Consider the following 56,821-nt stretch of genomic DNA (forward strand, 5'->3'; position numbering starts at 1 on the left):
GTCGCAACTCGCGAAAGCGGTTGAGCCGCGGCACCAGCCATTCGGATGCAAGCGATGGTTCGACGCTGACACGGACCACGGACTGCGTATGGGCCGCCGTCAATTCCGAAAGCAGCCTGTCGATGCCCTCGAAACTTCTGACCAACTGGTCGAGCAGCCGCCGGCCGGTGTCGGTCAACTCGACGCGGCGATGATGGCGGAAGAACAAAGGTTGGCGCAGGAAGGCTTCGAGCTCGCGGATCTGGCGGCTGATCGCCGCCTGCGAGACATAAAGCTCCTCGGCCGCACGGCTGAAGCTGAGGTGACGACCGGCTGCTTCGAAGCTTCTAAGCGCCGTCAGGGGGAGGTGTCCGCGCTTCATTCGCATAACTCAGAGTTATCTGACGTGGACGTTATACTCGTTTGAAGGGCAAGGCCAGCGGCGCTCTAATCAGCGCTCAAGGAGTGCTGCCATGATCCAGTCTCTCAACGTTCTGGGCGATGTCGTGCGGATCGCGACGTTTCAATGGCATGACGAGAAACCGCATAGGGATTGGTGCGAGGAGAGACCGCCGACCAGCGTCGCCGTATGCCGGAAGCCGACGCCCGACCGCTGCCCGGCTCGCCGTGCCAGGCCATGACGGGGTTGCCGGAACGCCATTGCGTTCCTGGCCCGATGCGCACATCTATCGTGTTGGAAAACGTGATGTGGAGACTGCGGTGGTTGGCCAACATCGGCATGCGCACGGCGCCAGGCCGATTCGACAAGGACGCAACTGGCCCGGTCCGTGGCGCAAGACGCCGGGCCGCCTCCTCGGCACGTCGCTCGTCCGCTTCTACCAGCTGACGCTGTCAGGCTTCGTCGGCAATTCCTGCCGGCATCTGCCGACCTGTTCCGAATACGCACATGAGGCGATCGCCCGCCACGGGCTGTGGGCCGGTGGCTGGATGGGGTTTTTCCGGGTGCTGCGCTGCGGACCGTTCGGAACGCACGGCATCGACCGTGTGCCTGAGATCCTGGCTGATCGTTACCGTTGGTTCACGCCATGGCGGTACTGGCGGATCGGGAAAAAACGTGGCGACCTGGACAGTTGACCGCAACTCTTCGGTGAACAACCGGACCGCTTTTACGATCTGGTAGGGTTAACCGCAGCTTGCGCGGACATAGCGCATTTAAGACAAAATCGAGACAAGACGCCTCGCTAAGCCGCTCCTGACACCGTTCAGGAGAGATTGCCAAATGCGCCGGATAGATCGTCTTCCCTTCGTTTTCGCCGTGGTTCTCTATGTCGTGGCGTGGCTGTTGGGTTTTCCGATCCGTGCGCAATCGGCGCCGCTCGGGGACGTCGAATGCACGCTGATCGTCGACGCCGCAGGCGGCGAGACGCTGTATCGCGAAGGGACCTGCGATCAGCGCGTCAGCCCCGCCTCCACGTTCAAGGTTCCGCTGGCGCTGATCGGCTACGATGCTGGAATCCTGAGCGACGAGCACACGCCAAGCTGGGAGTACAAGGCAGAGTTCAATGCGCCGAAACGGGACCGCAAGACCGTCGACCCGACGATCTGGGAAAGGGATTCGGTCATATGGTTCTCACGCGAGATTACGCGCCGGCTCGGCAGCAAACAATTTGCCGGCTACGTGTCGAAACTCGAGTATGGCAACACGGACGTTTCCGGAACTCCCGGCAAGAATGATGGACTCACCCATTCCTGGGTGAATTCTTCGCTCGAGATATCGCCCGTCGAACAGGTCGATTTCCTGCGCAAGCTGCTGGCGCGAAAACTGCCGGTTTCCAACAAGGCCCACGCCATGACCGGTGCGATCATACCGACCTTTCGAGCAGGCGATTGGACGGTGCAGGGCAAGACCGGGACGACCGGGCTCGGCGACGCCGACAAGCGCTCGCTTGGCTGGTTTGTCGGCTGGGCGCAGAAGGATGCTCGCAAGATCGTCTTTGCCCGCCTGGTAATCGATACGGAACGTTCCGACACGCCCAAGGGACCCAAGACGCGGGCGATGTTCCTGAAAGAGCTGCCGAATCTCGTCAGGTGACCATATCCGGCTTTACGGCGCCGAAAACTGTCCATAAAAGACCGCTCGCCGCCGGACGCATCCGGCTCTTACTTGATGTATGTCGTAACCCCAAAACAGCTAGGCAGTTTTGGACGACGTGCATTTTACCACCCGCGCTCGTTTGCGGGACTGGATAGGAGAATTTCATGCTGAATTCCGTTTCCCTGACATTTCCCGATGGCTCCGTCCGCGACTACGATGCGGCGATGACCGGCGCCGGCCTGGCGGAATCGATCTCGAAGTCGCTGGCCAAGAAGGCCGTTGCCTATTCGATCGACGGCACGCTGCGCGATCTTTCCGACCCGATCGGCAAGCCGGGCAAGGTCGAAATCATCACCCGCGAGGATCCGCGTGCGCTGGAGCTCATCCGTCACGATGCAGCGCATGTGCTGGCCGAAGCCGTGCAGGAACTTTGGCCGGGAACGCAGGTGACCATCGGGCCGGTGATCGAGAACGGATTCTACTACGATTTTGCCCGCAACGAGCCGTTCACGCCCGACGATTTCCCGGTGATCGAGAAGAAAATGCGCGAGATCATTGCGCGCAACAAGCCGTTCACCAAAGAGGTATGGTCGCGTGAAAAGGCGAAAAGGATCTTTGCCGACAAGGGCGAGCGCTACAAACTGGAGCTGATCGACGCCATTCCCGAGGATCAGGATCTCAAGATCTATGCGCAGGGCGACTGGTTCGACCTTTGCCGCGGCCCGCATATGGCCTCGACCGGCCAGATCGGCAGCGCCTTCAAGCTGATGAAGGTCGCCGGCGCCTATTGGCGCGGCGATTCGAACAACCCGATGCTGACGCGCATCTACGGCACGGCCTGGGCCGACCAGGCGCAGCTCGAAGCCTACCAGACGATGCTGGAGGAGGCCGAGAAGCGCGACCACAGGAAACTCGGGCGTGAGATGGACCTGTTCCATTTCCAGGAGGAGGGGCCGGGCGTCGTGTTCTGGCACGCCAAAGGCTGGAGGATGTTCCAGAACCTGGTCAATTACATGCGTCGCCGCCTCGACGAGCAGGGCTATCAGGAGGTCAACGCGCCGCAGGTGCTCGACAAGAGCCTGTGGGAGACGTCCGGGCACTGGGGCTGGTACCGGGACAACATGTTCAAGGTGACGGTTGCCGGCGACGACACCGACGACGACCGGGTGTTTGCGCTGAAGCCGATGAACTGCCCCGGCCACGTCCAAATCTTCAAGCACGGGCTGAAGTCCTACCGCGATCTGCCGGTAAAACTTGCGGAATTCGGCAATGTGCATCGCTATGAGCCGTCCGGCGCGCTGCACGGGCTGATGCGCGTGCGCGGCTTTACCCAGGACGATGCCCACATCTTCTGCACCGAGGAACAGCTCGCCGACGAGTGCATCAAGATCAACGACCTGATCCTGTCGACCTATGCCGATTTCGGCTTCGACGAAATCACCGTCAAGCTGGCGACCCGCCCCGAAAAACGGGTCGGCACCGACGCGATGTGGGATCATGCTGAGAGCGTGCTGCAGGACGTGCTCGACAAGATCGCGGCGCGGTCGGGCAACCGGATCAAGACGGGCGTCAATCCGGGTGAGGGCACGTTCTACGGGCCGAAGTTCGAATATGTGCTGAAGGATGCCATCGGCCGCGAATGGCAGTGCGGCACCACACAGGTCGACTTCAACCTGCCGGAGCGTTTTGGCGCCTTCTACATCGGCTCCGATTCGGAAAAGAAGCAGCCGGTAATGGTGCATCGTGCCATCTGCGGCTCGATGGAGCGGTTTCTAGGCATCCTGATCGAGAATTATTCCGGCCATTTCCCGCTCTGGTTCGCACCGCTGCAGGTGGTGGTGGCGACGATCACTTCCGATGCCGACGATTACGCGCGACAGGTCGTGGCGCAGCTGAAGGCGGCCGGGCTGATTGCCGAAGCCGACCTGCGCAACGAGAAGATCAACTACAAGGTCCGTGAACATTCGCTGGCCAAGGTCCCGGTCATCCTCGTCTGCGGCAAGCGCGAGGCCGAGGAAGAAACGGTCAATATCCGCCGTCTCGGTTCGCGCGACCAGGAATCGCTTGGTCTCGCAACTGCCGTGAAGCTGCTTGTCGACGAGGCGGTGACACCCGACCGCAAGCGCCGCGCGGCCTGAACCCAGCCGACCTTCAATGAATGGCGGTGGAGCGATCCACCGCCATTTTCATATGACTGTCGCGCCGCTCGCCTATCCGGCAAATCGATCGACGTGCGCTTCGGTCAGGTGCTGAATGAGACGAATTGCTCGAGCGGCTTTACCGGGCTGTCGTCGATCCGGCTCTGGTCGTATGGCGTGGCCACGCGCAGTTGCTGACGCGACGCATGCGCAAGGCGCTTAGAGGGGCGCGGCTTAGTCGGCGCCTTCCTCGGAATCGATAGCCGAAGCCTCTGTGGCCAGAACCTCGATGTCCTGGTTGTGCCCCGCCACCACCGTAAAGTCCTTCTGGTAGATGCGGTCGCGGTTCTTGGCGATGATGGTGTAGTCGCCCTCGGCCAGCACCATCGAGGCAAAGGCACCGACGGTTTCCTTGATCGGATCGCCGGATTCGTTCAGCAGCGACCAGGAGGTGTCGGCGATCGCCTCGCCGCCCGGTTCGCGCACCAGCTTCATGGTCATCTCGGCCGCACGGTGCTCGACGGTCGCTTCAGTCAGCTTGCCGGCCTCCACGCGGATGTCGGAGCGGATGACCGCGTTCACAGCACCATAGGTCGAAACAACGTGGTAGGTGCCGGCATTGAGCCGCACGACGCTGTTCGGCTCGACATCGGGTATGATCAGGGCGCGATCGCCGTCGGCCGCGGCGTGGCTCTCATAAATCGAGAAGCGCAGCTTCTTCGGCGGTATGCGTACCCCGCCGGACAGCACGGCATCAAGCTTGAGGCCGCCTGCATCGAGCACGAGGCTCTCGCGCTTGGCTTCCGTGCCGACGGTGATGCGCTTGGTGGCGCCGGCCCGCCCGTAGGAGGCGTGGACCAGATACGAACCCGGCTCGAGCTGGAATACGGCGGTACCGCCATGAGCGGAGGCGACCATCGGCAACTTGCCGTCGCTGGCCGATTCGGGCTTGAAGACGCGCCAGACGATGCCGCGCGTGATGTCGGCGCCCTTGTCTGTCAATTGCGCCGACAGCGTGATTGCCCCGCTGCTCCCCAACGCCAGCGATGTCTCGCTTTTCGGAGGCGCATAGCCCGAAATTCCGGGAAGTTTCAGTTCGCCGAGGCCGTCCACATCCTGGGCGACGGCGATCGAAACCGGCACCATCAACAGTGCGGCAGCAAGCCATATCAGGAAAAGACGCAATGTCCCCTCAAACATGCCTTGCGTTGAAGCCCAAGGCGGTGGCAATTTCAAGGCTTAAGAGTCCGGTCGGCTTCTGCTACAGGGCTCTTTGTCCGGCGCGCTGCGCCAATGCCCAAGCTGCCCGATGTCCCGATGGTGCGCTTCAGCTCAAATTCCAGGAGACTTGCGCCCATGGCGTCGCCGATCATCGATTTTCTGCTGACCCGAAATTCCGCGCCGATCCCAGATTTGAAGGAGCCGGCACCGGGCGATACGGAGATCGCGACGATGATCGCCGCCGCCTCGCGGGTGCCGGACCACGGCCGGCTGGAGCCCTGGCGTTTCGTCCTCTATCGCGGCGAGGCTCGCATCGAGATCGGCAAGAAGCTGGCGGCACTTGCCGAGCAGCGCGAAGGACCGCTGCCGGAAGGCCGCCGCATCCAGGAATTGCGGCGCTTTTCGCGGGCGCCGCTGGTTATCGGCGTGATCTCGATCCCCAGGGAAAATCCAAAGATCCCGCAATGGGAGATGTTCCTGTCCGGCGGCATGGCCGCGATGAACCTGATGCTTGCCGCCAATGCGCTGGGCTACGGCACCAACATGATCAGCAACTGGTATTCCGACGTGCCCGAGGGCAGGGCGATCCTCGGCCTGGCGCCACATGAGCGGGTCGTAGGCTTCGTCCATATCGGCTCCTACCAGGGGCCGGCACCGGAGCGGCCACGGCCCGATCCCGCAAAGCTCTATGCCGATTATTCGGGGCCGTGGGTGGGATAATTTCGGCGCGGAACAGACCTAAGCGCCAAGCCCAGCTACCCTGGCCCGCGCCAGGAGCCGCTCGGCGAGCTTGAGATGCGGCCGGTCGTACATCTTGCCGTCGATGCCGACGACGCCGGGGTTTCCCGCCGCCTTGAATGCCTCGACGATCGCCAGGGCGCTTTTCACCGCTTGCGCCGAAGGCGTGAAGGCGGCGTTGATGACCGGCACCTGCGCCGGATGGATCGCCATCTTGCCGGTGAAACCGTCGCGCTCGGCCTCGGCGCATTCGGCCTCGAAGCCCGCCATGTCGCGAAAGTCCGGAAAGACGGTGTCGATTGCCGCCACTTCCGCGGCACTTGCGGCAAGCATGGTCATGGTGCGGGCGAGGCGGAACACATCCGTATAGCGGCCATTCGCGTCGCGCGTCGCGCGCGCGCCGATCGCCGCTGACAAATCTTCGGCCCCCCAGGTGACGCCGACAAGCCGCGCGCTTGCACGGGCGTAGGTCGCTGCGGCCAAGACGCCTGCGGCCGTTTCTGTGATGATCGGCAGGATCTTTATAGCTCCATCCGGCAGGCCGCTTTCAGCTTCGTGCACCCTGAGCTTGGCCGAGAGATGCTGGACATCCAGTCCGCTGTCCGACTTAGGCAGCATGATGCCGTCTGGTTTTGCCGGCACGAGCGCTGCCAGATCGTCGTCGGTCAGTCCGGTCGAAAGATCGTTGACGCGCACATAGATCACGGAGCTGGTTCGGTGCCTGTGCCCGGCGATGAAACGCGCCGCTGTGTCGCGCGCCAGATCCTTGTTCTGCGCGGCAATCGAATCCTCGAGGTCGACGATGACCATGTCGGCGCCCACGCCAAAGCCCTTCTCCAGCTTTTTTTCCGAGTCGCCGGGGACGAAGAGCAGAGAACGCATCGGCTACGCCTTTTTCATCATCATGGCTTGCCTCGTGCATTTGGCAACCAGCATGTCGTTCTGGTTATAGGCGCGATGCTCGAACTCGACGATACCGCGGTCCGGTTTGGACCTGGAGTTGCGCACCGAAACCACCGTGGTCTCGACGCGAATGGTGTCGCCGTGGAAGACGGGGTGCGGAAACACCGTCTCCTTCATGCCGAGATTGGCGATTGTGGTGCCGACGGTGATGTCGTTGACTGAAATGCCGATCATCAGGCCCAGCGTGAACAGCGAATTGACCAGCGGCTTGCCCCATTCGCTCTTGGCGGCGAAATCGAAATCGATGTGCAGCGGCTGCGGGTTCAGCGTCATCACCGAAAACAGCATATTGTCGCTTTCGGTCACGGTCTTGCGCAGCGTGTGCTTGAACACGTGGCCGACAGCGAACTCCTCAAGATAAAGCCCGGCCATGGTCGATCTCCTCTGCTGCTTAAGGGTTGATAGGCGTTGCATACCGGGCTCGCAAGCCAGTTAACGAACATGGTGAACCGTTCGTAAACCATTTGTGCCTACGGTCGCGACAGGGGCCAGAAGCGTTCTGGCAAAGGGCGTAAGCAGGCGACATGGTCGTTTCGCATTTCCTGAAATGGATCCACACGGCGAAGGTGTCGGAGCGCGTTGCAGCGGCAAGCGCACTTGCTCGCGCCTATGTCGATTCGGACCTGCCTTTCGAGGACCGCTGCGCTGCGGAGGCGGCGCTGACATTGCTGCTCGATGACGCATCGTCGAAGGTGCGACTGGCGATCGCCGACGCGCTTTCCATGAGCCATCATGCGCCGCCGCAGATCGTCAGCGCGCTGGCCTCGGACCAGCCGGAAGTCGCAGCCCTGGTACTGGCGCGGTCGCCACTGCTTACTGATGCCGACCTGATTGATCGGGTTGCCGGCGGCCAGAAAGCGACGCAGAAGGTGATCGCCGACCGGCCGCGCGTGTCGATGTCGGTTGCGGCGGCGATCGCCGAGATCGGCGAGCCGGAGGCCTGCACCACGCTGCTCGCCAACAGCGGCGCCGACATCGCATCGATCAGCTTTCGGCGCATGGCCGAGCGGCACGGCCATCTGCCTCTGGTGCGCGAGGCGCTGATTGCCGATGCGCGCCTGCCCGCCGATTGTCGGCATTTGCTGCTGGTCAAAGTGGGCGAGACGCTCAAGGGCTCGCCGCTGGTGCTGGCGCTGATGGGCGCCGCAAGAGCCGAGCGCGTCACGCGCGATGCCTGCGTCAAAGCTTCCGTGACATTGATCGAAGGCACGCGTGCCGAGGAACATACAGCGCTTATCGAACATCTGCGTCTGCGCGGCGACCTGACCGCAAGCTTCGTCATCCGCACCATCGCGCACGGCAAGGTCGACTTCTTTGGTTCGGCCCTGGTCGCGCTCAGCCAGCAATCCGAACAACGGGTGAGAGCACTGCTGGCCGGCGGCCATGACGTGGCGCTGCAGGCACTGTTCCGCAGCGCCGGGCTTGCCGCCGCCACCCACGCAATCATCCTGCGCGCGCTGAAGGTCTGGCGCGAGGTCGCCAATGGCAAACGCCTCGCCGGCGTCCAGGAAGTCAGCTGGCTGATGCTGAAGGAATTGGGCGGGCAGTCCGCCGCGGGCGATCTCGCCGGGCTGGTCAAGTCGATCCATCTCGACGCGTTGCGCGAGAACGCGCGCGGGCACGCGCTGGCGATCGCGGCTGCCTAAAGCAAAAGTGTGAAACGGTTTCCGTCCGGAATTGCGTCAAGACAAAGAGGGAGCGGTTCGGCGTTTCCGTGAACGCTGAACCGTTCCAGGCCTCGTCCTTCCCGAAAATATCCGGATCGCAACAACCGCCCTCTGTGGCTCACCTGGCAGAAGACGCTCAGATATCCAGCACTTCCGTCTCGGCGAATTCCGCGCGTTCCTGGATGAAGCGGAAGCGGGCCTCGGGCTTGGTGCCCATCAGTGCGTCGACAGCATCCTTGGTCGCCGCCTCGGCGTCGATCACATCGACCCTGAGCAGCGTACGCTTTTTCGGGTCCATGGTGGTTTCCTTGAGCTGGGCGGCCATCATTTCGCCCAGCCCCTTGAAGCGGCCGATTTCGACCTTGCCGCGCCCGGTGAATTCGGTGCGCAGGAGTTCGTCCTTATGCGCGTCGTTGCGGGCATAGCCGACCTTGCCGCCTTGGCGGATCGAATAAAGCGGCGGCACCGCCAGGTAGAGATGGCCGCCGCGGACCAGGCTTGGCATCTCCTGGTAGAAAAAGGTGATCAGCAGCGAGGCGATATGGGCGCCGTCGACATCGGCATCGGTCATGATGATGACCCGGTCGTAACGCAGGTCCTCGTCGCGATATTTCGAGCGCGTGCCGCAACCCAAGGCCTGGATCAGGTCGGATATCTGCTGGTTGCCGGCAAGCTTGTCGCTGCCGGCGCTGGCGACGTTGAGGATCTTGCCGCGGAGCGGCAGCACCGCCTGGCTGGCGCGGTCGCGCGCCTGCTTTGCCGAGCCGCCGGCCGAATCGCCCTCGACGATGAAGAGCTCGGCGCCGGCGGCGGCATTCTGTGTGCAGTCGGCGAGCTTGCCGGGCAGGCGCAGCTTGCGCACCGCACTCTTGCGCGACACTTCCTTTTCCTGGCGGCGGCGCACCCGTTCGTCGGCGCGCGCGATCACCCATTCGAGCAGTTTCGAGGCCTCCTGCGGATTGTCCGCCAGCCAGTGGTCGAACGGGTCGCGGATGGCGCTTTCGACGATGCGGATCGCCTCGATCGTCGCCAGCCTGTCCTTGGTCTGGCCGACGAATTCCGGTTCGCGGATGAACACCGACAGCATGCCCGCCGCCGAGATCATCACATCCTCGGAAGTGACGATCGAGGCGCGCTTGTTGCCGACCAGATCGGCGTAGGCGCGCAAGCCGCGCGTCAGCACGTTGCGGAATCCGGCCTCATGCGTGCCGCCCTCCGCGGTCGGGATGGTATTGCAATAGGAATTGATAAAACCGTCGCCACCGAACCAGGTCACGGCCCATTCGAGCGAACCGTGACCGCCCTGCTTCTCGCTCTTGCCGGCGAACATTTCACGGGTGACCTGGAATTCGTCGCCGAGCGAGGCTTTCAGATAATCCTTGAGGCCGCCCGGAAAATGGAATTCGGCCTTGGCCGGCGTCCTGTCCTTTTCCCTGATCAGGGAGGGATCGCAGGTCCAGCGGATTTCGACACCGCCGAACAGATAAGCCTTTGACCGCGCCATGCGGTAGAGCCGCGCCGGCTCGAACGCCGCGCCCTTGCCGAAAATCTGCTCGTCTGGATGGAAGCGAATCTTCGTGCCGCGCCGGTTGTGCACCTCGCCGAGCTGCTCAAGGCCGGTCACCGGAACGCCTCGTGAGAAGCGCTGGCGATAGAGCTTGCGCCCAATCGCGACCTCGACCTCGAGATGGTCGGACAGCGCGTTGACGACGGAAACGCCGACACCGTGCAGGCCGCCGGACGTCTCGTAAACCTTACTGTCGAACTTGCCGCCTGAATGCAGCGTCGTCATGATGAGTTCAAGCGCCGGCTTCTTGAATTTAGGGTGGGGATCGACCGGAATGCCGCGGCCGTTGTCGGTGACTGACAGATATCCGTCGGCGGAAAGCTCGACATCGATGAAGGTCGCATGGCCTGCGACCGCCTCGTCCATCGAGTTGTCGATGACCTCGGCGAACAGATGGTGCATCGCCTTGTCGTCGGTGCCGCCAATGTACATGCCCGGGCGGCGGCGCACCGGCTCCAGCCCCTCCAGCACCTCGATGTCGGCGGCACTGTAACTCTCGCTGGCGTCGCGGGGCGCCGGCCGCTTCGCCGCCTGCACCAGCGGATCGGCCGGGCGCGCGGCGGCGCGAGCCGGTTGCGGCTGCTTGTCCAATTTGGCGAAAAGATCGTTGTTGTCGTCCATGCCGGTCCTGGATTCCGATGCTGCGAATCACCACCCGATACTGCCACGCTTTTCGCGGGCAGGCGACGGAGGTTCCTGTTACGTTCGAGGATAGAGCCTCTTACTGCAAAACCATCCGACAGCCAAGCGGCGGAAATGGGGTCGAAGCTTGGAGCATCGACGCTTTGTAAACCTTGTCCGAAGGTTACGCCGGAAGACTGGCTGAAAAAACGGTATTTGCGGACTGTCGCTGACCTAGAATGCAGCGGAACGCTCACGAGGCTGTCGCTTACGCATGTTGGATTACAGTTCGCTCCTGCTCGCGGCGGCGCTGTCGGGCACGTGCCTTAGCATCACAATGTTTGCGATCTGGTTCACCGCGCCACAGGCACGCTTTGTGCTGACGGTGGCGTGCGGCATTCTCGTGCTCGTCGCACATGTGGTGCTGTTCTGGCATTACACCAGGGATCCTAGCGCCTGGCTCTGCCAGATCGTGCTTGCGCTTCTCAGCCTCGGTTTCCTGATTATCTGCCTGTCGGCCATGCAATATCTCGGCATAGGCGATTACAGGCGCGCCATCTTGCCGACCTTGGTTGCGACGGCTGTTTGCGCGGGCGCGACGTATCTCGGGTTTGATGGTGTCGGCTTCATCGTCACCTACGCGACGGTAACGGCGCTGCTCTCGCTCATCGGGGTGATGTTCTGGATTGAGGGTGGTCACGATCGCCGGATATTGCTGGTCGTCTCGTTCCTGAGCGGCGTCTGTGCGCTGTCGTTCGGACTTTGCGGCGCGGTCCTGCTGGTCAAGGGGCAATGGGTGCTGGGTGTTGCGCCCGACAATTGGGCCGAGCGGGTGAATTCCGTCGTAGCCGTCGCCTGCATGACCGGGCTCGGCGCATTGACGCTCTCCCTGCACCATTTGCAGGCGCAGATCGAATTGAAGGCCGAGACGATGACCGATCCATTGACCGGGCTGATGAACCGGCGGGCGTTGACGGCACTCTACGGCGAGCGGGTCTTCGGCCCGTTCATGTCCGTCGCCATGTTCGACCTCGACCATTTCAAGAGAACGAACGACGTTTTCGGTCATCCGGTCGGCGACCAGGTTCTGCGCCGCTTTGCCGCCGTCATCAGGAAATACGCCAGGACCGGCGTCGACGCGTTCCGGTTGGGCGGCGAGGAGTTCGTGCTCGTCATGTCGCGGATGACGGAAGAGAAGGCCTATGACATTGCGAGCAAGATCAGCGTCGCCTTCGGCACAGAAGTCGTGGCCACACAACTTGGTCCGTTGCGAAGCACAGTCAGCGGCGGCATCGGCTTTGGCGGAACAAACGGCACCGGTCTCGACGATGTGCTGGCCGAAGCCGACGCAGCACTCTATGCGGCAAAGCGCGCCGGGCGAAATCGCGTCGTCGTTCGGGACCGGGCGAGCAAGGCCGACGGGCCGGCCTTGCGTTCTGCCTGATTGGGGTTTCTATCTTCTTGTTAGACCCATGATCTTGTCGGAAAACCGGATTCCACTTTTCGGAATCATGATCTATTCCGCCGCACCCAGATATTCCGACAGCGGCGGGCAGGAGCAGACAAGGTTGCGGTCGCCGGCGACATTGTCGATGCGTGACACCGGCGGCCAGTATTTTGCCGCCGTATCGGCATCGCCGGCGGGGTAGGCCGCCTCCAGACGCGAATAGGGATGGGTCCATTGGCCGGCCAATGCCTCGGCGGCGGTGTGCGGTGCATTGACCAGAGGATTGTCGGCCAACGGCCATTCACCCCTGGCCACCTTGGCTGCCTCGCCGGCTATGGCAATCATGGCTTCGCAGAAGCGATCCAGCTCGCGCTTGGGCTCGGATTCGGTCGGCTCCACCATCAGCGTGCCAGCGACCGGGAACGACATGGTCGGCGCGTGGAAGCCATAATCGATCAGCCGCTTGGCGATATCGTCGACGCTGATGCCGGCGCTGTCCTTGAGCACGCGGGTGTCGAGGATGCATTCATGCGCGACGCGTCCGTTGCGTCCCTTATAAAGCAGGGGGAAATGCTCGCCAAGCCGCGTCGCCACATAGTTGGCGGAGATGATCGCCGTCTCGGTTGCCTGCTTCAGGCCGGAAGCGCCCATCATGCGGATATACATCCAGGTGATCGGCAGGATCGAGGCGCTGCCGAACGGGGCCGCCGCCACGGCATGGACCGAGCCTTCGGTGACGTGGCCGGGCAGATGCGGCTTCAGATGCGCCTTGACGCCGATCGGGCCGACGCCGGGGCCGCCGCCGCCATGCGGGATGCAGAAGGTCTTGTGCAGGTTCATGTGGCAGACGTCGGCGCCGATATCGCCGGGACGGGCGAGTCCGACCAGCGCGTTGAGGTTGGCGCCGTCGAAATAGACCTGGCCGCCATGGCTGTGGACGAGGGCGCAGAGGTCGCGCGCGCCTTCCTCGAAGACGCCATGCGTCGAAGGATAGGTGAACATCAGCGCCGCGAGATTGTGCGCATGCTCGGCCGCCTTGGCCTGCAGGTCGTCCATGTCGATATTGCCGTCCTCGGTGCAGCGCACGACGACGACGCTCATGCCGGCCATGGCCGCACTTGCCGGATTGGTGCCATGCGCCGAGGAGGGGATCAGGCAGACGGTGCGATGGCCTTCGCCGCGTGACAGATGATAGCGGCGAATGGCGAGCAGCCCGGCATATTCGCCCTGGCTGCCGGCATTGGGCTGCAGGGTCACCGCGTCGAAGCCGGTGATCTCCGCCAACCAGCCTTCCAGCTCGTCGATCATGGCGCGATAGCCTATCGAATGGTTTGCCGGCGCGAAGGGATGCAGGTTGGCGACATCAGGCCAGCTCACTGGCATCATTTCGGCGGCGGCGTTGAGCTTCATGGTGCAGGAGCCGAGCGGGATCATGGCGCGGTCAAGCGCCAGGTCCTTGTCGGCCAGCCGGCGCAGGAAGCGCATCATGTCGGTTTCCGAGTGGTTTTCGCGGAAGACGGGCTGGGTGAGGAACTCCTTGCCGCGCGGTTTTCCTGGCATGGAACTGCCGGCGGCAGCGCCGGCCTTAGCGCCGAAAAGTGCCGCGATCGCCTCCAGATCGACTTCGGTGGAGGTCTCGTCGAAGCTGATGCCGACGTGGTCGGGGTCGATGACGCGCAGCAGGCGGCCCGTCTTTTCTGCGGCGGCGGCAATCGCGCCGGCTCTGCCCTTCACTTCCGCAGTCACCGTGTCGAAGCGGCTTTCGCCGATCACCGAAACGCCCGCTGCCTTGAGGCCGACGGCCAGGCGGTTGGCCAGCGTGTGGACGCGGCCGGCAATCGCCTGCAGCCCGGCAGGGCCATGCCAGATCGCGTAGGCCGTCGCCATATTGGCGAGCAGCGCCTGTGCGGTGCAGATGTTGGAGGTCGCCTTGTCGCGGCGGATATGCTGCTCGCGTGTCTGCAAAGCCAGGCGATAACCGGGACGGCCCTTGCTATCCGTCGACTGGCCAACGAGCCGGCCGGGCATCAGCCGCGTCAGCCTGTCGGAGACCGCGCAATAGGCGGCGTGCGGCCCGCCAAAGCCCATCGGCACGCCAAAACGCTGCATCGGGCCGACGGCGATGTCGGCGCCAAGCCTGGCCGGCGCATCGGTCAGCGTCAAGCCAAGCGGGTCGGCGATGAAGACGACCAGCGCGCCGGCGGCACGGGCCTTGTCGATCGCTGCCTTGTGATTGCCGTAGACGCCGAATGTATCGGGCCAGGAGACCAGCAGGGCGGCGGTGTTGTCGTCGATCACCTCGCCGTCCACCTCGATGCCGAGGGGCTCGGCGCGGGTGCGCACGACGTCCAGCGTCTGCGGGTGCGGCGTGCCGGCCAGTGCCACCTTGGTGCGCTTGTCGCGATGATGGCGCAGCGCAATGCCGACCGCTTCGGCCACCGCCGTCGCCTCGTCGAGCAGCGAGGCCGATGCCACCGGCAGGCCGGTCAATTCTGTCACCAGCGTCTGGAAGTTGAACAGCATTTCCAGCCGGCCCTGGCTGATCTCGGCCTGGTAAGGCGTGTAGGCGGTATACCAGGCCGGGTTCTCGAACAGGTTGCGCTGGATCACCGGCGGCACATGGACGCCATGATAGCCGGCACCGATAAAGCTCTTCAGCACCGTGTTCTTTGCCATCGTCGCCGCGAGCTCGGCCAGCGCTTCCGCTTCGCTTGCGGCGGCGGGCAGGGCCAGCGGCCGGTCGAGCCGGATCGACTTCGGCACTGCCTGACTGATCAGGGTCTCGACCGAAGGGACGCCGATCGTCGCCAGCATGGCTCTGACGTCATGGAGGCCCGGGCCGATATGGCGAGCCGAGAAGGGGTAGGGTGCTGCGGTCATCTTCCTGGTCCTGCTATCAACCAATATGGGCTTTGTAAGCGGCTTCATCGAGGAGGCCATCGAGCTGGCTCTCATTGGCCAGCTTCATCTTCCACAGCCAGCCGTCGCCGGTTGCCGCCGAATTGACGAGCGAAGGATCGGCCGACAGCGCGGTATTGGCCTCGGTGATCTCGCCGTCGACCGGCGCGTAGACATCCGATGCGGCCTTGACCGATTCGACCACCACGGCGGTGTCGCCCTTGGCTAGCTTTCTGCCCAATTCCGGCAGCTCGACAAAGACGAGGTCGCCGAGCTGCTGCTGCGCGTAGTCGGTGATGCCGACGGTGGCGACGCCGCCCTCGACGCGCAGCCATTCGTGATCTTCGGTGAAATAGGTCTTTGCCATTGAAATCATCCTTTGCGGTAGCGATGGGGCGTGAAGGGCAAGGGGTGGATGTCGACCGGGATTTTCGTCCCGCGGACATCGGCGAACAGTTTTGCGCCGGATTTGGCAAGCGGTGTCTGGACGTAGCCCATGGCGACCGGATGACCGGCCGAGGGGCCGAAGCCGCCGGAGGTGACGTGGCCGGCAGGGTTGCCGTCGGCATCGAAAAGGGCAGCACCGGCGCGCACCGGCTGGCGGCCTTCCGGCTTCAGGCCGACGCGTTTTTGCGCCGGGCCGCGCTCGACGATGGCGCGCAGCGCATCGGCGCCGATGAAGGCGCCAGAGGCGCGAACCTCGTTGGGGATCGCCCACATCAGCCCGGCGCTGGCCGGATCGATCTCCGGCGTGATGTCCAGCCCGTGCAGGCACAGCCCGGCTTCGAGCCGCAGGCTGTCGCGGGCAGCAAGGCCGACCCACATCACCCGCTCGTCCTCGAGCAGCCTGGCGACGAGGTTTCTTGCATCCGCTTCCGGCAGGCCGATCTCGAAGCCGTCTTCGCCAGTATAGCCAGACCGGCTCATGAACCAGTTTTCGCGCGCCTCGATGCCGTGCATGAACACCAGCGAACCGGTCTCGATGCCGGCGCGGGAAAGGGCAGCCCACGCTTCGGGGCCCTGGATGGCAAGGAAGACGCGGTCGAGTGCGTCCACCTTCACGTTGAAATCGCCCTCTGCTTCGAAATTTTTGGCCAGTGCGCGCAGATGCTTTTCGTCGGCGGCGGCATTGCCGGCATTGGCGACCATCATGAAGCGCTCGGCGCCGAGCCTGGTGACGATCAGATCGTCCAGAATGCCGGCGGCCTCGTTGAGGAAGAACGTGTATTTGGACTGGAAAACCTCAAGCGCGCCGGCATCGAACGGGCAGGCGCGGTTCAGAAGCGCTGCTGCCCCCGGACCGCTGATTTCGAACAGCTTCATGTGCGAGATGTCGAACAGGCCGGCATGCTCGCGGCTGTGCAGATGCTCTTTCATCACACCGGCCGGATAGGTCAGCGGCATCGACCAGCCGGCGAAGGCGCCAAAGCGCGCACCGGCTGCCACATGCAGATCTTCGAGGGGAAGGTGTTTGGTGTCGTCGCCCGTCATGTCATCTCCAGAGTCGCACGCAAGCGGCCGCGAATGGCGACCAGTCCGTGCCCCTCTGTCTGAAGCCTGAGAGACTCGCGCCCCGTAACTCTGTCGGCAGCGCTTACACCTTCGGCGCGGGGGCAAGCCCCGACTTTCCAGAGTGTCTTTCCCGTCTACGGTTCTTTTGCCTGAGAGATTTCGGGCGATTTCCCCTTCGGCGGCAGCTCTCGCTGCTCTCTCCCGCAAACAGGTAGGACTCGGTCAGGAGCCCTCGACTCGTCATCCATAGCCCGTGGACGACACCTTGTCACCTGCCAGCGACATTTTTACTGGCAAGTCTTCGCTGCATCGTCGCAAACAGGTCGCGACCCTATTGTTTTGCGGGCTCGGGCTTGGCTGTCTCGAAGCGCGACATCCATTTGAAGCTGCCGAACCAGTAGCGGCGAACGCCGCCTATGGTGCCGTCGGCGGTGCGCGCGCCGATCCAGTTGTTGACGTATTGGATGAGGCGGACATCGTCCGGCCGCATGGCAAACGCTTCCGGCGTCCGCAACAGCGGGCCGCCCACCAGCTTGAGCTTGGCGTCATAAAGCCTGGCGGCCATTTGCGGCGTCGGCGATGTCGCCACCATCGCCTGTGCTTGCCCGCTGATGACGGCGGCGAAAACATCGGCCGCATTGTCGAATGACACGATGGCCGCTTTCGGGAATGCTTCCCTCGCGGCGGCTTCGTCCGTCGAGTTGGAGAGCACGGCGATCTTGTAGCCCGGCGCCGCCAGTGCCTTGCCCGGCCTTTTCCCAAGGCTGGCGATCGTCGCCACCATGCGGATATCGGCGGTACCGGTCTGGTCGGAGAACACCACCTCGCGTGCGCGTTCCGGCGTGCTGGCGTAGCCCGCCGCGATCATGTCGAACTCACCCTTGAGCAATCGCGTCTTGAGGTCGTTCCATGGCACCTCGATCAGCTTCAGGTCGACGCCGAGATCGGACGCCAGCCCACTGGTCAGGTCGACATCATAGCCGGCGAACTTCCCGTCGGGCTTCTTGAGGATCCATGGCGGGTTGAGCGCGACGCCGACTGTCAGTGTCTTCTGATCGATGATGCGCTTGAGGCTGTCGTCCGCCCGGGCTGGCAGCAGCGACAAAGCCAACCATGCAGAAAGGGCAAGTATAATAGTGGCGATAATCTTAGCGCGCATTAATATAACCTCACTGAGCCCGTCCGGTTGTCAGACTTACACAGAGGTGCCATTCTGTCGATAGCGGACCCTGATGGAGAGTTGCAATGTCGGCACGGATGGCGGTTACCGGTTCGATGATGTTCCTGGGTTGCATCCTGGGCAACCCGGCGAAGCTTTCGTTGCTGCCGGCGGCAGCGCAGGCTGCGGGGGCAAAACGCGTGGTCTGCTCCAGCGCCGATTACCGTTATTCCTATTGCGGGGTCGATACGCGACGTGGCGTGCAGTTGACCTCCCGTCTATCGAAGGCGCGTTGCGTATACGGTAGAAGCTGGGGCTATGACGGCGGCGGCATCTGGGTCGACAATGGTTGCTCGGCCGAATTCGCAGTCGCCGGCCCCAACCGTAACCCCTCTGCTGGCGACCTCGCCGCAGCCATTATCGTCGGCGGCGTGGTAGGCGCCATTCTCGACAACAGCAATTCGCATCGCCATCATTCCGATAATTACTATCCGAAGCCGCGCCCGCGCCGTTACGACCAATCGATTGATCCGACGCCGCAATTCGACAATCAGGGCAATCCCAACTTCGATACCCACGGCAACTACCAAGGACCGCACGGGCTTGGGAAGCTCGTCACCCCGGACGATAATCCCGACCTGAATCCGGCCCTGCGGAGCGACGGCGACGACAGCGACGATGACAGTTAGTTTAGGTGAAACTGAGATCAGTTTCAGTCAGATGCCGCCGTACCAGTCGTAGCCATTGTCCTCCCAATAGCCGCCTCTGCCGCCGCCGATATTGGCGAAGCCGTCGACCAGCTCGATCTTGTAGAGGTATTTCGGCATCTTGTAGCCGAGCTGGCGCTCGACGCGGACGCGCAGCGGCGCGCCGTTCTCGACCGGCAGCGGCTTGCCGTTGAGGCCATAGGCAAGGATCGTCTGCGGATGACGGGCATCGATCAGGTCGATCGAGCCGTAATATTTGATATCGCCGGCAAGGCTGCGGTCGATCGTATCGAGGCAGTGGAACATGACATAGCGCGCCTGCGGCTTGACCACGGCCTCGTCGAGCACCAGCGACAGCGGCGTGCCGGTCCATTTGGCAATGCAGCTCCAGCCTTCGACGCAGTCGTGGCGGGTGATCTGGGTGCGGCTCGGCATGTTCATCAGCTGCTCGCGGGTCAGCGACAGCGGCTTTTCGACAAGGCCGGAAACCTCCAGCCGCCAGTCGGCGAAATCGCTGGCGAGCAGGCCCTTGTAGAAATCGTCGTCGGGTGCGGTGACGCCGTTCGGCCGCTGCGGCTGGCGAATGTCGGCCTCGGTGAATTCCGGCGCCAGCGCATCAGCGCCGGCAAGCAGTCGCTGCGCCCGCCAGGTCAGGCCATTGGCGCTTTCGAGGAAGCTGCGCAGGCTGTCGCCGACGCCAAGCTGGCTGTCGAAGGCGTCGCAGCCCGACAGCATGATGCCAGAAAGGCCGAGGCTGGCCGAGGTCAGGAACTTTCTTCGGCTTATCTGTGGCTTGGGGCTGATCTCAAATTTCGCCATGTCAGGCACTCCTCTCTGGCGCATTGTCGGCATGCGCCGGCGGGTCGGTTCGATACCAGCCGGTGATGATTGAGCGCAGCTCGTTGATCGGACCGGCGGCCAGGATCATCAGGATGTGGATAATGAAGAAGGCGACGAGCAGCAGCATCACCGTGAAATGAATGGTGCGCGCCGTCTGTCGGCCGCCGAGCAGATCGTTCAGGAACGGCAGCACCGAATCCATGCTCGGCGACATGGCAAGGCCGGTGATGATCATCAGCGGCAGCAGCACGAACAGCACGCCGCCATAAGCCATCTTCTGCAAGGTGTTGTATTCGCGCCTGTGGTGAAACCTGAACCTGGCGTGGTCGACAATGTCTTGCGGCAGCCGCCTGATGTCATCGAGGCGCGGGGCAAGATCGCGGCGCAAATGGCCGTTGATCAGGCTGGCGACCAGCCAGACCAGCAGCGTGGTGGTCAGCACCCAGGCAAAGAAGAAATGAACGACGCGCGCGGTGCCGAGATCGTAATAGGAAGGGATCGTCGCCCAGGACGGGAAAGCCCGGGAAGTCTCCTGGCCGGCCGGACCCGACCAGCCGAGCACGCCGGTAGTATCGAAGCGCTTGCCGAAGATTTCGGTATAGCCGCGCGGGCCAGCCGCGGTATTCTCGGCGCCAATGGCGAAGATGGTGTTGTTGTAGCCAAAGCCCGACTCCTTGCCGATGTAGAGCTGCGGGCGGGCGTTGAAAATCTGCAGGCCGGAAAGCAGCATGAAGAACAGCGCGATCGCCCACAGCCAATGCGTCAGCCGCGTCCAGCGTGACTGGCGATAGATCAGCGTCGCATCGCTCGGCGCGGCGGTATCTGCTCCGGCGGCTTGGTTTCTGGCAAGCGATTCCATCTGTTGTTTCCTCCGGCCGCGCGTTCGCCACAGCCTCGTCAGATCTCTTCTCTCCCAAATACGTCGCCAGCCTAAGCGATGTTTCACCCGATCACGGATTTATTACGGACTGCCGAGGCTGACCGCGAGGTTGACCGCGGCTGCCACGATGACGGTGTTGAAGAAGAACGACAGGATCGAATGCACAAGCACGACACGGCGCATTTGCGAGGTCGTGACGTTGGTGTCGGCGGTTTGCGCCGTCATGCCGATCACTGTCGAAAAATAGAGGAAATCCGAGCCCTCCGGCCGCTTGCCGCCGGGGAAGTCGAGGCCGCCGACTGGAATCCTCTTTTTGGTGTCGCCATCCATCGCATCGCCGTCCAACCAATAGAGATGTGCGTAGTGAAGTGCCGCCATGGCATGGATGGTCAACCAGCCAAGCGGGATAGACAATAACGCGACCGTAAGCTCGACGGCGTCCGCGCTCTTCTCCCTGTTGATCAGTTGAAACAACGAAATGATGGCAATAGCGACCACAACCAGAGTGACCGCGAAGATCGCCAATACCGGCAGGTCAGTGTCGCCTGCATTCTTGCGCAGATAGCTGCCGGTAAGCCGTGGCATGTGGGCGATGACAAGAACCAGATAGGCGGCAAAGAACACATTGGCGCCGATCGAATAGGCGAGCGGCGCACGCCAGATCAGCGCTGCCCCAAAGGCTGCCACGCCGATGCAGGCCGACACCGCAAACAGCGTGTGGCGTCGCATGGGCATCTTGGTCGGGGTACCAGTCGCCATGGCCTTCAGTCCGCTGACGCGGATTTCAGCGCTCGCCGTAGGATGCGGTCAAGCTCGCCTAGGAACCGCGAGCGATCCTGCGGCGCGAAGCTCGAATTGTAGCCCTTGCTTTCGCCGGTTTCGCGCAGGTGCTGCTTGAGATCGCGCATTGCTACCGCCATGCCGATCGTTTCGGGCGTAAACGGGCGTCCGGTCGGACCAAGTACGTGGGCGCCAAGCGCCACCGCGCGCGCGGCAAGCGGGATATCGGCGGTTACCACAATGTCGTTGGACCGGGCATTTTCGACGATCCAGTCGTCGGCGGCGTCCGCGCCCTTGGAGACGACGACATTGCGGATCATCGGATCGCGCGACGGACGCAAGCCGCCATTGGAGACGAAGGTGACGACGATGCCGTGCCGCTCGGCGACTTTTTCGACCTCGGCCTTCACCGGGCAAGCGTCGGCGTCGACGAGAATAGCAGGTGCGGGCATCGTTGTTCCAAATGTGAAAGAGCCGGGCGGCGTCGCCCGGCTCGATCGATGATAGTCGAGCGGCTACTAGGCCGGCAACGCGCCGGATCTCTTGGCCGTCCAGGTGGCGATATAGTCCATCAGGCCAGGATTGAGGCAATCATAAGGTTCGAGCCCGATCGACTTCAGCTGTGACCTTATGCCGTCCATGCGGCTCGGATCGACACCGGATTCGATGATCGACGAGACAAAGGCGGTGAAGCCCGGAGGCGACCAGCCATCCTCCTGGAAGCGTTCCGGATGGATGAAGGACAGCCCCTTGAAAGCGTGGTCGCGCTCGACCGGGCCGTGCATGTGGACGCCGCAGCCGGTGCAGGCATGGCGCAGGATCAGCGCGTCCGGATCGACCACCTTCAGCTTGTCGCCGTTTTCGGTCACCGTCACGTCGTTTGTACCGGCAACCGCCACGATCGAGAACAGCGCGCCTTCCGGCTTCCAGCATTTGGTGCAGCCGCAGGCATGGTTATGGGCGATCTGGCCCTTGACCTTCACCTTGACCGGGTTGCTGGTGCAGGCGCAGACCAGCGTGCCGCCGGCAAAGTCGGGCTTTTCCCGGGGCAGGCCATTGTCGATTTTAGGATGCAGTTTTTCCGGCATTTTTGTCTCCTCCCGTGTTGAACATGTGCATTGTCGGCCGCTGGCTGGTTAGCCGGCGGCTTTCTCCTCCTCAGTAAACCACCACGCTCCTGATCGACTTGCCTTCATGCATCAGGTCGAAGCCCTTGTTGATGTCCTCGAGCTTCAACGTGTGGGTGATCATCGGATCGATCTCGATCTTGCCGGCCATGTACCAGTCGACGATCTTCGGCACGTCGGTGCGGCCGCGCGCGCCGCCGAAGGCGGTGCCCATCCAGGTGCGGCCGGTGACCAGCTGGAACGGCCGCGTCGAGATCTCCTGGCCGGCGCCGGCAACGCCGATGATGACCGACTTGCCCCAGCCGCGATGCGACGCTTCAAGCGCCTGGCGCATGACCTTGGTGTTGCCGGTGCAGTCGAAGGTGTAGTCGGCGCCGCCGATCTGGTCGGCGCCGCGCTTGGTCATGTTGACGAGATGGGCCACGATGTCGCCGTCGATCTCCTTCGGATTGACGAAATGCGTCATGCCGAATTTCTCGCCCCATTCTCGTCTGTCGTTGTTCACATCGACGCCGATGATCATGTCGGCGCCGGCAAGCCGCAGGCCCTGGATGACGTTGAGGCCGATGCCGCCGAGGCCGAACACGACCGCCGTCGCGCCTTGCTCGACCTTGGCCGTGTTGATCACAGCACCGATGCCGGTGGTGACGCCGCAGCCGATGTAGCAGATCTTGTCGAAGGGCGCGTCGGCATCGACCTTGGCCACCGCGATCTCGGGCAGCACGGTGAAGTTGGAAAAGGTCGAGCAGCCCATATAGTGGAACAGCCTGTCCTTGCCGATCGAGAAGCGCGAGGTGCCGTCGGGCATCAGGCCCTGTCCCTGGGTGGCACGGATGGCGGTGCACAGATTGGTCTTGCGCGACAGGCAGGACGGGCACTGCCGGCATTCGGGCGTATAGAGCGGGATGACATGGTCGCCCTTCCTGACCGAAGTGACGCCCTTGCCGACGTCGACGACGACGCCGGCGCCCTCATGGCCAAGGATCGCCGGAAACAGGCCTTCCGGGTCGGCGCCCGACAGCGTGAACTCGTCGGTGTGGCAGATGCCGGTTGCCTTGATCTCGACCAGCACCTCGCCATCGCGAGGACCCTCGAGGTCGACCTCCATGATCTCCAGCGGCTTTCCGGCGGCGACAGCAACAGCGGCGCGCGTTTTCATCAGGCAATCCTCCCAAGACGGTCTGCAATCCAAGCTAGATTTAACTTACCATTCAGCTCCGCGCTATGCACGAAGCGACGTTCCGACCCCGGATTTTCGTCAGCACCCGCCGATCTGCTGCGGGATAGGCTCCGACTTTGCCTTGACCGCCCTTCTGAAGCCCATAAAACGGGAAGCCCGTTAAAAAAGGGCAGCCGAGGGACGAGGCCTGCATGTTCACAAAGATCCTGGTCGCCAACCGTGGCGAGATCGCCTGCCGCGTGATCAAGACGGCGCGGAAGATGGGCATCGTCACCGTCGCGGTCTATTCCGATGCCGACCGCGACGCCGTGCATGTCGAAATGGCCGACGAGGCGGTGCATATCGGGCCTTCGCCGGCCACGCAAAGTTATCTGGTCCCGGAAAAGATCATCGCCGCCTGCAAGGCCACAGGAGCAGAGGCCGTGCATCCCGGCTACGGTTTCCTGTCCGAGCGGGCATCCTTCTGCGAAGCGTTGGAGCAGGAAGGCATCGTCTTCATTGGCCCGAAGCCCAAGGCCATCAAGGCGATGGGCGACAAGATCGAATCGAAGAAGTTCGCCAATGCGGCCAAGGTGTCGACGGTGCCCGGCTGGCTCGGCGTCGTCGAAAACGCCGCCCATGCCGAAAGAATAGCCGGCGAAATCGGCTATCCCGTGATGATCAAGGCCTCGGCCGGCGGCGGCGGCAAGGGCATGCGCATTGCCTGGAGCAAGGCAGAGGTGCGCGACGGCTTCGACCGGGCGCGGTCGGAGGCCAAAAGCTCGTTCGGCGATGACCGCGTCTTCATCGAAAAGTTCATCGTCGACCCGCGCCATATCGAAATCCAGGTGCTCGCCGACGCGCATGGCAGCACGCTCTATCTCGGCGAGCGCGAATGCTCGATCCAGCGCCGCAACCAGAAGATCGTGGAGGAGGCGCCGTCGCCGTTCCTCGACGCCAAGACCCGCAAAGCCATGGGCGAGCAGTCGGTGGCGCTGGCCAAGGCCGTCGACTATCAGAGCGCCGGCACGGTCGAGTTCATCGTCGACAGCGACAAGAACTTCTATTTCCTGGAAATGAACACGCGGCTGCAGGTCGAGCATCCGGTGACGGAGCTCATCACCGGCATCGACCTGGTCGAGCAGATGATCCGCGTGGCGGCCGGCGAAAAGCTCGCCATCAAGCAGAGCGACGTCAAGCTGAACGGCTGGGCGGTGGAAAGCCGCCTCTATGCCGAAGATCCGTATCGCAATTTTTTGCCGTCGATCGGCAGGCTGACGAAGTATCGGCCGCCCGAGGAAGGAAAATTCGGCGACATCGTTATCCGCAACGATACCGGCGTCACCGAAGGCTCGGAAATCTCGATGTTCTATGACCCGATGGTCGCCAAGCTGTGCACCTGGGCGCCAACGCGGCTGGCGGCGATCGACGTCATGTCGGAAGCGCTGGACAGTTTCGTCGTCGACGGCATCGAGCACAACATACCGTTCCTGGCGGCGCTGATGCAGCATCCGCGCTGGCGAGAAGGTCAGATATCGACCGGGTTCATCGCCGAGGAGTATCCCGACGGCTTCGCGCCCATTGCGCCGAACAGTGAAGAAAACGCGGTACTGGCCGCGATCGCAACCGCGGTCGAACTGCTGCGCCGCGACCGGCTCGACCGGCTGGGCGGGCGGCTGGCGCCGCATTCCGGCGCGTTGAAACGCGATTGGGTGGTGAAGATCGGCCCGGACTATCTTTCGGTCGCCATCGTCGAAGGGATGATTTCCATTCCGATGGAGCTCGACCTCACAATCGACGGCAAGGCACTGACCGTGAACTCCGACTGGCGGCCGGGCGATCTCATCTGGCGCGGCACGGTCGGCGGCCGCAAGGTCGCGGCGCAGGTCAGGCCGGTGCTGAACGGGTTCCGCATCGCCTGGAAAGGCATCTCGGTGACAGCCCGCGCCATGCTGCCGCGCACCGCCGAACTCGAAAGGCTGATGCCGGAAAAAGTGGCGCCGGATACCTCGAAGATGCTGCTTTGCCCGATGCCTGGCCTCGTCGTGTCGATCGCCGTTGCCGAGGGGCAGGAGGTCAAGGCCGGCGAGACGCTTGCCGTGGTCGAAGCGATGAAGATGGAGAACGTGCTGCGCGCCGAGCGCGACCTCATCGTCTCGAAGCTCAACGCCAAGCCCGGCGACAGCCTTGCCGTCGATGCGGTGATCATGGAATTCGCGTGAGGCTGTAATCTGCTTGAGGTTGGCGGGACGGAGGGGGAGCGAGGGAACGCGATCCTGCAATTGGTTGAGCACGCTCGCTTGAGGAGGGACAAGGCGAGGGGCGTGCGGAATTCGCTTTTTTTGCCCTCACAACGTATTTTGTTCTTGCTTTGTGCCGGCAGCTATGCTAATAATTTGCATATGGTGCTAAATGGCTCCAACGACCCGCCCGCTGTGGCGGGTTTTGTGTTTCCGGCCTGAGGTTGGCGGGACTGCGCCCCTCTCTGTCCTGCCGGACATCTCCCCCACGAGGGGGGAGATCGGCAGCTTCGGCGGTTGCTCTAAACGTCCAAAGCCCCAATCGCTTCTGCTGGACTCGTGTTACCCGGTGCCGGACAATACATCTTGATCGACTGAGTCCCTGTTAGGCGGCGCGAAAAAAACATGGCGGATGAGAGACTTCCACGCGATCCCTTGCTGCGCGAGGCCTATGCAAAGGCATCGCGGGCAGAGGCGGCGGCGCGTCGGTTCATTCATCTGCGCGTGCATTCGGCCTATTCGCTGCTCGAAGGTGCCTTGCAGCTCGGGAAGATCGTCGGCCATGCGGTGCAGGACGAATGCCCGGCAATCGCCGTCACGGACACCAACAATCTGTTCGGTGCGCTGGAATTCGCGCAAAAGGCAGTGAAGGACGGCATCCAGCCGATCATCGGCTGCCAGATCGACCTCGCCTTTTCCGGTGAGGCGAACGACAGCCAGCGCGACCGCAGGCGGCAGGGGCCGGAGATGCGGCCGGTGGTCCTGATCGCCGCCACCGAGGCCGGCTACGGCAATCTGGTCAGGCTGGTCAGCCGCGTCTACCTCGAGACACCGCCCGGCGAGGCGGTGCATCTGACGAGCGAGATGCTGCAGGGCCATTCCGACGGTCTGATCTGCCTTACCGGCGGGCCGCGCGGTCCGATCGGCAATGCCTTGAAAGAGGACCGCCGTGAACTAGCCGAGACCCGGCTGCTGGCGCTCAAGGGCCTGTTCGGCGACCGGCTCTATGTCGAACTGGAACGGGTCTCCGGCTACGACCGCGCGATCGAGCAGTCGTCGGTCGATCTCGCCTACCGCCACGATCTGCCGCTGGTTGCCACCAACGAAGCGTTTTTCTTCTCTCGTGAAGACTATGAGGCGCATGACGCCCTGATCGCCATCGCCGAAGGTTCCGTGGTTGCGGCCGATAATCGCCGCCGCCTGTCGCCCGACAATTTCCTGAGAAGCCAGGCCGACATGGCGAGGCTGTTCGCCGACCTGCCGGAAGCGATCGACAACACCGTCGAGATCGCACTGCGCTGCTCCTACTACCCGAAGACACGAAACCCGATCCTGCCGCGCTTTGCCGGCCGCGATGTCGCCGACGCCGATGCAGCGGTCAAGGCGGAGGCGCAGGAGCTTGCCAGGCAGGCGCATGAAGGGCTGGAGGCGCGGCTGGCGGCGCACGGGCCGACGCCCGGCTATACAGTCGAGCAATATCGCGAGAGGCTGGATTTCGAGCTCGGGGTCATCGAGAAGATGAAATATCCCGGCTATTTCCTGATCGTTGCCGACTTCATCAAATGGGCCAAGGCGCAAGGCATTCCGGTCGGCCCGGGCCGCGGATCAGGCGCCGGCTCGCTGGTCGCGTATTCGACGACCATCACCGACATCGATCCGCTGCGTTTTTCGCTGCTGTTCGAGCGCTTCCTCAATCCCGATCGCGTGTCGATGCCCGACTTCGACATCGACTTCTGCCAGGACCGGCGCGAGGAGGTCATCCGCTACGTCCAGCAGAGATACGGCCGCGACCAGGTCGGCCAGATCATCACCTTCGGTACCCTGCAGGCGCGCGCCGTGCTGCGCGACGTCGGCCGCGTGCTGCAGATGCCTTACGGGCAGGTCGACAAGCTGAGCAAGATGGTGCCGTCGAACCCGGCCAATCCGGTCAAGCTCGCCGACGCCATCGCCAACGAGCCGCGCTTTGCCGAGGAGGCCGAGCGCGAGCCGATCGTACAGACGCTGCTCGACACGGCGCAGAAGCTGGAAGGTCTGTACCGACACGCCTCGACTCATGCCGCCGGCATCGTCATCGGCGACCGGCCGCTGTCGGAACTGGTGCCGATGTACCGCGATCCGCGCTCGGACATGCCGGTCACCCAGTTCAACATGAAGTATGTCGAGCAGGCCGGGCTGGTGAAATTCGACTTTCTTGGCCTGAAGACGCTGACCGTGCTGGACAGGGCGGTCAAGCTGATCCGCCGCCGCGGCATCGAGATCGATCTTGCCCACATTCCGCTCGACGACCCGGAAACCTACGCCATGCTGTCGCGCGGCGAAGTGGTCGGCGTGTTCCAGGTGGAAAGTGCCGGCATGCGCAAGGCGCTGATCGGCATGCGGCCCGACTGTATCGAGGACATTATCGCGCTCGTTGCGCTCTACCGGCCGGGGCCGATGGAGAACATCCCGACCTACAACGCCAGAAAGCACGGCGAGGAGGAGATGGCGTCGATCCACCCGAAGATCGACCATCTCGTCAAGGAGACGCAAGGCGTCATCGTCTACCAGGAACAGGTGATGCAGATTGCGCAGGAGCTCTCCGGCTATTCGCTGGGCGAAGCCGATCTGCTGCGCCGCGCCATGGGCAAGAAGATCCGCGCCGAGATGGACAAGCAGCGCGAGCGCTTTGTTTCGGGCGCGGTCGAGCGCGGCGTCGGCAAGCCGCAAGCCGACTTCATCTTCGACCTGCTGGCAAAGTTTGCCGACTACGGTTTCAACAAATCGCATGCCGCCGCCTATGCCGTCGTCTCCTACCAGACCGCCTATCTGAAGGCGCATTACCCCGTCGAATTCCTGGCGGCATCGATGACGCTCGACATGGGCAATACGGACAAGCTCGCCGATTTCCGCCAGGATGCGCTGCGCCTCGGCATCGAGGTGGTGGCGCCGTCGGTGATGACGTCGTTCCGGGATTTCGAGGTCGGCGAGAACCGCATCTTCTATTCGCTGGCCGCGCTCAAAGGCGTCGGCGACGCCGCAGTCGAGCACATCGTCGCCACGCGCGGCGAAAAACTGTTCAAGAGCCTCGCCGATTTCTGCGAAAGGGTCGATCCGAAGATCGTTGGCAAACGCGTCTTCGAGAGCCTGATCATGGCCGGGGCGCTCGACTGCTTCGGTCTCGACCGGGCGGCGATGATGGCCGGCGTCGAGCGGATGATGGGGCTGGCATCCTTGGCGCAGCAGAATGCCGTCACCGGCCAGCACGACATCTTTGGCGCCTCGCTGGGCGCACAGTCGCAGGCACTCAACTTGCCGGCGACCGACCCCTGGCTCGCCGCCGACCGCCTGCACCGCGAGTTCCAGGTGGTCGGGTTCTATCTCTCGGCGCATCCGCTCGACGAATACAAGGCGGCGCTGCAGAAAATGCGGGTGCAGACCTGGGCCGAATTCTCGGCCGCCGTCAAACGCGGCGCGGCCGCCGGCCGGCTCGCCGGTACCGTCACCACCAAGCAGGAACGCAAGACGCGCACCGGCAACAAGATGGGCGTCGTGCAGTTTTCCGACACGTCCGGCCAGTATGAAGCGGTGCTGTTTTCCGAGGGACTGGCGCAATATCGCGACCTGCTCGAGCCCGGCCGCTCGGTGGTCATCACCGTTTCGGCCGAGGACAGGCCGGAAGGCGTCAATCTGCGCATCCAGACCGTGCAGTCGCTGGAGGACGAGGCAAGCCGCGTCCAGAAGGCGTTGCGCATCTTCGTGCGCGACGCAGCACCGATCGGCACGCTTGCCGGCCAGCTTGCCGTCAAGGGCGAGGGACAGGTAAGCTTTGTGCTGATAAAGGATGACGGCCAGGGGGAGGTCGAGATCGAATTGCCCAGTCGTTATCGTATCTCGCCTCAGATCGCGTCAGCCATGCGCGCGGTGCCGGGCGTGGTTGAAGTGGAGCTGGTTTAAATACCGAAACCTTCGGGTTTTGGCGATTGGGGGCGCCATGGATGAACGCGCAGCCGCTTTCGAACTGACACGGATGGTCAACGGGTACCGCGTCTCGCAGGCGATCTCGGTCGCCGCGACGCTCGGCATCGCCGACCACATCAAGGACGGCAAGCGCTCGGCAGCAGATCTGGCAAGCCTGACCGACACACATCCGCGCGCGCTCTATCGGTTGCTGCGGGCGCTTGCGGCGGTCGGCATATTTCACGAGGCAGAGGACGGGCAGTTCTCGCTAACGCCGCTTGGCGGCGCCTTGCGCTCCGATGCTGAGTTTTCCGCTGCACCCTGGGCCGCCTTCGTCGGAAGGCCCTATTACCGGCAAGCGTGGAGCGAACTGCTCTACAGCATCCAAACCGGCAAGAACGCATTTCGCCACGCGCATGGCAAGGGCGTCTGGGAATACCGGGCAGAGCATCCAGAGGAGTCCGCTATCTTCGATCGCGCCATGGCAGCGAATTCGCGCGGCGTGGCGGCAGCCATCCTGGCGGCGTATGATTTTTCGTCGTTTCCGGTCATCATGGACGTCGGCGGTGGCCAGGGCGCGCTGCTTGCCGAAGTCCTGGCCGCGACCCCGGGCAGCCGCGGCATCCTTTTCGACCAGCCGCATGTGGTAGCGCCGGCCGCCTCGGTGCTGGCGGCGAAAGGTGTCGCCGATCGCTGTGAGATCGTCGGAGGCGATTTCTTTGCCGAGCTGCCCGTGGCGGCCGACGCGCTGCTGCTCAAATGAATTTTGCATGACTGGGACGACGAGACCAACGTCGCGATCCTGCAAAACTGTCGCCAGGCGATCCGTGCGGGCGGCAAGTTGCTGGTTTTTGAGGCCGTGCTTGAGCCGCCCAATCAGGGGGCGAATGCCAAATTCTCCGACCTCAACATGCTGGTCGCGCCCGATGGCCAGGAGCGGACGGCCGATGAATTCAAGTCGCTGCTGGCAAAGGGTGGCTTCGAGGTGACCGAGATCATCCAGGCAGGGCCACGCATCAGCGTTGTAGAGGCAAGGCCGGTTTGATCGCGGCTGAAGCCATTTGCCGCAACCGCCGGGATCGGTCGGATGGCGCAAGCTTCCGCCTGCCTTGTCGACTGGACGTCTGTCGCAGCGAAGGCTATCGCGATCGTCATGAAGGTAGCTGACAAGAACGGAGCCCAAGATATTTCAGCCTTGGCCCGGCTGCGCGACATGTTGCGCAAGCTGTATCACGGGCGCACAGCGGCGGCGTTCCGGTTTCAGCTTGCGGCTGTTGTCATCGACCTTGCCATCATTGCGTTTTTCATCGCCACGCCGGTGATCCAGAAGTCGTCTTCGTTCCTCTGGCTGGACTACTCCGTGGCAGCACTTGTCGCCGCCGACATGATTGCCCGGCTGCTTGCCTCCAACGACATGCTGCGCCTGATGAAACAGCCGGCGTCGTGGATTGATGCCTTCATCCTGCTGACTCTGCTGATGCCTACGGCGCTGGCCAATCTCGGTTTTTTGCGCATCCTGCGGCTGTGGTCGCTGTCGCGTAGCGGTGCGCTGTGGCGATTTCTCGAGATGCGCGGCTTCAGGCGATGGCGCGAGGCGAGCCGTGCGGTCATCAATTTCCTGACATTCCTCTTTGTCATCACGGGTTTCGTCTACACCTTCTTCTTCCGCACCGTGGGTGGTCTCGAGGGCTATGTCGATGCGCTGTATTTCACGGTCGCCACGGTCACCACGACCGGTTTCGGTGACATCGTCCTGCCCGGTGTGGCCGGCAAGCTCACCGCGATCGCCACCATGATCATTGGCATATCGCTGTTCGTCCGGCTTGCACAGGCGCTCTTCCGTCCCACCAAGGTGTTCTTTCCTTGCCCGCAATGCGGGCTGCAGCGGCACGAGCCCGACGCCGTTCATTGCAAGGCCTGTGGGCACGTTCTGAACATACCCGACGACGGCGATTGAAACGCAGGGCTACGCTGCCGCCACTTCCGCAGGTTTGGCGGCTTTTTTCTGCAGGTTGAGCAGATTGCCAAGCAGGATCAGCAGGGCGCCCCCGGCGGTGAAGGCGTCGATCTGCTCGTGATAAAGCAGCCATCCGATCATCGCCGACAGCGGTACGCGCAAAAAGTCCATTGGCGAGATGACCGTCGCATCGGCATAGACAAGTGCGCGGGCCATGCAGAAATGCGACGACATGCCGGTAAACGCGATCAGCAGGATCCACGGCCAGAGCTCGAGCGACGGGCTGCGCCATTCGTAAAGCGCCGGGACGAGGCCAAGCACCGACTGGATGATCAGCATCCAGAAGATGATGCGCACGACGCTGTCCGTCCGCGTCAGCGACTTGACGAGAACCACCGAGACGCCGAAGCAGACCGCTGCTCCCAGCACGATAACATGCCCCGGATTGACCGCGCCGACGCCCGGACGCACGATGATCACCACGCCGATCAGCCCCAGCACGATCGCCGCCAGCCTTGGCCGGGAGAGCCTTTCGCCGAGGAAAGCTACCGCCAGCAGCGCAGTCCAGATCGGCGTCGTGAATTCGATCGAGATCAGCACCGCAAGCGGGATCAGCGTCAAGGCATAAAGCCAGGCAGCCTGGCCGGTATAATGGACGACGTTGCGGGCGAGATGGGCCAACGGGCGTCCGGTGCGCATCGCCGGAAAACCGCCTGACATCATGACCAGCGGCAGCAGGATGAAAAAGCCGATCACCGAGCGCAGCTCGAGCACCTGGAAGACGTTGAGTTCTGCCGTCGTGGCGCGGCCGGCCACCGACATCGCCAGGAACGAGGCGATCGACAGCGCCATCCAGAACGCGGCCTTGGGGATCGAGGGTGCGGGTGCCATGGGCGCTATGTCGCAAGCCGGCGCTTTCATCGCAACCGCTAGCCGGCGCATTCGACTGGGCCAGCCGTGAAGCGTTGCAAACAGTGACGTTGAAGCCGGAACCCGCTGCTGAGGGAAGCGTTGGTCCCTCAGTGTTTGCGTGCTGTGTTTTGGATACCAACGAGGAGCGGTCCGATGAAATCACTTGCACGATTTGTACTTGCCGGGTGCCTGACGGCCGGGGCCGGCGCAGCGCATGCCGACGATCCGGATTTTCTTCGCTCATTCCAGGGGAATTTCGCCGGCAAAGGCACCGTCAAGGTCACCACCGATGCGCCGACGGTGAATGTCTCCTGTCATTTCAATTCCGACGCAACGTCGAGCTCGCTATCGCTCGACGGCAGCTGCCGCGGTCTTATCGTGGTGACGCGCGCCATCAGCGCCGATCTCAAATCGAGCGGGACGAAATACACCGGCACCTATGTCGGATCGCGCACCGGGCCGGCGCAATTGAGCGGCAGCCGCTCCGGCAACGCGATAAATCTCGGCATCCGTTGGGCCAAGGAGGTCAATGGCGATCGCAGGGCGCAAATGACTGTTGAGAAAACCGACGAGAACGGCATGCGGCTGACCGTCGTCGATACCGATCCGAAAACCGGCAAGAGTGTGGTGACCAGCAGGATCGATCTGCGGCGCACCTGACTATCACTCCTCGACCGGTTCGGGCGGATGGGCATCGCGGCCCTTGCCGAAGGTATAGCCGGTTTCCACCGCCCTGCGGCCGAACTTGCCGCGCAGCGTATCGATAGCGCCTTCGGCCATGGCGCGCTTGCGTGACTGGACGTCGACCAGATCGGGCGGGTCCGCCCGGTCATCGTCGGAGAGGTCGCTGACGCCAATGCCGAGCAGCCGGTATTTCGTGCCGTCGGCCTCCTTGCGCAGCAGTTCGAGCCCGGTCGAAAAAATGCGGTCGGCCAGCCGGGTCGGATCGCCGAGCTGGCGATTGCGCGTGCGGATCTTGAAATCCTGGGTCTTCAGCTTGAGGACGACGGTGCGTCCGGCAATGCCGGATTTCTTCAGCCGGGCCGAGACTTTTTCCGACAGCGCCCTCAACACCGAGACCAGGTCGTCGACGGAGGCGATGTCGGTGTCGAAAGTGGTTTCCGCCGAGACGCTTTTCGCGTCCTGGTCGGGAACGACGCGACGGTCGTCCTCGCCGCGCGAAAGCCGGTAGAGCCGGTCACCCATAACGCCGTAGCGGCGCATCAGATCGCCGCGTTCCATGCGCTGCAACTGGCCGATGGTGCGGATGCCGTCGCGCTCGAGCGTGACAGCAAAGGCCTTGCCGACCCCCCAGAGCAGCGTCACCGGCTGCTCGGCCAGGAAGCCGATAGCCTCGGTCTCGCCGATCACCGAAAAGCCGCGCGGCTTGCGGAAGTCCGATGCCACCTTGGCCAGGAACTTGCAATAGGAAAGGCCGGCCGAAACGGTGATGCCGATCTCCTTTTCCACGCAGAGTGCGAAGCGCGCCAGCACCACCGCAGGCGGCAGGCCATGCAAGCGCTCGGTGCCGGCGAGGTCGAGAAAGGCCTCGTCGATCGAGAGCGGCTCGACCAGCGGCGTCAGCGCCTGCATCATGGCGCGCACCTCGCGGCCGACGCGCACGTATTTTTCCATGTCCGGCGGCAGGACCACCGCTTCGGGACAGGCTTCGAGCGCCTTGAACATCGGCATTGCCGAGCGCACGCCATGGATCCGGGCGATGTAGCAGGCGGTGGATACGACGCCACGCTTGCCGCCGCCGATGATCAATGGCCGGTCCTTCAACGCCGGGTTGTCGCGCTTTTCGACCGCCGCGTAGAACGCGTCGCAGTCGATATGGGCAAGGCGCAACCGGTAGAGCTCCGGATGGCGGGCGAGCCTTGGACTGCCGCAGCGCTCGCAACGGCGTGCCTCGCTGCGCTGAAAATTCAGGCAGTCGCGGCAAAAACCGTGTTCGGGGTTGTTGACAGGAGCCGCCATCGCTGCGAACATAAAGAGAACAAATGCAATGGTACGTCAGGACGGACGCCACGACAAGGCGGTGGGCCGGGAGAGAGCTCATGAATACGACCATAGCGCCGCTAGTGCCTGAGCTTTGGGCGGATTTCGAGGATCTTTTCGGCAAGCAGGGCGCCTGTTACGGCTGCTGGTGTACGCATTTCCGGTTAGCGCCTGCGGTGCGCCGCGCGAGCAATCGCGAGCGCAACAAGGACCACATCAAGGCGCGAATCGAGGCCGGGCCGCCGCCCGGCCTGTTGGCTTTCGAGGGTGGCCAGGCGGTCGGCTGGATGCAGATCGGCCCGCGTGCCGACGTGCCCGAATGGAACAACCAGGGCAGGGGGTCGGCGCCGATCGACCCCGCCGACGCCGCCGATCCGGGCGTCTGGGCGATCTCCTGCTTCTTCATCCGCACCAAGGCACGCGGCAGGGGCCTGTCGCACCGCCTGGTCCAAGGCGGCATCGAGTTCGCCCGCCAGAACGGCGCGCGCCTGATCGAGGCCTGCCCCATCGACCTGTCGAAGGATTCGCGGTCGATCGGGCTGTTCGTCGGCTCGTCGCGGGTCTTCGAAAAGGCCGGGTTCCAGCGGTTGGTCGAACGCAAGCCAGGCCGACCGCTGGTGCGGCTGGTGCTGTGACAGCCGCCGCAACATATAGACCTTGTCTTGCGGCTGCGATGGTATTTGCCTACCAGTGATAGAACGGCTTGAGGGCCGCGACTAAGTGAGGATCGACATGAAGCGCGTTTTGCCAGTTGTTTTACTTCTTGCCTGCAGCGCACCGGCCTTCGGCCAAGCGGTCGACAGGCAAGGCGCAAAGCAGCTTTCCGACGACCTGGCGCACTATATCGGCAAGAAGCCGTTCGACATCGGGTTCGTGAAAATTTCAGTCGACGGCGATGCCTACAAGCTCGCTTTCGACTTCAAGCCGGTCACGGATTTGATGGCAAAGCAGCAGGCCTTCAAGTTCGACGTCACGCCTTACTTCATCTTGGTCAAGCCACGCAAGGATGGACACTGGGACGTTTCGGCGGACGTGTCCCCGAAGGGGTCTATCGATTTCGTTGGCCCTGAGGGGGCGCAGCACATCGACTTCTCCGTGTCGGACAACAAGTTCACCGGAGTTTATGACCCTGACCTGGCCGCTTTCGCGAGCGCAACCGGTTCGATGGCTGGCATGACGATGACTACCCGAGAGCCTAAGCAGCAGGCGGATGTCACGGTCGGCGCTGGCACTGCCGCAATAGTTTCGACCAAGTCCGCAAATGGCGGCATCGATTTCACGGTGACGGAAAAAATAACGAACTTCGCCGAAACGATCAAAGTCAACGATCCCAAAAATGGGTTGAGTTTTCCGGCTGCTGTAAAAGCACCTGAACTTTCCGTGGACGCGACCGGCAAGGGTTTGCGGACAAAGCCGCTGCTCGACCTGCTTGCTTTCATCGTGGCGACTGATGATGCAGCCAAATTCAAGGCGGATGAGGCGGAGTTCAAATCGCTTCTGACGGCAGCACTGCCATTGTGGGAGCGGATCGACGGCACCTACGGCTTCAAGGACTTTGTGGTGGAGAGCCCGGTAGGCATGTTCGGTGCGACGCAACTGAAGACTGCCGTCGGCATGGACGGCATCGCCAAGGACGGCAAGATCAACTACGCGTTCAAGGTTTCCGGCCTGACAACGCCACAGCAGGTGCTGCCCAGCTGGAGCGTCGCGTTGCTGCCGACGGATATCGACCTCAACTTCGGCGGCACCAACATCGATCTGGACAGCATGGCGAAGAAAACCATCGAAACCCTTGATTTCAGCAAGGATCCACCGCTGCCGGCAGATTTCGGCAAGCAGATCTTCGCCGATTTCCTGGCCAAGACGCCAAAGGCCGTTCTCGGACACAGCACGATCAAGAACGGCAACATCGAGATTGCGATGGAAGGCGAAATTACGTTCCCCGGCAAGAAGCCCGAGGCGAGCATGACCATCGATGTCGCGGGCTATGACAAGATCGTGGAGGCCCTGCAGACGGCGGCTAAGACCGAACCGGAAGCGGCACAGCATTTTCCGTTCGCACTCGCCGTCAAAGGGTTCGGCAAGGCACTGCCGGATGGTCGACTGGAATGGATCATCAACGCCAAGGCAGACGGCTCGGTCACGGTCAACGGCGCCATGCTGAAGCCGGCCGATGCCGTTCAGGACAACCCCTTCATGGACCCAAGCGATGTTACCGTTCCGGATCATGGCTCGGGCGAGAATGACAATGGCGGGGCAGGGGCGAAGTTGAAACCCTAAATGCCGAGCTTGGAGCGGTTCATCGTTTCACGAAAGCGCCGATCCGCTCCATGTCTTTATTTTTGCGCAACTCCGGACGGAAAACCGTTTCACCCTTTTCCTGGAATTGCTCTCCACGCGGCTGGCGTCAAAGCCCGAGTGCACTCACGATTTTCGGCGCGGCGATCTGTCTCGGGATCGTCCCTTATATCGAATGCTCATGATTGTCGTCGCCGAGCGGCAGCGCCCGCAATGCCTTGCCGACTGCGGCGGGCGGCGTTCCGGTCTCCTCGGAAAAACGCATCAGCGTCGGCTCGTGGGCAAGGATGAACTGCAGCACGCCGGCCAGGAATCCCGGTTCACCCGCCGCCTGGCGGATGGAATGAGCTTCGATGCCGGTGATCGCCAGGAAGCGGGGCAGAAGTTCCGGATCGGCGGCGACGAAGCCCAGCGCCTTTACGGCAATGGTTTCCGCTTCCTCGCGCATTGACGCTGCGTTTGCCATCGCTACCTTCCTTCGTGGGCGGAATCGTTCTGTTTTCGCAGTAGTGGCAAGTGTCGCCGGCAGCAAGCTCGCCGACCTGGAATCCGAACGCTTTTAGGGCGGCCGGTTTCCGTTTCGTCAATCATATTGCCGTATAGTGGGAACAGGTTTGGTGCGTGCCGACAAGGGGCGCATGACGGCACCCTTCGAGTGGAAGGTCAGCCGGGACGGGAAATCGATGCCAAAGAAGGTTATGATCGTCGAAGACAACGAGCTCAACATGAAGCTCTTTCGCGACCTCATCGAAGCGAGCGGCTACGAGACGGTGCGCACACGTAACGGCCTCGAAGCGCTGGATCTGGCGCGGCAGCACAGGCCGGACCTCATCCTGATGGACATCCAGCTGCCGGAAGTATCGGGCCTCGAGGTCACCAAATGGCTGAAGGAGGACGATGATCTCCACGTCATCCCGGTCATTGCGGTCACCGCCTTCGCCATGAAGGGGGACGAGGAGCGCATTCGCCAGGGCGGCTGCGAGGCATATATCTCCAAGCCGATCTCGGTGCCGCGTTTCATCGAAACCATCAAATCCTACCTGGGCGATGCCTGATGTATCTTTCCAGCCGAGCCGGAGCTTTGTGAAATGACCGCGCGGATCCTCGTCGTCGACGACATCCCAGCCAATGTCAGGCTGCTGGAGGTTCGGCTGCTCGCCGAATATTTCGAGGTTCTGACCGCCACCAACGGGCCGGACGCGATCGAGATCTGCGAGAACGGCAAGGTCGATGTCGTGCTGCTCGACGTGATGATGCCCGACATGGACGGGTTCGAGGTCTGCCGGCGGCTGAAGGGCGACCCGGCGACATCGCACATCCCGATCGTGATGATCACCGCGCTCGACCAGGTTTCGGACCGGGTGCGCGGCCTCGAGGCCGGCGCCGACGATTTTTTGACCAAGCCGGTCAACGATCTGCAGTTGATGACGCGCGTCAAGAGCCTGGTCAGGCTGAAGTCGCTCACCGACGAGCTGCGGCTGCGCGCCTCGACGACCCGCAATATCGGCATCGAGGAGCTTTTGAGCCGCAACTTCGCTACCGATGAGGCGGTGCCGAAGGTGCTGCTGGTCGACGAGCGCAAATCCTCGTTCGAGCGCATCCAGAAGATGCTGCGCGGCAGTGCCGCTCTCGACGTCGCCAACGATCCGCATGCCGGCTTCTTCCAGGCCGCCGAGCTGCCCTACGAATGCGTGATGATCTCGACGGCCTTCGCCGATTTCGACCCGCTGAGGCTCTGCTCGCAATTGCGCTCGCTTGATCGCACCCGTTTCCTGCCGATCATCCTTCTGGCGGACGAGGGCGAGGAGGGGCGTATCATCCGCGGCCTCGAACTCGGCATCAACGATTATCTGATGCGGCCGATCGACCAGCAGGAGCTGACGGCGCGGCTGCGCACGCAGGTGCGCCGCAAGCGCTACAACGACCAGCTTCGCGCCAGTGTCACCCAGACCATAGAGATGGCGGTGACCGATGCACTGACCGGCCTGCACAACCGCCGCTATCTGGACAGCCATCTGCAGACGCTGTTCGACCGCGCCGTAGCACGGCGCCGGCCGCTGTCGGTGATGATCACCGATCTGGATCGCTTCAAGACCATCAACGACGCGTACGGCCATGACGGCGGCGACGACGTGCTGCGCGAATTCGCGCGGCGGCTGCGCAAGAATGTGCGCGGCATCGATCTAGCCTGCCGCTTCGGTGGCGAGGAGTTCGTTGTGGTGATGCCGGACACGGACGGCGCGGTAGCCGAAAAGGTAGCCGAACGCATTCGCGCCGAAATCGCCCAACTGCCGTTTGCCGTTGGCAGCGAGGGCAAAGCGATCGAAGTCACCGTCAGCGTCGGCGTGTCGTCGGTGCTGAAAGGCATGGACACGGTCGCGGCGCTGATGAAACGCGCCGACCTTGCGCTCTATGAGGCCAAGAGCGGCGGCCGCAATCGGGTCGTCGCCAAGGCGGCGTAGCACCATAGACGAATTAGTCAGACAACCCGACAAGGTTACGAATTTACCTTAATCCAAGCGAGTTGCGAGGCTTGGTTAAGAAACTGTTGATTTTCATAAGTTGTTGCGCAAATGTGCAGCCCTTAGACGTAACCGGCACGAGGCTAGATCGCCGGTTCGACCCAAAGAATACCCCATGATGCTCAGGTCCGCCGCATCTCCTGGCTCCGTGGGGTCGGCTGGCCGGCGCTGGCACATAGTGGCCTCCTCGTACCGCTGCCAAACGCCGGCCGGCCCCCAATTTTCAAAACACATCAGGATTCTGCGCCAAGACCCGGAAAACGCTTTGGTTTTGTTGCGACAGCGACAGCGCCCTTTGAAATTGCCGGCTGGGCAGAGCGTATGCGCCCGCAGTCGGTTGACAGGGCCTGTCTTCTATGCAGAAATTGGTTGGACCATTGAGCCATTTGGTGACCCGTTGGCATGACCGAATTCGGTCTTTCCCCCATACAGGCAACTGCTCGCGACGACGCGGTGCTGAAGGCGCTGGCCGGCTTTGTAATGCGGGAAGCTCTCGGGCCCGGCCAGAGACTGCCGACCGAACGCATACTGGCCGAGCGCCTCAAGGTGAGCCGCAACACCGTGCGCGAGGCGCTGACGCGCTGGGAAGGGCTCGGCCTGGTCGAACGGCGGCAAGGCAGCGGCACCTATCTCAAGGGAGTGGTCTCGCTGGACATGCTGCACATGCCGCTGACGCTGGCCGGCGGCAATGATTTCACAAGCCTGATGCAGACGCTGGAAATCCGCCGGGCACTGGAAGCGGAAGCCGCTGCCCTGTGCGCCGTTCGCGCGGACCAGGCCGAGATCGCCGAGATCGGGCGCAAGCTCGACACTATGGAGCAGGCCTTCCACATGCGCGCCGGGATGTCGGCGGAGGAGGACTGGGAATTCCACCAGTCGATCTACCGCAGTTCCGGCAATCCGCTCTTCGAGCAGATCATCGCCGCAATGCACGAACTGTTCCACCGTTTCTGGGAACATCCGCTCGGCGTGCGTGATTTCGGCCACGCCAGCTTTCCTTACCACCGCACCATCTACGAACGCATTGCCGCGCACGATCCGGAGGGGGCCCGGGCCGAGGCGCTCAAGCTGATCGCCACCGTCGAGGACGATCTGAAGCGCGGCGCGGCCAAACTCGAACTTTCAGGCCAGAAATGAGCGATCATCCCGCCGGTTTCGAAAACGACTATCTCGCCGAGGCGGCGACGCTTCTCGCCCATGACGAACCTTTCCCCGGCGGTGCCGTGGTGCCGCCGATCTACCAGACTTCGCTCTTCACCTTCTCCAATTATTCGGAGATGGCCGATACATTCGCCGGCAGGCGACGCCAGCCGATCTATTCGCGCGGCGACAACCCGACGGTCATGGAGTTCGAGGCGCGTGTCGCCGCTCTCGAAGGCGCGGAGGCCGCGCGCGGCTTTTCCAGCGGCATGGCGGCGATCAGCGCCACGGTGCTTGCTTTCGTCGGTGCCGGCGAGCGCATGGTTGTCGTGCGCAATTGCTACGGCGATGCCTACCGGCTGTTCGAAGGGCTTTTGCCACGGCTCAACATCAAGGTCGACTATGTCGACGGTTCCGATCCGGACGCGGTCGCCGCGGCACTCCCCGGCGCCAAGCTGCTCTACCTGGAAAGCCCGACGTCGATGATGTTCGAGCTCCAGGACATAACCCACCTGGCGCGGCTGGCCAAAGAGCAGGGCATCGTCACCACGATCGACAATTCCTGGGCGACGCCGGTGTTCCAGAAGCCGATTTCGCACGGGGTCGACCTGGTGCTGCATTCGGCCTCGAAATACCTCGGCGGCCACAGCGATACCGTCGCCGGTGTGGTGGCCGGTTCGGCTGCCCATATCCGACATATCAACGAGCAGACCTATTCCTACCTCGGCGGCAAACTTTCGCCTTTCGAGGCCTGGCTGTTGCTGCGCGGGCTGCGCACATTGCCGCTGCGGTTGCCGCATCACATGAAGAGCGGGCTGACCATCGCCGAACGGCTGAAAGCGCATGGCCATGTCGAGCGGGTCAACCACCCGGCCTATTCCAACCATCCGGGCAAGGCGACGCTTGCCGGCTATGCCGGGCTGTTCTCATTCGAGGTGACGGAAGACGTCGACATCCCGGCTTTCGTCGATGCGCTGAAACTCTTTCGCATCGGCGTCAGCTGGGGCGGCCATGAGAGCCTGGTCGTTCCAGCAAAGGCCTCGCTCGAGCAGACGCCGGGCCTGAATTCGATGGCGCGCTTCGGCGTCAGCCCGCGAACCATCCGGTTCAGTGTCGGATTGGAAAGTGTCGAAGGCCTGTGGGCTGACGTTGCCCAGGCGTTCGACAAAGCAAAAAGATAAATGGAGCCGTTCAAAATGGGAGTGCTGAACATGAAAAAACTGAGCATCCTTCTTGGTGCCGTCGCAGGTCTGGCGATTTCCGCCGGCAGCGTGCTGGCCGATTCCACGGTCAAGATGGTCGAGGTCATCACCAGCCCGCCGCGTACCGAATTCCTCAAGAAGCAGATCGCCGAGTTCGAGGCGGCCAATCCGGGTGTCAAGGTCGAGCTGGTATCGCTGCCCTGGGGCCAGGCGTTCGAGAAGTTCCTTACCATGGTGCAGGCCGGCGACACGCCCGACATCGTCGAGATGCCGGAACGCTGGATGGGCCTCTATGCGACCAACGGCCAGCTCGAGGATCTCGGGCCATACATGGCCAAATGGGACGATGCCAAAACGCTGGGCGAGCGTGCCAAGCAGTTCGGCTCGACGGTCGACAGCAAGCAGTACATGATCCCTTACGGCTATTACCTGAACGCGCTGTTCTGGAACAAGAAGCTGTTCAAGGAGGCCGGTCTGGACGGTCCGCCGGCGACGCTCGATGAATTCGTCGAGGACTCCAAAAAAATCTCGGCAATACCGGGCAAATACGGCTACTGCCTGCGCGGCGGCCCTGGCGCCTTCAACGGGATGCACATGTTCATGAACATTGCCGCGGGCAAGGGCGGCTATTTCAACGAGGACGGCACCTCGACCATCAACGAGGAAGGCTCGGTCAAGGGCCTGCAGATGCTCGCCGACATGTACAAGAACGGCCTGGCGCCGAAGGACGCGGTGAGCTGGGGTTTTAACGAGACCGTCACCGGGTTCTATAGCGGCACCTGCGCCATGCTGAACCAAGATCCCGACGCGCTGCTCGGCATCGCCGACAAGATGAGCGCCGACGACTTCGCCGTGGCGCCGATGCCAGTCGGGCCGAGCGGCAAATCCTATCCGACGCTCGGTTATGCCGGCTGGGCGATGTTCGCCAATTCCCAGCACAAGGACGATGCCTGGAAGCTGATGGCAACGCTTTTGTCGCCCAAGGACAATCTGGAATGGGCAAAGGAAGTCGGCGTCATTCCAATCCACAACGGCGCCGACCAGGACGCTCACTTCAGGACCGAGCAGTTCAAAGGCTGGTTCGAGGAACTGAACAACGGCGACAAATACGAGATGGTGACGCCTCCGACGCATCTGGAAAATCTCGGCAATTTCGTCGACCAGGTGGCGATCAAGAATTTTCAGGAAGTGCTGCTTGGTCAGAAGGCGGCAAAGGACGTGGCCGACGAATGGGCCAAGTTCCTGACCAAGGAACAGCAGGACTGGATGGCCAAGAACAAGAGATAGCTTTCCTCCCTTCTCCCCGTTCACGCGGAGAAGGTGTCAAAAAGTGACAGATGAGGGGCGGCGCCAACCCGTCGTGGCTCGTGTTGCCTCTCATCTGCCTGCCCGTCCTCCGCAGCAGCTGCGCTGCAGCGGCGGAGGGTGGACCGGCATCTCCCCGTAAACGGGAGAGGCGCTGTCGCCAGCCCATGCTTGCCCCAGGAGACGATCCAGCACCCATGACCTACGCCGTGTCCGAAATACGATCCGTCGGCAGGCCGCGAAAAAAGCGGCTATCCCATGCCGCAATCGAGCCCTGGCTCTATCTCAGCCCGGCGATCGTGCTGCTGGTCGTTGTGCTGCTGGTGCCGCTGGTTATCGGTATCGGTTACTCGTTCCGCAAATTCTCCGCTTTCAAATCCGAATATGTCGGACTTGGGCAGTATCAGGCGATGCTGTCGGATCCCGTGCTCGGGCAGGCGCTCGTCAACACGCTGTGGTGGACGGCAGCCAGCCTGTTCTTCCAGTTCTTCCTCGGCCTTGGCCTGGCGCTGCTGCTAGACACGCCGTTCCGGGGCAGAAAGATCGTGCAGGCGGTGGTGTTCCTGCCCTGGGCGGTACCGTCCTTCCTCTCGGGCCTGACCTGGGCCTGGCTGTTCAACCCGATCATCGGGCCGCTGCCGCATTGGCTCTACGCCTCGGGGCTGAAGACCGAGCCAACCAACGTGCTCTCCGATCCCTCGACAGCCATGTGGGGACCGATCGTCGCCAATGTCTGGTTCGGCATTCCCTTTTTTGCCATCACGCTTTTGGCGGCGTTGAAGTCGATCCCGTCAGAACTGCATGAGGCGGCGGCCATCGACGGCGCCTCGCCGTGGCAACGCTTTACCAAGGTGACGCTGCCGTTCCTGGCGCCGACCATCGTCATTACCGTCATGCTGCGCACGATATGGATCGCCACCTTCGCCGACCTGATCTTCGTCATGACCGAAGGCGGGCCTGCCGGTTCGACGGCCACGGTGCCGGTCTACATCTACGTCAGCGCGTTCAAGTCGCTAGACAAGGGCTATGCCTCCGCTGTGGCGGTGCTGCTGCTCGTGCTGCTCATCGTCTATGCGGTTGCGCTGATCGGCATCCGCCGTTCGCTGGTAAGGCACGTCTGATGATTGCCGGACGCTCCGTCTCCTCGCGCGTTCTCGGCGGCATCGGCCTTTACGGCGCGATCGGCGCCTATATGGCCTTCGCGCTGTTCCCGATCTTCTGGACGTTGAAGATCTCGGTCACGCCGGAGCGGCTGCTCTATTCCGAAGGCATCACTTTCTGGCCGTCGCAAACGACGCTGCAGAACTTCGTCACCGTGCTCGAAGCCACCGATTTTCCGCGCTATTTCCTAAACAGCGTTATCGTTTCGGTGTCGACGGCCGCCTTCGTAACGGTCATTGCCACGCTTGCCGGCTACGCCATGTCGCGTTTTTCGTTCCGCGGCAAGGCGACCCTGGCCATCCTGCTTTTGCTCACCCAGACTTTCCCGCTGGTGATGGTCATTCCGCCGATCTACCGCATCATGGGGCAGATCGGTCTCATCAACAGCCTGACCGGCCTCGTCATCATCTACACCGCCTTCAATACAGCCTTTGCAACCTTCCTGATGCAGTCGTTCTTCGACGGCATCCCGCGAGACCTGGAAGAGGCAGCGATGATCGACGGCTGCACGCGCCTGCAGGCGATGCGCAAGGTGATCGTGCCGCTGACGCTGCCCGGCATGGGGGCGACGCTTGGTTTCGTCTTTACCGCCGCGTGGAGCGAGTTGCTGTTTGCGCTGATGCTGATTTCCAGCGACGACCAGAAGACTTTCGCGGTCGGCTTGCTCACCTATATCGGCAAATTCGCGGTCGACTGGGGACAAATGATGGCGGCTTCCATCCTGGCGCTGATCCCCGTCTGCGTCTTCTTTGCCTTCCTGCAACGTTACCTCGTCACCGGCCTTACCGCCGGCGCCGTCAAGGGATAGATCGATGGCCTCCGTCACACTCGACAAAGTCCGCAAAGACTATGGAGCCGTGCGCGTCCTGCATGCGGTCGATCTCGAAATCGCCGACGGCGAGTTCGTGGTCCTGGTCGGCCCGTCCGGCTGCGGGAAATCGACCCTGCTGCGCATGATCGCCGGGCTGGAGGAGGTCTCCGGCGGCGAGATCCATATTGGCGAGCGCCTGGTTAACGACATCGCGCCAAAGGACCGCGACATCGCCATGGTGTTTCAGTCATACGCGCTCTATCCGCATATGGACGTGTCGAAGAACATGGGCTTCAGCCTGATGCTGAGGAAGGCCGGCAAGCCAGCCATCGAAGCAAGGGTGGACGCCGCCGCCAAGCGGCTCGGGCTCGATGCCCTTCTGCAACGCCTGCCGCGGCAATTGTCCGGCGGCCAGCGCCAGCGCGTCGCCATGGGACGGGCCATCGTGCGTGACCCGAAGGTTTTTCTCTTCGACGAGCCGCTTTCGAACCTCGACGCCAAGCTGCGCGTCCACATGCGTGCCGAGATAAAGGCGCTGCACCAGCAATTGAAGACCACTTCGGTCTATGTCACCCATGACCAGACCGAAGCGATGACAATGGCCGACCGTATCGTCGTCATGCATGACGGCCTCGTCCAGCAGGTCGGCGCGCCGCTGGATCTGTACGACCGGCCGGTCAACATGTTCGTCGCCGGGTTCATCGGCTCGCCCGGCATGAATTTTCTGCCTGCCGTGGTTGAAAAGGGCGCCGGGCCGGATGCCATCCTGGCCGACGGCCAGAAGCTGAGGCTGCCCGACGGCCTGCCGCTCAGGGATGGCGATGCGATCACCGTAGGCTTGCGGCCCGAGCATATCCGGCTCGTCGACAATGGCGCGCTGAAAGGCGAGGTGGGCGTGGTGGAGCCGCTCGGCTTGTCGACCCAGTTCTATACCAGGCTTGCCGGCCAGCAGGTCTGCGTGTTTGCCATGGGCCGGGCCAGCGTGAAACCGGGTGAGGGTGTGCGCCTGTCGGCTGATCCGGCGTCGCTGCATCTGTTCGATCCGGCAAGCGGCGATCGCATCGACTAGGGCGGTTCCGGTTCTCTTGGAACCGGTAACTCGCTCTAACTATCTGTTTTGCTGCATTTATGCGAACGCCAAATGATTCCATTTGGCTGCAAAATGCTCTAGTCCTGAATTCCCGAAACGAAAAACGCCGCCCGGAGGCGGCGTTTCAGTACTGCGAGAGAAACCCGATTACTTGATCTTGGTTTCCTTGAATTCGACGTGCTTCTTGGCGACCGGGTCGTATTTGCGGAACGACAGCTTGTCCGTCTTGGTGCGGCTGTTCTTGCTGGTTACGTAGAAGAAACCGGTGTCGGCGGTCGACAGAAGCTTGATCTTGATGTTTGCGGCTTTGGCCATGATGTTCGTCCGTTAATGTTCGTGGAGTTTTGGCCGCTGGAGCACGGGAAACACCCGGACGCGGGAAACTTGCCGCGACACATAAAGAACGCGCCCGGAAAGTCAACCCTTGTCCAGGTTCATGCGTCTTCCGTGACTGGCAACACCTTCTTCCAATCGCCCGTCGTGTTCCACCAGCGGTTCGGGTTGGCGCGGTCGTCGAGACCCTTGGAGCGGCTGGCAAGCAGTGGCTGAATGCGGATCACCGGCTCCTGATAGCTGTGAACCTGGTAAATCGCTTCGACGACGCGAGCGGCGAGCTTCTGGTCATCTGGCAGTTCGAACGACACCTCGACAGTCCCAGGCCGCCTGCGCAATTCCGTCTCGGCGCCGGCGGCGGCACCTTCAAGCGGCCGGTAGCGTTCGATGCCGTCCGCCGACTGAAAGGCATTGCTGTCATATTTGCCCATTCTGAGCGGCGCGATCGCGACCACCGCTTCCATGATGCGATCGACATCAGCTGCCGGTGCCTGAAAGGTCACCAGCAGCAGCAATTCCATCCGCAGCGATTTCGTTTCAAAGCCACTATCGATCATCCGAGGTCTCCCTGCTTATGCACTTTGGAGGAGCATATACTCGAGCCCTCCTGACATGGTTGTGTCAGTAGTTGGTCAGCAGTGGGAGCGATGTCGGCAGCTGGGCCGACTCAGAGGATTTTGCGGAGCAGCCTGGTGCCGACCAGCACGATATAGCAGGCGAAGAACAGGCCGAGCGCCCAACCGAAGCCCGACGGTCCGAAAGCGTCCATGCCGATGCCGATCGCCTGCGGGCCAAGCACCATGCCGACGCCGTAACAGAGCACGAAAGCGGCGTTGGCGGAGGCCAATTCATGGCCGGAAAGCTGTGAGCCGAGATGCGCCAGGCCGATTGTGTACATAGCAGCGACCACACCGCCCCAGACGAACAGAAGCGCTGCCATCAAATGCCAGTTCTGCGCGAAGAACGGCATGAAGATTGTGCCGGCAAGCCCGACGGTGGCACAGGCCATAAGCAAATAGCGGCGGTCGCTGACGCGGTCGCTGATCATGCCGATCGGGATCTGAAGCAGCACGTTGCCGAGGCCGATCATGGTGAGCAAAAGGGCTGCGTCCGCCTCTGAGTAGCCGATGCGGCTACCATAGACGGGGAACAGCGCAAAGCCGCCGGTCTCGACCGCGCCGAACACCAGCACGGCGGCGGTCGCCGTCGGCACCAGCCAGATATAACGCAGGAAATTGCTGGTTTCGCCGTCCGAGACGATCGTCGGGCTCTCGTTGCGTGCCGCCAGCACCGGTATGGCAGCCAGCGTAACCAGCGCGATGGTGACGCCGAAAGGGAGGAAACCGCTGCTGCCAAGGTGGGCGAACAGCCAAGGCCCGGCGGCAAAGCCGAGAGACAGCACGGTGGCATAGATGCCGAGGACCAGTCCGCGCCGGTGTGGTGGCGCCGAGGTGCTGATCCAGAATTCCGACAGGATGAACAGCACCGTCAGCGCGATATGCAGCAGGACCCGCAGCGGAAACCACATCCAGAAAGCTGGCGCGAAATGGAAACCGACAAAGGCCAGCGCTCCGGCCGCAATCATGGCAAGCATTGTCCAGGCGACCCCGAACCGCATGGCAAGCGGAGTGGCGAGCGGTGCGCCGGCGATCGAGGCGAGGCCGGCGACCGCGGTGTTGAGGCCGATCATCGACGCGGAGTGGCCGCGCGTTTCAAGAATCACGCTGAGCAGCGGCATGCCGAGGCCGATGGCAATGCCGACGACGCTGATCGACGAGATCGCCGCGACCATCGGCAGCCAGTGTACGCGTTCCTTGCCCTGCGGCTGGATGTCGACTGTCATGGAATGCCTGGCTGCTCTAGAGAATTTCGCGGACGAAGCGATTGCGGACAAGCCGGTAGAACGGCACGCGACCGCCGGGGCTCAGCAGCGGATCCTGGGCGAGGCGGGTTTCCAGTCCCTCCAGGACCGTGCGCGTGATGTCTGGGATATCTGCTTGCCTGGCCTTGGCCAGCGGCAGCCAAACGACGTCCTCCAATTCGTTGGTCGGACCGCCATCCGGCAGTTCCACGGCGACATCGTCGCGCCATGCGGCGAGAAAGCGCGTATCGAACCGGCGCACCCGGTTGGGCGGGGTGATGGCGCGTGCGACGAAGCGCAGCGCTTGCAGTGATGGGATGACGCGGTGCTCGACAAAGCCCTGCCAGTCGCGCTTGGCGGTTGCGAAGACCCCTTTTTGGCCGATCAGCAGGCCAGCCTCCTCATAGGTTTCGCGGATTGCCGACAGGGCAATGGCGCGGGCGCGGGCCGGGCTGGTGCGGCCGATGCCAGCGGTCAATCTCGCTTCTTCGTCGGGATGAAGTGCGGTGGCTGTCGGGATGTGGCTGTCGGCCGGATCGGTGCGGCCGCCCGGAAACACGAATTTTCCCGGCATGAAGGCATGATGGGCGTGGCGGCGGCCCATCAGCACCAGGATCTCGTCGCCCTTGCCGTCGAGCAGGATCAGCGTCGCGGCGTCGCGCGGGCGTATAGGCTTGGCGTCGAGCGCGACCCGCTCAACCTTGTCGACTTCCGCCTTGGTCACAACGTCCATGCGCTCGACCTAGCGGAATCTTCTCTGATGCGAAAGTGGCGTCCAGCCATGCCGATTGCGCCAGCCTCGGTTTCAAGCCTCGGGATGCGACTCGATCAGATCTTCGTCACCGCCAAAGCCGTGCATATAAAACGCCCATTGCAAGCCGATGACAGCGCCCTTGACTGGCTGCAGCAGGACGACGGCGAGAATGATGGTCAATGGCACCCAGATGGCGATGTGCTGCCAGGTCGACAGCGTCGAGGTCGCCTCGACACCCATGAAAGCGCCAAGCACGATGTGGCCGACAATGACCACCACAAGATAGGCCGGCAGGTCGTCGGCGCGATGGTGGTGGAGCTCCTCGCCGCAACGATCGCATTTGTCGACGGTCTTGACGAAGGCGCGAAACAGCTTGCCCTCGCCGCAATGCGGGCAGCGGCCGAGCATGCCGCGCTTCATTGCCGTCCATAGCGGCCGGGCGGTCCGGCCCGAGTGATGTTCGCCGCCGAAAACCCGTTCTTCCACCTGCAGTTCTGTTGGCATTACCGTCTCCTGCCGCGGGAGCCTGGACGCGATTGCGACGCCCGGGCGCGGCCTTTGGCCTTGTGGAACGACCGTTTGGAGCCGGGCAGCGGCTTTGGCTCGGTCAGCATCTCGAAACGCATCGCGCCGGCCATCGGCGCCACCTCGATCAGGCGAACCTCGACGCGATCAGCAAGCTGATAGCCCTTGCCGGTGCGTTCTCCGAAAAGCGATCGAGCAGTTTCGTCGTATAAATAGTAGTCGCCGCCCAGGGTTGAAACCGGAATGAAGCCATCCGCGCCATACTGCGGCAATTGGACAAACAGGCCCGATTTGGTGACGCCCGAGATACGGGCGTCGAAACGGTCGTCGATGCGCTCGGCGAGATAGGCGGCGATCAGCCGGTCGACCGTGTCGCGCTCGGCCGCCATCGCGCGCCGCTCGGTCGCCGAAATCAGCGCCGAGACCTCTTCCAGCCGCTCCGCCTCGTCCTGCGTCAGGCCCCCCGGACCAAGGCCGAGTGCGGCAATCAGCCCGCGATGCACGATCAGGTCGGCATAGCGACGGATCGGCGAGGTGAAATGCGCGTAGCGCTTCAGGTTGAGGCCGAAATGGCCGATATTGGCGGGCGAATATTCGGCCTGGCTTTGCGAGCGCAGCACCACTTCGTTGACCAGTCCCTCATTGTCGGCGCCGCGCACACGAGCGAGGATGCCGTTGAACTGGTTCGGCCGCATCTGCGCGCCGCGCGCCAACGACAGGCCTAGCGTCTGCAGGAATTCACGCAGCGATTCCTGCTTGGCAAGCGAAGGCGCATCGTGGATGCGGTAGACCAGCGCCTGCCGCTTCGCCTCGAGTGTCTCGGCGGCGGCGACATTGGCCTGGATCATGAACTCTTCGATCAGCTTGTGCGCGTCGAGCCGCTCCGGCACGACGACCTTGTCGACGGTGCCGTCCTGCTTGAGCAGGATCTTGCGCTCGGGCAGATCGAGTTCAAGCGGCTGGCGCGTGTCGCGGCCGCGCTTCAGGATCCCGTAGGCGTCCCATAGCGGCTTCAGCACCGCATCGAGGATCGGGCCAGTCGTGTCGTCCGGTGCGCCGTCGATCGCCGCTTGCGCCTGCTGATAGGCGAGTTTCGCCGCCGACTTCATCATGACGCGATGGAACGAGTGTCTGAGTTTGTGGCCATCGGCCGAGAAAGTCATCCGCACCGCTATCGCCGGACGATCCTGGCCCTCGCGCAGTGAACAGAGGTCGTTCGAGATGCGCTCCGGCAGCATCGGCACGACGCGGTCGGGGAAATAGACAGAATTGCCGCGCTTCAGCGCTTCGCGATCGAGCGCCGTGCCATAGCGCACGTATGCAGCGACATCGGCAATGGCGACGGTGACAACCACGCCGCCGGCGTTCTTCTCGTCGGTGTCGGGCATGGCGAACACCGCGTCATCATGATCCTTGGCGTCGGCCGGATCGATGGTGAGCAGCGGCAGCTCGCGCCAATCCTCGCGGCCGGCAAGCGTCGCCGGCTTGACCGCCTCCGCCTCGGCGATGACGTCGGCGGGAAAAATATGCGGAATGTCGTGTGCATGAATGGCGATCATCGAGACCGCCTTTTCGCTGGTCAGCGAGCCCAACACCGCTAGAACCTTGGCTCTCGGCAGCCCGTAGCGGGAGGCCCGCGCCGGCTCGACCTCGACCAGGTCGCCGTTCTTGGCGCCGTTCTGGAATTCCTTGTCGACGACCAGCTCGGGCTGGCGCCTTTCCACCGGCTCGATGCGGAACGTGCCGTCCTTCAGCACGCGAAAAACGCCGAGAACCGCATCGGTGCGCTTCTCGAATATCTTCATAACCCGGCCGGTATAGGCGGGGCCTGCCGGGTCGTCGGTCGGAAAGGTCTTGGCCAGCACGCGGTCGCCGATACCAGGCGTCGGCCCATTGCCGCCGCGCGACACGCGGATCGCTATGACCGCCGGTTCGCCATTGCCGATCGCTTCGGTCGGGTGCGCCAGCAGCACACCGTCGGCGTCACGGCCGAAGATGTCGAGCACCGCGACGTGGGGCAGGGCGCCGACACGGGCGAGCCGCTTGCGCTCCTTGGTCAGCAGGCCTTCATCCTGCAGGTCGCGCAAGACGTCCTTCAGCCAGATACGGTCTTCGCCGCGTAGCGCAAACGCCTTGGCGATGTCGCGTTTTCCGGCGCGGTCCGGATTTTCGGCGATGTAACGCAGTATCTCGTCGCGTGACGGCCGGTAATTGTCCCTGACCTTGGCGCGGGTATCGGCGGTGCGCAGATCGCCGTGGCTTCTTCCGGAGACTTTGCGCGCCAACCCGTCCTATCCCTTTTTCCTGGCCGCCGGTTTTTTGGCTGCAGCTGGTTTCTTGGCAGGCGCGGCCGCTTTGCGGAAGGGCTTCCTGGCGCCATTGCCGCCCTTAGCTTCCTTTTCCGCAATGAGCGCCACGGCATCGTCGATCGTCACCGATTGCGGATCCTTGCCCTTCGGCAGCGTCGCATTGACCTTGCCGAAATTCACATAAGGGCCGTATTTGCCGTCGCGCACGACGATCTTGCCGCCGCCGGAAGGATGCTCGCCAAGTTCCTTGAGCGCAGCGGCTGTGCCGCCATTGCGGCCGCCTTTGCCCTTCAATTGCTTCTCGGCGATCACCGAGACGGCGCGATTGAGGCCGATCGAGAACACGTCCTCGATGCTGTCGAGATTGGCGTAGGTGCCGTCATGCAGCACGAACGGCCCGTAGCGCCCCAGCCCGGCCGAAATCATCTTGCCGGATTCCGGATGCCTGCCGACGTCGCGCGGTAGCGACAACAAGGCGAGCGCCTTTTCATGATCGATCGAATCGGCAGTCCAGCCCTTGGGCAGGCTGGAGCGCTTGGCATCCTTACCGTCGCCGCGCTGGATATAGGGGCCGAACCGGCCATTGCGCAGCGTGATCTCCTCGGCGGTATAGGGGTCCTTGCCGAGCAATTTGGTGCCGTCTTCGCCACCGCCGTTCTCGCCATTGGGATTGGCGGCGTCGCCAAGCTGGCGGGTAAAGGAGCATTCGGGATAGTTCGAACAGCCGACGAAGGCGCCGAACTTGCCGAGCTTCAGCGACAGGTTGCCGGTGCCGCATTTCGGACAGATGCGCGGGTTCGAACCGTCTTCGCGCGCGGGAAACACCAGCGGCGCCAGTTCCTCGTTCAACGCATCGAGGACGTCGGTGACCCGCAGCTCCTTGATGTCGGCGACGGCGCCGGAAAAATCCTTCCAGAAATCGCGCAGCACGTCCTTCCAGGCGAGCTTGCCGTCGGAGATTTCATCGAGTTTCTCCTCGAGCGAAGCGGTGAAGTCGTACTCGACATAACGCTCGAAGAAGCTTTCGAGGAAGGCTGACAATAGCCGGCCCTTGGCCTGTGGCACCAGCTTGCGCTTGTCGATAGTGACGTAATCGCGATCCTCGAGCGTCTTCAGGATCGCCGTATAAGTCGACGGCCGGCCGATGCCCAGCTCTTCCAGCTTCTTGATCAGCGAAGCTTCCGAATAACGCGGCGGCGGCTCGGTGGTGTGCTGGGTGGCGTTGATCGCCTCGCGTGTGAGCTGCTCGCCGGCACGGATCTCGGGCAGGCGGCGGCTTTCCTCGTCTTCCGAATCTTCTTCCTTTTGCTCGATGTAGGCAGCAAGGAAGCCGTCGAAGCGAACAACGGAGCCGACAGCACGAAGCTCGGCGGTACGCGAACCGTTGATGGCCTCGATCTCGACCGTGGTGCGCTCTATCTCGGCCGGCTGCATCTGGCTGGCGATGGCGCGTTTCCAGATCATCTCGTAAAGCCGCGCTTGGTCGGCGTCGAGATACTGCCTGACGGAAGCCGGCGTGCGCATGAAATCGGTCGGACGGATCGCTTCGTGCGCCTCCTGGGCATTCTTGGCCTTGGCGGAATAGTAGCGCGCCTTTTCAGGCAGGTATTTGGCACCGAATTCCTTGGTGATCGCATCGCGTGCGGCAGAGATCGCCTCCGGTGCCATCTGCACGCCGTCGGTCCGCATATAGGTGATCAGGCCGGTGGTCTCACCGCCGATCTCCATGCCCTCATAGAGCCGCTGCGCCACCTGCATGGTGCGGTTGGCCGAAAAGCCGAGACCCGACGAGGCTGCCTGCTGCAGCGTCGAGGTGGTGAAGGGCGGCCCGGGATTGCGCTTGGTCGGCTTGGCTTCGACCGACGCCGCCTTGAAGCTGGCGCCTTCGAGCATCGCCTTGATGTCGTCGGCCTGCGCCTTGTTGGAAATGTCGAGCTTTTGCAGCTTCTTGCGTTCGAAGGTGGTCAGCCGCGCCTCGAAATTTTCCTTGCGCGGCGTGCCGAGAATGGCGGCGACCTGCCAGTATTCCTCGCGGACGAAGCGCTCGATCTCGGATTCGCGGTCGCAGACCAGACGCAGCGCCACCGACTGGACACGGCCGGCGGACCGGGCGCCGGGCAGCTTGCGCCACAGCACGGGCGACAGCGTGAAGCCGACCAGATAGTCGAGCGCACGGCGGGCGAGATAGGCATCGACCAGCGGCGCATCGATCTGGCGCGGATTGGCCATCGCCTCCAGCACCGACGCCTTGGTAATGGCGTTGAAGACGACGCGGCTGACCGGCTTGTCCTTCAACGCGCGCTTTTGCTTCAGCACTTCCAGGACATGCCAGGAGATCGCTTCGCCCTCGCGGTCCGGATCGGTGGCGAGGATCAGCCCGTCGGCGTCCTTGACCGCCTTGGCGATATCGGCGAGACGCTTTCCAGACGCGGTGTCGACGGCCCAGGACATGGCAAAGTCCTCATCCGGACGCACCGAGCCATCCTTGGCCGGCAGATCGCGGACATGGCCGAACGAAGCCAGAACCTTGTAGTTCTTGCCGAGGTACTTGTTGATTGTCTTCGCCTTGGCCGGCGATTCGACGACGACGACGTCCATACGGTCTCATATCAGTTGTGATGCGGCAGAAGAATTCCGCTGCGCGCGACGAAATCTCGTTCAATGTGTCGCTCACATGGCCGCGCTTTTGCATCCGGTCAAGGCCAAGCAGTCAAAATGCGGCCCTGCACCGAATGCGCAACCCAACGGCGCACCATGCGATTTCCGCAATCCTGGACAAGGGAAATGAGCAGCCTATCGCTGGACAAACCCGGCAATTGATCCTGGAGAACGGGACAAACTCTCCCGCGGATATAAGAGAAACATCGAGCACGCGCCAGCCCCGCTTGAACAGATGCTGTGAAGCGCGCAATCGGTAGCCCGGCATTTGCCCGGATAGTTGCAAGGAATTGGCGTACTGAAAAGTTGGCCGCCGGGGCGGTTGGGTCAAGCTCCCAGCGACCAGCCGTGTTACCGCCTGTTACAGCGGATCAGAAGCTCAAGGCTTAGTCGGCCTTGGCGATATGCCAGACGCCGCCGACGCCCTCGCCGGTGACGTCGCCGGCCTTCTTGTCCTTGATGAACGTGTAGAGCGGCTTGCCTTCGTAGGCCCACATCCTGGTGCCGTCGGTGCGGTCGACGATCGTCCATTCGCCCTCGGCCTTGGCGTTGGCGTCAGCCTTCAGCGGCGGCCAATTGGCGGCGCATTTGTCGTAACAGTTCGACTTGCCGGCCTCGTCCTTGTCGTAAGTGTAGAGCGTCATGCCGCTGGCGTCGGTGTAGATCTTGGTGCCGCCGACCTCCGCTTCCTTCCACGCCTCGGCGGCGAAGGATCCGGCAGTGCCGAGCAAAAGCGCCGCCATGCCAATTACGATCGTTTTCATGGACTTCTCCCGGAATGTTCGAAAAAGCGCGCGGAACCGCGGCTTCTTCTGATCAACGCTGCTTGGCTGCCCTTTCTTCCCGCGCTGTTCTCCATTGAACCAGGCGAGGGCGTCGACTTGCTACCCAATGTGATGGGGCCACGCGATGGTGATTGGCGGACGGCTGTTGTCGCGGCTATATGCTGCGCAGTCATCGGGAGACGGAAATGGCGTTGGACGTCGGCTATGTCAGTGCGATCGGGGCGGGAGCAATTTCGTTCCTGTCCCCCTGCGTGCTGCCACTGGTGCCGCCTTACCTGTGCTATATGGCCGGCGTGTCCGTCGACGATTTCCGCGGCGAGGCCGGCATTACGGCAAAGGCCGGTGCGCGAGGCGCGCTGGTTAATTCCTCCATCGCCTTCGTGCTCGGCTTCTCGACCGTCTTCGTCGCGCTCGGCGCCGGCGCCTCGACCATCGGCCATTTATTGCGGGTCTGGCAGGAGCCGCTGGCAATGGTGGCCGGTGTGCTGATCATCCTGATGGGGCTGAATTTCCTCGGCGTACTGCGTATCCCTTTGCTTTCACGCGAGGCGCGCTTCCAGTCGCAAGGCAAGCCGGCCAGCCTGATCGCCGCTTACGTCATGGGCTTGGCCTTCGCCTTTGGCTGGACGCCCTGTATCGGCCCGGTGCTGGGGCCGATCCTGACGCTTGCCGGCGGCCGCGAGACGGTGGGCGAGGGCGCGCTGCTGCTTGCCGCCTACTCGCTCGGCCTCGGTATCCCGTTCCTGATCGCTGCGCTGTTTTCCGGCGCCTTCATGCGCTTTCTCTCGAAATTCCGCGTCCATCTCGGCCGCGTCGAAAAGGCCATCGGCGCGCTGCTGGTGGTCGCCGGCGTGTTTTTCCTGACCGGCGGCGTGCAGACGATGTCATATTGGCTGCTCGAGAATTTTCCGGTGCTAGGGCAATTGGGCTAGGTTTGTAGCCCGACGCGGTCTGTTCAGCCTTCGAAATAGCCCGGCTGGTCGATATCAGCGATCAGCCCAGGTCCGCTTGGCTGCCACCCCAGCAGCGCGTGAGTCCGTTCGCTCGAGGTCGGGACATCCATCGCTGCGAACATCGCGAACCAGCCAAAATGATCGGCGGCTTCTTCGGCGGACTTGGCGACGATCGGCACGTTCAGGCGACGGCCTATCACGCCGGCTATGTCCTTGAACGGCACGCCTTCTTCGGCGATCGCGTGATATCGCGCGCCACCGGCTCCATGCTCGAGCGCAAGGCGGTAGACGCGGGCGGCATCGAACCGATGCACGGCAGGCCAGCGATTGAGCCCTTCGCCGATATAGGCCGACACGCCCTTCTTGCGAGCGAGGTCGATGAGAATAGGAACAAAGGCGTGGTCGCCCTGGCCATGGACCGACGGAGGAAGGCGGACAACCGATGCGCGCACCCCGCGTGCCGCCAGCGCGGCGGCTGTTGCTTCGGAGGCGCGGGGATATGAAGCGGAAGAGGGGACAGGCGCATCTTCCTCGGTCGCGATACGGCCCCGCGCCTGGAGCGCGGTCCCCGAGGTGACGAGCAGGAGGCGCTCGGAGCCTTCGAGTGCT

At 62.8% G+C, this 56,821-nt stretch carries 49 protein-coding genes, 1 pseudogene and 1 riboswitch (2 of these 51 running past the window's edge); of the genes and pseudogenes, 23 read left to right on the forward strand and 27 right to left on the reverse strand.

The genetic code is table 11. The features are described 5' to 3' along the window. Positions 1–361, reverse strand: partial view of a LysR substrate-binding domain-containing protein gene (locus NKH98_RS09630; protein ID WP_352897910.1) — the beginning only. 554 nt of this gene lie to the left of the window's left edge; 361 of the gene's 915 nt are visible here — the first part of the coding sequence; it begins with the start codon at positions 359–361; its stop codon lies beyond the left edge, outside the window. Positions 362–699: 338 nt separating this feature from the next. On the opposite strand from NKH98_RS09630, the gene yidD reads away from it, so the two are divergent. The 3 genes from yidD (at position 700) to thrS (ending at position 4,173) form a co-directional block, all read left to right on the forward strand. Further along, on the forward strand, positions 700–1,074 hold the full coding sequence (yidD, locus tag NKH98_RS09635) for a membrane protein insertion efficiency factor YidD (RefSeq protein ID WP_352898000.1): 375 nt from the start codon (positions 700–702) through the stop codon (positions 1,072–1,074). Positions 1,075–1,219: 145 nt separating this feature from the next. Beyond that, positions 1,220–2,032: a class D beta-lactamase gene (gene blaOXA, locus NKH98_RS09640; RefSeq protein ID WP_352897912.1), complete on the forward strand. Its 813-nt coding sequence runs from the start codon at positions 1,220–1,222 to the stop codon at positions 2,030–2,032. A 167-nt stretch (positions 2,033–2,199) separates the two neighbouring features. Then, positions 2,200–4,173, forward strand: a complete 1,974-nt coding sequence (gene thrS, locus NKH98_RS09645; RefSeq protein WP_352897914.1) for a threonine--tRNA ligase — start codon at positions 2,200–2,202, stop codon at positions 4,171–4,173. A gap of 234 nt (positions 4,174–4,407) precedes the next feature. Here the strand turns inward: thrS and NKH98_RS09650 are convergent, their stop codons facing one another. Further along, complete coding sequence (locus tag NKH98_RS09650) at positions 4,408–5,373, reverse strand: RgsD C-terminal domain-containing protein (protein ID WP_352897916.1); 966 nt, start codon at positions 5,371–5,373, stop codon at positions 4,408–4,410. 156 nt (positions 5,374–5,529) lie between these two features. On the opposite strand from NKH98_RS09650, the gene NKH98_RS09655 reads away from it, so the two are divergent. Then, entirely contained in the window at positions 5,530–6,114 is a 585-nt protein-coding gene (locus NKH98_RS09655; RefSeq protein ID WP_352897918.1) for a nitroreductase family protein, read from the forward strand. Between the two features lie 18 nt (positions 6,115–6,132). Here the strand turns inward: NKH98_RS09655 and NKH98_RS09660 are convergent, their stop codons facing one another. Continuing rightward, positions 6,133–7,014, reverse strand: coding sequence for an HpcH/HpaI aldolase/citrate lyase family protein (locus NKH98_RS09660; protein ID WP_352897920.1), 882 nt, complete (start codon positions 7,012–7,014; stop codon positions 6,133–6,135). Between the two features lie 3 nt (positions 7,015–7,017). Next, the gene (locus NKH98_RS09665; RefSeq protein WP_352897922.1) at positions 7,018–7,467 is read right to left on the reverse strand and encodes a MaoC family dehydratase; all 450 of its coding nucleotides are present in this window, start codon (positions 7,465–7,467) and stop codon (positions 7,018–7,020) included. Between the two features lie 152 nt (positions 7,468–7,619). On the opposite strand from NKH98_RS09665, the gene NKH98_RS09670 reads away from it, so the two are divergent. Continuing rightward, positions 7,620–8,741, forward strand: coding sequence for a DUF2336 domain-containing protein (locus NKH98_RS09670; RefSeq protein ID WP_352897924.1), 1,122 nt, complete (start codon positions 7,620–7,622; stop codon positions 8,739–8,741). A gap of 157 nt (positions 8,742–8,898) precedes the next feature. On the opposite strand, the gene parE is transcribed toward NKH98_RS09670, so the two are convergent. After that, a complete protein-coding gene (gene parE, locus NKH98_RS09675; protein ID WP_352897926.1) occupies positions 8,899–10,950 on the reverse strand; it encodes a DNA topoisomerase IV subunit B in 2,052 nt (683 codons plus the stop codon). A 274-nt stretch (positions 10,951–11,224) separates the two neighbouring features. On the opposite strand from parE, the gene NKH98_RS09680 reads away from it, so the two are divergent. Beyond that, positions 11,225–12,394 (forward strand): GGDEF domain-containing protein, encoded by a 1,170-nt coding sequence (locus NKH98_RS09680; RefSeq protein ID WP_352508743.1) that lies wholly within the window; start codon positions 11,225–11,227, stop codon positions 12,392–12,394. 72 nt (positions 12,395–12,466) lie between these two features. On the opposite strand, the gene gcvP is transcribed toward NKH98_RS09680, so the two are convergent. The 4 genes from gcvP to NKH98_RS09700 form a co-directional block, all read right to left on the reverse strand. Next, the gene (gene gcvP, locus NKH98_RS09685) at positions 12,467–15,277 is read right to left on the reverse strand and encodes an aminomethyl-transferring glycine dehydrogenase (RefSeq protein ID WP_352897928.1); all 2,811 of its coding nucleotides are present in this window, start codon (positions 15,275–15,277) and stop codon (positions 12,467–12,469) included. A 16-nt stretch (positions 15,278–15,293) separates the two neighbouring features. Then, positions 15,294–15,662: a glycine cleavage system protein GcvH gene (gcvH, locus tag NKH98_RS09690; RefSeq protein ID WP_352508741.1), complete on the reverse strand. Its 369-nt coding sequence runs from the start codon at positions 15,660–15,662 to the stop codon at positions 15,294–15,296. Positions 15,663–15,667: 5 nt separating this feature from the next. Next, positions 15,668–16,786, reverse strand: coding sequence for a glycine cleavage system aminomethyltransferase GcvT (gene gcvT, locus NKH98_RS09695; RefSeq protein WP_352897930.1), 1,119 nt, complete (start codon positions 16,784–16,786; stop codon positions 15,668–15,670). A gap of 148 nt (positions 16,787–16,934) precedes the next feature. Next, a riboswitch (glycine riboswitch) is annotated at positions 16,935–17,021 on the reverse strand. A 117-nt stretch (positions 17,022–17,138) separates the two neighbouring features. Continuing rightward, positions 17,139–17,966, reverse strand: a complete 828-nt coding sequence (locus tag NKH98_RS09700; protein ID WP_352804799.1) for a transporter substrate-binding domain-containing protein — start codon at positions 17,964–17,966, stop codon at positions 17,139–17,141. Positions 17,967–18,064: 98 nt separating this feature from the next. On the opposite strand from NKH98_RS09700, the gene NKH98_RS09705 reads away from it, so the two are divergent. Next, the gene (locus NKH98_RS09705) at positions 18,065–18,655 is read left to right on the forward strand and encodes a DUF3011 domain-containing protein (protein ID WP_352508738.1); all 591 of its coding nucleotides are present in this window, start codon (positions 18,065–18,067) and stop codon (positions 18,653–18,655) included. Between the two features lie 27 nt (positions 18,656–18,682). Here the strand turns inward: NKH98_RS09705 and NKH98_RS09710 are convergent, their stop codons facing one another. From NKH98_RS09710 to NKH98_RS09735, 6 genes are all read right to left on the reverse strand, one after another. Further along, positions 18,683–19,492 (reverse strand): molybdopterin-binding protein, encoded by an 810-nt coding sequence (locus tag NKH98_RS09710; RefSeq protein ID WP_352804796.1) that lies wholly within the window; start codon positions 19,490–19,492, stop codon positions 18,683–18,685. A gap of 1 nt (position 19,493) precedes the next feature. Beyond that, positions 19,494–20,372, reverse strand: a complete 879-nt coding sequence (locus NKH98_RS09715) for a cytochrome b/b6 domain-containing protein (protein ID WP_352804794.1) — start codon at positions 20,370–20,372, stop codon at positions 19,494–19,496. 102 nt (positions 20,373–20,474) lie between these two features. Further along, the gene (locus NKH98_RS09720; protein WP_352897933.1) at positions 20,475–21,152 is read right to left on the reverse strand and encodes a DUF1345 domain-containing protein; all 678 of its coding nucleotides are present in this window, start codon (positions 21,150–21,152) and stop codon (positions 20,475–20,477) included. A gap of 5 nt (positions 21,153–21,157) precedes the next feature. Then, positions 21,158–21,625 (reverse strand): YaiI/YqxD family protein, encoded by a 468-nt coding sequence (locus NKH98_RS09725; RefSeq protein ID WP_352454435.1) that lies wholly within the window; start codon positions 21,623–21,625, stop codon positions 21,158–21,160. Positions 21,626–21,691: 66 nt separating this feature from the next. Continuing rightward, entirely contained in the window at positions 21,692–22,261 is a 570-nt protein-coding gene (gfa, locus tag NKH98_RS09730; RefSeq protein WP_352897936.1) for an S-(hydroxymethyl)glutathione synthase, read from the reverse strand. Positions 22,262–22,331: 70 nt separating this feature from the next. Further along, positions 22,332–23,459 carry an S-(hydroxymethyl)glutathione dehydrogenase/class III alcohol dehydrogenase gene (locus NKH98_RS09735; protein WP_352897938.1) on the reverse strand — a complete coding sequence of 376 codons (1,128 nt, stop codon included), beginning with the start codon at positions 23,457–23,459 and terminating at the stop codon, positions 22,332–22,334. Positions 23,460–23,671: 212 nt separating this feature from the next. Here NKH98_RS09735 and NKH98_RS09740 point away from each other — a divergent pair, with 212 nt between their 5' ends. The 4 genes and pseudogenes from NKH98_RS09740 to NKH98_RS09755 all read left to right on the forward strand — a co-directional run bounded on the left by NKH98_RS09740 (position 23,672) and on the right by NKH98_RS09755 (position 31,592). Beyond that, entirely contained in the window at positions 23,672–25,681 is a 2,010-nt protein-coding gene (locus NKH98_RS09740; protein ID WP_352897940.1) for an acetyl-CoA carboxylase biotin carboxylase subunit, read from the forward strand. A 423-nt stretch (positions 25,682–26,104) separates the two neighbouring features. Continuing rightward, positions 26,105–29,632, forward strand: a complete 3,528-nt coding sequence (dnaE, locus tag NKH98_RS09745; RefSeq protein ID WP_352897943.1) for a DNA polymerase III subunit alpha — start codon at positions 26,105–26,107, stop codon at positions 29,630–29,632. Between the two features lie 73 nt (positions 29,633–29,705). After that, positions 29,706–30,680, forward strand: a pseudogene (locus NKH98_RS09750) (methyltransferase). Positions 30,681–30,788: 108 nt separating this feature from the next. Beyond that, the gene (locus NKH98_RS09755; protein ID WP_352508845.1) at positions 30,789–31,592 is read left to right on the forward strand and encodes an ion channel; all 804 of its coding nucleotides are present in this window, start codon (positions 30,789–30,791) and stop codon (positions 31,590–31,592) included. Positions 31,593–31,601: 9 nt separating this feature from the next. Here the strand turns inward: NKH98_RS09755 and NKH98_RS09760 are convergent, their stop codons facing one another. Beyond that, positions 31,602–32,483 carry a DMT family transporter gene (locus tag NKH98_RS09760; protein WP_352897944.1) on the reverse strand — a complete coding sequence of 294 codons (882 nt, stop codon included), beginning with the start codon at positions 32,481–32,483 and terminating at the stop codon, positions 31,602–31,604. Positions 32,484–32,657: 174 nt separating this feature from the next. Here NKH98_RS09760 and NKH98_RS09765 point away from each other — a divergent pair, with 174 nt between their 5' ends. Further along, the gene (locus NKH98_RS09765; RefSeq protein WP_352897946.1) at positions 32,658–33,164 is read left to right on the forward strand and encodes a hypothetical protein; all 507 of its coding nucleotides are present in this window, start codon (positions 32,658–32,660) and stop codon (positions 33,162–33,164) included. 3 nt (positions 33,165–33,167) lie between these two features. Here NKH98_RS09765 and NKH98_RS09770 read toward each other — a convergent pair whose 3' ends face one another. Next, positions 33,168–34,496, reverse strand: a complete 1,329-nt coding sequence (locus NKH98_RS09770; RefSeq protein ID WP_352897947.1) for a DNA polymerase IV — start codon at positions 34,494–34,496, stop codon at positions 33,168–33,170. Between the two features lie 68 nt (positions 34,497–34,564). Here NKH98_RS09770 and NKH98_RS09775 point away from each other — a divergent pair, with 68 nt between their 5' ends. Together NKH98_RS09775 and NKH98_RS09780 are read left to right on the forward strand one after the other, a co-directional pair. Next, entirely contained in the window at positions 34,565–35,140 is a 576-nt protein-coding gene (locus tag NKH98_RS09775; RefSeq protein WP_352508837.1) for a GNAT family N-acetyltransferase, read from the forward strand. A gap of 97 nt (positions 35,141–35,237) precedes the next feature. After that, entirely contained in the window at positions 35,238–36,785 is a 1,548-nt protein-coding gene (locus NKH98_RS09780; RefSeq protein WP_352897950.1) for a hypothetical protein, read from the forward strand. A 184-nt stretch (positions 36,786–36,969) separates the two neighbouring features. Here the strand turns inward: NKH98_RS09780 and NKH98_RS09785 are convergent, their stop codons facing one another. After that, positions 36,970–37,269 (reverse strand): DUF3572 domain-containing protein, encoded by a 300-nt coding sequence (locus NKH98_RS09785; protein WP_352448688.1) that lies wholly within the window; start codon positions 37,267–37,269, stop codon positions 36,970–36,972. A 217-nt stretch (positions 37,270–37,486) separates the two neighbouring features. On the opposite strand from NKH98_RS09785, the gene NKH98_RS09790 reads away from it, so the two are divergent. From NKH98_RS09790 to NKH98_RS09825, 8 genes are all read left to right on the forward strand, one after another. Next, a complete protein-coding gene (locus tag NKH98_RS09790) occupies positions 37,487–37,858 on the forward strand; it encodes a response regulator (RefSeq protein WP_006334976.1) in 372 nt (123 codons plus the stop codon). Positions 37,859–37,891: 33 nt separating this feature from the next. Next, positions 37,892–39,265, forward strand: a complete 1,374-nt coding sequence (locus tag NKH98_RS09795; protein WP_352897952.1) for a PleD family two-component system response regulator — start codon at positions 37,892–37,894, stop codon at positions 39,263–39,265. Between the two features lie 462 nt (positions 39,266–39,727). Next, entirely contained in the window at positions 39,728–40,462 is a 735-nt protein-coding gene (locus tag NKH98_RS09800) for a FadR/GntR family transcriptional regulator (RefSeq protein ID WP_352806885.1), read from the forward strand. After that, the gene (locus NKH98_RS09805) at positions 40,459–41,646 is read left to right on the forward strand and encodes a PLP-dependent transferase (protein ID WP_352897955.1); all 1,188 of its coding nucleotides are present in this window, start codon (positions 40,459–40,461) and stop codon (positions 41,644–41,646) included. Before NKH98_RS09800 ends, NKH98_RS09805 begins: the two co-directional genes overlap by 4 nt. Before the next feature lie 30 nt (positions 41,647–41,676). Further along, complete coding sequence (locus NKH98_RS09810) at positions 41,677–42,954, forward strand: ABC transporter substrate-binding protein (RefSeq protein WP_352897957.1); 1,278 nt, start codon at positions 41,677–41,679, stop codon at positions 42,952–42,954. Between the two features lie 215 nt (positions 42,955–43,169). Further along, positions 43,170–44,093, forward strand: a complete 924-nt coding sequence (locus tag NKH98_RS09815) for a carbohydrate ABC transporter permease (RefSeq protein WP_254820141.1) — start codon at positions 43,170–43,172, stop codon at positions 44,091–44,093. After that, positions 44,093–44,941, forward strand: coding sequence for a carbohydrate ABC transporter permease (locus NKH98_RS09820; RefSeq protein WP_352706594.1), 849 nt, complete (start codon positions 44,093–44,095; stop codon positions 44,939–44,941). Before NKH98_RS09815 ends, NKH98_RS09820 begins: the two co-directional genes overlap by 1 nt. 4 nt (positions 44,942–44,945) lie before the next feature. Then, the gene (locus NKH98_RS09825; RefSeq protein WP_352897960.1) at positions 44,946–46,013 is read left to right on the forward strand and encodes an ABC transporter ATP-binding protein; all 1,068 of its coding nucleotides are present in this window, start codon (positions 44,946–44,948) and stop codon (positions 46,011–46,013) included. Between the two features lie 168 nt (positions 46,014–46,181). Here NKH98_RS09825 and rpmG read toward each other — a convergent pair whose 3' ends face one another. The 8 genes from rpmG to NKH98_RS09865 form a co-directional block, all read right to left on the reverse strand. After that, the gene (rpmG, locus tag NKH98_RS09830; protein ID WP_006201775.1) at positions 46,182–46,349 is read right to left on the reverse strand and encodes a 50S ribosomal protein L33; all 168 of its coding nucleotides are present in this window, start codon (positions 46,347–46,349) and stop codon (positions 46,182–46,184) included. A 119-nt stretch (positions 46,350–46,468) separates the two neighbouring features. Then, a complete protein-coding gene (locus NKH98_RS09835; protein WP_352650484.1) occupies positions 46,469–46,924 on the reverse strand; it encodes a YqfO family protein in 456 nt (151 codons plus the stop codon). Between the two features lie 110 nt (positions 46,925–47,034). After that, a complete protein-coding gene (locus tag NKH98_RS09840; protein WP_254820145.1) occupies positions 47,035–48,210 on the reverse strand; it encodes an MFS transporter in 1,176 nt (391 codons plus the stop codon). A gap of 16 nt (positions 48,211–48,226) precedes the next feature. Continuing rightward, entirely contained in the window at positions 48,227–48,961 is a 735-nt protein-coding gene (locus NKH98_RS09845) for an NUDIX hydrolase (RefSeq protein ID WP_352897961.1), read from the reverse strand. A gap of 72 nt (positions 48,962–49,033) precedes the next feature. Next, on the reverse strand, positions 49,034–49,486 hold the full coding sequence (locus NKH98_RS09850; RefSeq protein WP_352897963.1) for a DUF983 domain-containing protein: 453 nt from the start codon (positions 49,484–49,486) through the stop codon (positions 49,034–49,036). Then, positions 49,486–51,792 carry a ribonuclease R gene (gene rnr, locus NKH98_RS09855; protein ID WP_502894219.1) on the reverse strand — a complete coding sequence of 769 codons (2,307 nt, stop codon included), beginning with the start codon at positions 51,790–51,792 and terminating at the stop codon, positions 49,486–49,488. Before rnr ends, NKH98_RS09850 begins: the two co-directional genes overlap by 1 nt. A gap of 6 nt (positions 51,793–51,798) precedes the next feature. Continuing rightward, complete coding sequence (gene topA / locus NKH98_RS09860; RefSeq protein ID WP_352897964.1) at positions 51,799–54,414, reverse strand: type I DNA topoisomerase; 2,616 nt, start codon at positions 54,412–54,414, stop codon at positions 51,799–51,801. A 446-nt stretch (positions 54,415–54,860) separates the two neighbouring features. Then, on the reverse strand, positions 54,861–55,238 hold the full coding sequence (locus NKH98_RS09865) for a COG4315 family predicted lipoprotein (RefSeq protein WP_352897967.1): 378 nt from the start codon (positions 55,236–55,238) through the stop codon (positions 54,861–54,863). Between the two features lie 206 nt (positions 55,239–55,444). Here NKH98_RS09865 and NKH98_RS09870 point away from each other — a divergent pair, with 206 nt between their 5' ends. Further along, entirely contained in the window at positions 55,445–56,191 is a 747-nt protein-coding gene (locus NKH98_RS09870; protein ID WP_254820150.1) for a cytochrome c biogenesis CcdA family protein, read from the forward strand. 23 nt (positions 56,192–56,214) lie between these two features. Here NKH98_RS09870 and NKH98_RS09875 read toward each other — a convergent pair whose 3' ends face one another. Next, positions 56,215–56,821, reverse strand: partial view of an SDR family oxidoreductase gene (locus tag NKH98_RS09875; protein WP_352897969.1) — the 3' portion only. The gene runs 287 nt beyond the window's last position; the window shows 607 of its 894 coding nt (coding positions 288–894); the start codon falls outside the window, past its right edge; it ends in the stop codon at positions 56,215–56,217.

The organism is Mesorhizobium sp. M0833 (assembly GCF_040319905.1).
In the GTDB taxonomy this organism is placed as follows: domain Bacteria; phylum Pseudomonadota; class Alphaproteobacteria; order Rhizobiales; family Rhizobiaceae; genus Mesorhizobium.

Excerpts from the sequence above, each read along its gene's own strand:
- NKH98_RS09840 (WP_254820145.1), bottom strand. The coding sequence starts at position 48,210 with ATGACAGTCGACATCCAGCCGCAGGGCAAGGAACGCGTACACTGGCTG.
- NKH98_RS09680 (WP_352508743.1), top strand. The coding sequence starts at position 11,225 with ATGTTGGATTACAGTTCGCTCCTGCTCGCGGCGGCGCTGTCGGGCACG.
- NKH98_RS09735 (WP_352897938.1), bottom strand. The coding sequence starts at position 23,459 with ATGAAAACGCGCGCCGCTGTTGCTGTCGCCGCCGGAAAGCCGCTGGAG.
- NKH98_RS09720 (WP_352897933.1), bottom strand. The coding sequence starts at position 21,152 with ATGGCGACTGGTACCCCGACCAAGATGCCCATGCGACGCCACACGCTG.
- rpmG (WP_006201775.1), bottom strand. The coding sequence starts at position 46,349 with ATGGCCAAAGCCGCAAACATCAAGATCAAGCTTCTGTCGACCGCCGAC.
- dnaE (WP_352897943.1), top strand. The coding sequence starts at position 26,105 with ATGGCGGATGAGAGACTTCCACGCGATCCCTTGCTGCGCGAGGCCTAT.
- topA (WP_352897964.1), bottom strand. The coding sequence starts at position 54,414 with ATGGACGTCGTCGTCGTCGAATCGCCGGCCAAGGCGAAGACAATCAAC.
- NKH98_RS09765 (WP_352897946.1), top strand. The coding sequence starts at position 32,658 with ATGAAATCACTTGCACGATTTGTACTTGCCGGGTGCCTGACGGCCGGG.
- NKH98_RS09795 (WP_352897952.1), top strand. The coding sequence starts at position 37,892 with ATGACCGCGCGGATCCTCGTCGTCGACGACATCCCAGCCAATGTCAGG.
- NKH98_RS09650 (WP_352897916.1), bottom strand. The coding sequence starts at position 5,373 with ATGTTTGAGGGGACATTGCGTCTTTTCCTGATATGGCTTGCTGCCGCA.
- NKH98_RS09825 (WP_352897960.1), top strand. The coding sequence starts at position 44,946 with ATGGCCTCCGTCACACTCGACAAAGTCCGCAAAGACTATGGAGCCGTG.
- NKH98_RS09705 (WP_352508738.1), top strand. The coding sequence starts at position 18,065 with ATGGCGGTTACCGGTTCGATGATGTTCCTGGGTTGCATCCTGGGCAAC.
- NKH98_RS09870 (WP_254820150.1), top strand. The coding sequence starts at position 55,445 with ATGGCGTTGGACGTCGGCTATGTCAGTGCGATCGGGGCGGGAGCAATT.
- NKH98_RS09810 (WP_352897957.1), top strand. The coding sequence starts at position 41,677 with ATGAAAAAACTGAGCATCCTTCTTGGTGCCGTCGCAGGTCTGGCGATT.
- parE (WP_352897926.1), bottom strand. The coding sequence starts at position 10,950 with ATGGACGACAACAACGATCTTTTCGCCAAATTGGACAAGCAGCCGCAA.
- gfa (WP_352897936.1), bottom strand. The coding sequence starts at position 22,261 with ATGCCGGAAAAACTGCATCCTAAAATCGACAATGGCCTGCCCCGGGAA.
- NKH98_RS09800 (WP_352806885.1), top strand. The coding sequence starts at position 39,728 with ATGACCGAATTCGGTCTTTCCCCCATACAGGCAACTGCTCGCGACGAC.
- NKH98_RS09700 (WP_352804799.1), bottom strand. The coding sequence starts at position 17,966 with ATGCGCGCTAAGATTATCGCCACTATTATACTTGCCCTTTCTGCATGG.
- NKH98_RS09740 (WP_352897940.1), top strand. The coding sequence starts at position 23,672 with ATGTTCACAAAGATCCTGGTCGCCAACCGTGGCGAGATCGCCTGCCGC.
- NKH98_RS09845 (WP_352897961.1), bottom strand. The coding sequence starts at position 48,961 with ATGGACGTTGTGACCAAGGCGGAAGTCGACAAGGTTGAGCGGGTCGCG.
- NKH98_RS09660 (WP_352897920.1), bottom strand. The coding sequence starts at position 7,014 with ATGCGTTCTCTGCTCTTCGTCCCCGGCGACTCGGAAAAAAAGCTGGAG.
- NKH98_RS09770 (WP_352897947.1), bottom strand. The coding sequence starts at position 34,496 with ATGTTCGCAGCGATGGCGGCTCCTGTCAACAACCCCGAACACGGTTTT.
- thrS (WP_352897914.1), top strand. The coding sequence starts at position 2,200 with ATGCTGAATTCCGTTTCCCTGACATTTCCCGATGGCTCCGTCCGCGAC.
- NKH98_RS09820 (WP_352706594.1), top strand. The coding sequence starts at position 44,093 with ATGATTGCCGGACGCTCCGTCTCCTCGCGCGTTCTCGGCGGCATCGGC.
- NKH98_RS09850 (WP_352897963.1), bottom strand. The coding sequence starts at position 49,486 with ATGCCAACAGAACTGCAGGTGGAAGAACGGGTTTTCGGCGGCGAACAT.
- NKH98_RS09865 (WP_352897967.1), bottom strand. The coding sequence starts at position 55,238 with ATGAAAACGATCGTAATTGGCATGGCGGCGCTTTTGCTCGGCACTGCC.
- NKH98_RS09715 (WP_352804794.1), bottom strand. The coding sequence starts at position 20,372 with ATGGAATCGCTTGCCAGAAACCAAGCCGCCGGAGCAGATACCGCCGCG.
- NKH98_RS09835 (WP_352650484.1), bottom strand. The coding sequence starts at position 46,924 with ATGATCGATAGTGGCTTTGAAACGAAATCGCTGCGGATGGAATTGCTG.
- NKH98_RS09665 (WP_352897922.1), bottom strand. The coding sequence starts at position 7,467 with ATGGCCGGGCTTTATCTTGAGGAGTTCGCTGTCGGCCACGTGTTCAAG.
- NKH98_RS09755 (WP_352508845.1), top strand. The coding sequence starts at position 30,789 with ATGAAGGTAGCTGACAAGAACGGAGCCCAAGATATTTCAGCCTTGGCC.
- NKH98_RS09790 (WP_006334976.1), top strand. The coding sequence starts at position 37,487 with ATGCCAAAGAAGGTTATGATCGTCGAAGACAACGAGCTCAACATGAAG.
- NKH98_RS09670 (WP_352897924.1), top strand. The coding sequence starts at position 7,620 with ATGGTCGTTTCGCATTTCCTGAAATGGATCCACACGGCGAAGGTGTCG.
- gcvP (WP_352897928.1), bottom strand. The coding sequence starts at position 15,277 with ATGACCGCAGCACCCTACCCCTTCTCGGCTCGCCATATCGGCCCGGGC.
- NKH98_RS09725 (WP_352454435.1), bottom strand. The coding sequence starts at position 21,625 with ATGCCCGCACCTGCTATTCTCGTCGACGCCGACGCTTGCCCGGTGAAG.
- NKH98_RS09785 (WP_352448688.1), bottom strand. The coding sequence starts at position 37,269 with ATGGCAAACGCAGCGTCAATGCGCGAGGAAGCGGAAACCATTGCCGTA.
- gcvT (WP_352897930.1), bottom strand. The coding sequence starts at position 16,786 with ATGACGGGCGACGACACCAAACACCTTCCCCTCGAAGATCTGCATGTG.
- gcvH (WP_352508741.1), bottom strand. The coding sequence starts at position 15,662 with ATGGCAAAGACCTATTTCACCGAAGATCACGAATGGCTGCGCGTCGAG.
- NKH98_RS09710 (WP_352804796.1), bottom strand. The coding sequence starts at position 19,492 with ATGGCGAAATTTGAGATCAGCCCCAAGCCACAGATAAGCCGAAGAAAG.
- blaOXA (WP_352897912.1), top strand. The coding sequence starts at position 1,220 with ATGCGCCGGATAGATCGTCTTCCCTTCGTTTTCGCCGTGGTTCTCTAT.
- NKH98_RS09655 (WP_352897918.1), top strand. The coding sequence starts at position 5,530 with ATGGCGTCGCCGATCATCGATTTTCTGCTGACCCGAAATTCCGCGCCG.
- NKH98_RS09760 (WP_352897944.1), bottom strand. The coding sequence starts at position 32,483 with ATGGCACCCGCACCCTCGATCCCCAAGGCCGCGTTCTGGATGGCGCTG.
- NKH98_RS09815 (WP_254820141.1), top strand. The coding sequence starts at position 43,170 with ATGACCTACGCCGTGTCCGAAATACGATCCGTCGGCAGGCCGCGAAAA.
- NKH98_RS09775 (WP_352508837.1), top strand. The coding sequence starts at position 34,565 with ATGAATACGACCATAGCGCCGCTAGTGCCTGAGCTTTGGGCGGATTTC.
- NKH98_RS09805 (WP_352897955.1), top strand. The coding sequence starts at position 40,459 with ATGAGCGATCATCCCGCCGGTTTCGAAAACGACTATCTCGCCGAGGCG.
- NKH98_RS09780 (WP_352897950.1), top strand. The coding sequence starts at position 35,238 with ATGAAGCGCGTTTTGCCAGTTGTTTTACTTCTTGCCTGCAGCGCACCG.